This is a genomic window from Afipia sp. GW822-FHT04G07, assembly GCF_058800765.1.
In genome coordinates this window covers 998161-1054652 of sequence record NZ_JBXAMP010000001.1, presented here as the reverse complement: position 1 = coordinate 1054652, position 56492 = coordinate 998161, and the positions used below count along the sequence as shown (strand labels likewise).

The following is a 56492-nucleotide window of genomic DNA, read 5'->3' as shown; positions in this document are numbered from 1 at the left end:
TGCCACGCTCGGGCCGACGACGGGACTGTCCAAGATATTCACGATGGGATTTTCGCTGTTCGGAATCGGCCTTGTGCTGGCGTTTCTGTCACGCCTTGGATCGTACCGGGAGCGTGGGGAGCGCGACCGCTAACGACCACGCCCTCGAATCCCGAACGCTGCTCAGTACTCGCGATAAACCCGGCGGCCTCGCCGCTGCGGCCTTTCGGCGAAGGCGTAGAAGGGATTGACTTGGCAGTAGGCCCGTATGCCCGATGCGCTCGCCATGCACTGCGCATAGGTATCGTAATAGCAGGTGCCGGGACCGGACGACCGCCAGCCGCCTTCGACCATGCAGTAGCGATAGGTCCTCGCTTCGGCAGATCCGACGCCGAGGAGCGCGACGCCTGAGAGGGCCAGTGCGGCCAAAATTGCATTGCGCATCACAGATTCTCCCAGTTCGAGGGGGTTACAGCAAAAACCGCCAGTCCGGCATATGGTTCCGGCCGCCTTCTGGCGCAAATCGTAATTGTTGAGACCTCGGAGCGGCCATGCTAGTGCTCGCCGCGCCGCGGGTGTAGCTCAATGGTAGAGCAGCAGCCTTCCAAGCTGAATACGAGGGTTCGATTCCCTTCACCCGCTCCAAAACACGCAGCACGCCTCACGAATCGTCGAGCTTGTTGAGATCGCGCACCGACTGCATGATCGGCTCGAAATTCGACCGCGCATCCAGCGCATCGAACAGTTGCGCCGTGTCCGACAGCAGCGCATGCGAGCGCTGGATTGCGATTTTCACGTCGTCTTGAGGCGTATCCGACAGCCGGCCATGCCCGGACAGAAGGATTTTTGAGTTCAGTCCGCGCAGCCGCTCCAGCGATTGAATGTAGTCGCTGATGCTTCCAGACCCGAACACGCCGCCCATCACACCTCCGGGCATCAGCGTGTCAGCGGCGAACAGCAATCCCTTGTCCTGCTCGAACAGACTGATGCACGCCGAGGTATGACCGGGCGTGTACATCACGTTCAGCTTGAAGTTGCCGAGATCGATCAGGTTGCCTTCTTCAAGCCAGATGTCGATGTCGATCGGAACGTCAGGCTCGTTGAACATCTTGCGCAGCATCGAGAAGTCATCGCGCAGCATGATTTTGTTCGCGGCCAGACGGTGGGCCGCGATGATCGTTCTGCCGCCGAAATGGAACGCCGCGCCGATATGGTCGAGATGCTCATGGCTGAGCACGACCATGTCGATGTCGGGAGGTTCGACGCCGGCATGCCGCAGGCATTCTTGCAACTGCGGAAAATTCGAGGACAGGCCGACATCGATCAGGATCGTCCGCTTGCTGCCTCGGACCAGATAGGCGTTGGCGGCGCGGTTCTTGAACCGGATCTGATAGACATCCTCGGCGGCTTGTATCAGCGAGCAGACATCGTTGTTGAGAAGGATCGGAAAAGGAGATGGCTTGCGCTCGCTCATGGCGCTGCGGTCCTGAAGTTGACCGCGTTCGACGCGCGCAACCGTTTGCTGAGCGCGTCCATGATCATCAGCGCGAAAGCCGGCTGCTGACTGACGAGATACACGAAGCGGGCGTGATTGATGCGCATCACCCGCGTGCCAGCCTCTGCCGCGATCGCCGTCGCCGAACGCACCGAGCCGTCGATGACGGCCATCTCGCCGAAGAACTCGCCCTTGCCGAGGGTGACAAGCAGCGTCCTGTCCGCTCCCGCATTCCTGACGATGTCGACTTTGCCGCTCAGCACCACGAACAATTCGCGGCCAGCCGATCCCTCCTCGAAAACGACCTCCGAGGCGTCGTATTCGTCGATGCACTTTTCGATTGTCATGAGCACCCAGCCTTCTGGCGCCGGTCCTGCCTTCATATTAGGCACTAATGCGGAGGACGCAATCGATCCGTCCCGGGCAGACGCCGTTATCGCAGAGCACAAAATGCAGGGCTGCGCGCGGCTTTGGCCGCAGCGCGCGACGGCGTCGGCATCACGCTTTCATGTTGGACACCACCATGGTGGCGACATCGGTGTAGGTGTTCACGAGCGGCCCCACGACCTTATGCAGCGCGGTCTTCGAGACCAGCGTGTTGTGCATGACGAGATGATCGATGCCGGTGGTCAGGAAGCAGATCACGGCATCGCGCGGCGTCTCGATGATGGGTTCGCCTTTCACATTGAACGACGTGTTGATCAGCACGGGCACGCCGGTGAGAGCATCGAATTCCTTGAGCAGCCGGTACAACGTCGGATTGGTTTCTTCGCGGACTGTCTGAACCCGCGCCGTGCCGTCGACGTGGACGATGGCGGGAATCCTGTCGCGCCATTCCGGCCTGACGTTCTTGGCGATCAGCATGAAGGGCGAGTCTTCCTCGCCTTCGAAAATTTCCTTCGCGCGCTCGTAAAGCACGATCGGCGCGAACGGCCGGAACGGCTGACGATGTTTGACGCGGCTGTTGAGGATGTCCTTCATCTCGGGTTTGCGCGGATCGGCGATCAGGCTGCGATTGCCCAGCGCACGCGGTCCGAACTCGGATCTGTCCTGAAACCAGCCGATCACCTTTTGATCGGCGAGCAGTTTGGCCGTGTCCTTCGCGATGTTGTCACTTTGCGTCTGCGTGGTCTGGATGCGGACGAGAAACTTGCTGGTTGCGGCGCTCACTTCCGCATCGGTGTAGGGCCTGCCGACGTAGGAATGTTTCATCACGAAGGTGCGGGGCTTTTTCAAGATCTCGTGCCAGCCGTAATAGGCGCAGCCGATGGCGATGCCGTCGTCGCCGGCGGCCGGTTGAATCCAGACATTCGGGAATCCCGACTCGCGCGCGATGCGTCCGTTGGCCACGCAGTTCAGTGCGACGCCGCCGGCAATACAGAGATTTGTCGCGCCGGTGGTTTCACGCAGCCATGCGGCGCGGCCGAGCAGCACCTTCTCGGTATCGTCCTGAACGCGCCAGGCCAGATCCTCCCAGTGCTTCATCGACGGGCTGCTTTCCCATTTCTGGTCGCTGTCCATCACGAACGGCTTGTTGAGGTCGGCGCTCCAACGCGGAACGTCGAGCTTCCCGTCCTTGAGCTGCATCAGCGGCTTGACGTTTTCGCGGCGTCCGTAGGGGGCGAGCCCCATCAACTCGCCGCACTTGTTCCAGTCGCCGAAGATGTAGGTCGATGCGCGGCTGTAGAGCGCGCCCAGACCGGGCATGTTGTAGAATTCGTCGCTGAGAAAGCCGCGGTCCGGCTCCATCCAGACTTTCTTGAGACACTCGAGCTTCGTGCCGTTGAATTTGTAATAGCTCTCGGACTCGCGGGCCAGCGGCGTGGCCGTGTCGGTCTCGGGAAACGGTTCGTTGACGTCGGAGCGATAGCTGCCGACGCCGTCGACGATCATGATGACGCCGTCGTCGTAAGGGGAGACCGCGAAGGCGCTGTAGGCGTGGGCGAGGTGATGCGAGATCGACACCACCTTGTCGGAGTTTGAGCGGAACCAGGGGTGCTTCTTGGCGTCGGCGCGTTCATATTCCGGCAGGAAGCCCGGCAGATCCTGATAGATCAGCCGCTCCTCCATTTCGGGAACGGGCAGGATGTAACAATTGCGGACAACCAGATCGATGTCGTCCAGCGAAATGCCTTCGGCGTTGAGGCAGTAGTCGATGACGTCCTTGTAGAAGCCGCTGGCGTGCTTATCGCGGGTGATGCGTTCCTTGGCGATCGCAAAGGCAATCTCGCCGTCCCGTAAAAGACAAGCACTGACATCATGGTCGTAAGTATTGAGGCCGAGAACATAGGTATGTTTTTTAGGCATGGACCAACTTTCGGGAGCGACCTGGCTACAAATTAGTGATGGCAATTGCCTGAAGGGTTCATGAACATCTCGCAATTGCGAAGGTATCCATGGTTCATCCGGTATTCATTATTCGATCAGCATAGTGCGCGGCCGGATGAAGACAATGTTTGGCGTTTTCGGGAACTTAAAGCGCAAGACATTGTTGTGTCGGATCGTGCCGTTGCTTGACCGGCGAGGGGACTTGCCCCTAGTCTTGCTCCGGATGAATCGTGCGATGCTCCGCTATTTGGATCATCGAATTTGAGAACTTGCCTGAACGGGACGCAGGCCTGAAGCGACAAATGCGAAGAAGTGTCTAAGGCGCTTCTCGGAAATTGGAGGTTCCTCATATGGCCCAGAACACGACACGTTCGAACTTTTTCAAGCGCAGTCTTGCGGCGCTGGCTTTGGTGCTCGTCTATTCGGTCAGTATGATCGGCTCGACATTGCTGGTTTCGGCGGCGACGTCGACGACGGCAGAAGCGCGCGGCAGAGGCCGTGGCGGCGGACGTGGGCGAGGTGGCGGTTGGGGCCGCGGTCGCGGACGCGGGTATGGCCGCGGCCGAGGTTACGGCTTTGGCTTCGTCGCTCCTGCGGTGCGCGGCTGCTACTGGAGCCCGCGCTGGGGCCGGACGATCTGCCCATATTGATCGGCAGTTCAATCGCGGGCGTTTGCGCAACGCGAGGTGCCAGGAATTGCAAAGTGCGGCGGTTTTCCGCCGCACTTTCTTTTTGTCTTGAGACTATCAAGTGCCTTGAGATCATGAACGCGCGACGCGCCGGCGCGAGACGAGCCAGCGCGGAATGACGTCAGGACTTGCGAAGTCCCGACGCACGGACCGCGATCGGCGCGGCGGCGTTGGAGCCACCCACCAGGGCGTCCCGCGCAACGGAGACGATCCGCCGGATGATGTCGTCGGTATCGTTGAGATCGCACAGCCCGCCCGACAGTTTTTTCAGCCGCTCGCTGTCGGTGATGGTCTGCCGGATCATCGCCAGCGCGAAGTGCAGCCCCCAGTAGATGTCGGCCTCGTCGCGATGGGGCAGGGCCACGCGAAGCGCGGTTGCAAATCGCTGGAGATGCCGGAACTCGCGATCGACGATCTTCTTGATTGGCGGCACCGTCTCGACCGACGCCCGGGTCATGAACCGCGCGGCTGCAGAACGCTGCAAATCGGGACTGAGGCACCAGCGCAGCGGCGGGCCGACCAGTGCGCGCAGGATCGCCTCGACGCTGGGGCGGCCACCGCCGTCCAGCTCGGCAGCCTTTAATTCGGCGAAGCGCTCCCGGTTCAGCACCGTGGTGCGGCTGACGAACAGGTCCGCGAGCAGTTCGTCCTTGGACCCGAAATGATAGTTCACCGCCGCGAGATTGACGCCGGCCGCGGCGACGATGTCGCGCATGGTGACTTCGCCAAAGCTGCGGTCCGCCCAAAGCATCTCGGCGGCGGTGAGAATTGCGGTTTTCGTCTGATCGCTCGACATCGAAGCCATGCAAAAGTGAGAGGTGCCAGCGCGCATTCCACACTGCGGAATGAAATAAAACATTCGTTTGATTGTCGCTTGCCATTCAAACAAATGTATGAAATCAACCTATCAGCAAGATTGCGGCGCGGCAAGGCGGCACAACCGAAATGAGACAACGTCAATAGTGCTGACGTTCATGTCGGGTGGACAGCCGGTTGCGAGTGTTGCAAGACGACTTCCAATTAACAACAAGAGAGGACCTCCCATGGACTTCACGATGTCTGATCGCCAGAACGAATGGCGCAACCGCGTTATCGCGTTCATGGACAAGCACGTTCGCCCCGCGGCTCCGATCTACAAGGAGCAGGACGCCAAGGGTGACCGCTGGAAAGTGATTCCGGTCCTCGAAGACCTGAAGAAGAAGGCGAAGGCCGAAGGCCTCTGGAACATGTTCATGCCGCCAAACGAGCATGAAGACGATGAATTCCGCGGCGCAGGCCTGACCAACCTTGAGTATGCGCCGCTCGCGGAGCAGATGGGTCACTTCTACTGGGCCTCCGAAGTGTTCAACTGCTCGGCGCCAGATACCGGCAACATGGAAGTGTTCATGCGGTATGGCTCCAAGGAGCAGAAGCGCCAGTGGCTGAAGCCGCTGATGAACGGCGAAATCCGCTCTGCGTTCCTGATGACCGAGCCGGCGGTGGCGTCATCCGACGCGACCAACATCGAAACCAGCATCAAGCGCGACGGCGATCACTACGTCATCAACGGCCGCAAGTGGTGGTCATCCGGCGCAGGTGACCCGCGCTGCAAGATCACGATCCTGATGGGCAAGACCGATCCGGGCGCTGCGAAGCACCAGCAGCAGTCGCAGATCCTCGTTCCGCTCGACACGCCCGGCATCACGATCGAGAAGATGCTGCCGGTGTTCGGCTTCGACGACGCGCCCCACGGCCATGCGCAGATATTGCTCGAGAATGTGCGCGTGCCAGCCAGCAATATCCTGCTTGGCGAAGGCCGCGGCTTCGAAATCGCTCAGGGCCGCCTCGGTCCGGGCCGCATCCATCATTGCATGCGCACGATCGGCGCAGCCGAAGCTGCGCTCGAAAAAATGGTCAAGCGTCTGTCCTCGCGCACGGCGTTCGGCAAGAAGATCATCGAGCAGTCGGTGTGGGAACAGCGCATCGGCGAAGCGCGCACCAATATCGATATGACCCGTCTGCTCTGCCTCAAGGCGGCGGACATGATGGACAAGGTCGGCAACAAGGCCGCGCAACTCGAGATTGCGATGATCAAGGTCGCGGCGCCGAACATCGCGCTCAAGATCATCGACGATGCAATCCAGGCATTCGGCGCTGCGGGCGTATCCGACGAAGCTGGTCTCGCGAAGTCCTACGCTGGCATCCGCACGCTGCGTCTGGCGGACGGACCCGACGAGGTTCACAACCGGGCCATTGCGCGGCTTGAGCTTCGGAAGTATTCCAATCAATAACTGAAATAAAAAGATTGGGAGACGGTATGGGTCTCGGTGTGAGGAACGACGCTGATTTCTCCGGCACAATGCCGGTGGAGGAGCGCCATCGTGTGAATGAAGCGAATCTGGCCGACTGGATGGCCTCGCATGTCGAGGGTTATGCAGGGCCGCTCACGATCACGCAGTTCAAGGGCGGGCAGTCGAATCCGACCTACCGCCTCGACACACCGAAGACCTCTTACGTGATGCGGCGTAAGCCGTTCGGCAAACTTCTGCCGTCGGCTCACGCCGTGGATCGTGAGTTCAAGGTGATCGCGGCCCTGCATGCGCAGGGCTTCGAGGTCGCGCGCGCCTATGCTCTGTGCATGGACGATGCCGTGATCGGCGCGGCCTTCTACATCATGTCGATGGAAGAGGGGCGCGTGTTCTGGAATCCGACGTTGCCGGATCTTGCGCCTGCCGAACGGCGGGCGGTGTTCACGTCGAAGATCGAAACACTGGCGAAGCTGCACAGCTATGAGCCGGACAAGATCGGCCTCGGCGACTTCGGCAAGCCGGGCAATTATTTCGCGCGTCAGGTCGACCGCTGGAGCAAGCAGTACCGCGCCTCGGAAACCGATCCGATTCCGGAGATGGACAAGCTGATGGAATGGCTGCCGAAGACGGTGCCGGAGCAGAAGCGCGTCTCGGTGGTGCACGGCGATTATCGTCTCGACAACATGATCTTTCATTCGGACAAGCCGAAGGTGAAGGCCGTGCTCGACTGGGAGTTGTCGACGCTCGGCGATCCCATGGCGGATTTCGCCTACCTGCTGATGCAGTGGACCATGCCGGGACTGGAAGGCGCGGATTTCAAGGCGCTCAACATTCCGAACATGGAAGAGGCCGAGGCGATTTATTGCAAGGCGGCGGGCGTGCCGCCGATCGCCGACCTCAACTGGTATTTCTCCTACAACCTGTTCCGGCTCGCCGGCATCGTGCAAGGAATTGCCAAGCGTATCCAGGACGGCACCGCAGCCAACGCCAAGGCGGCTGAGTCCGCGTCGCGGCGCATCCCGCTGGCGCAGGCGTCATGGGCTTACGCGCAGAAGGCGGGCGCCAGCTAACGCAATCAAGACAGATACAGTGTGGCGCGGCATCGCGCGCATTTTCAATTCCTGAAACTCCGGAGAACGTCATGGGTCGCCTCGAGGGCAAGTCCGTCATCATCACCGGCGCAGGCAGCGGCATCGGCCGCGCGGCATCGCTGATGTTCACGAAGGAAGGCGCGAAGCTGATCGCGGTGGACAAGACCGAGGGCGTGAAGGAAACCGTCGAGCAGGTGCGCAAGGCCGGCGGCACCGCCGAGGCTGTCATCGCGGACGCGGGATCCGAGGCCGATGTGAAGGCCTACATCGCGAAGGCGATCTCAACTTACGGCAAGCTCGATGCGATCTGGGCCAACGCCGGAATCGGCGGCGGGCTGATCCCGCTTGCGGAGCAGACGCCGGAGCATTGGCAGGAAGTCCTGCGTGTCAACCTGATCGGGCCGTTCCTCGCGGTGAAGCATTCGATTCCGCACATGGTGAAGCAGGGGCACGGCGCGATTGTCTGCACGGCATCGGTAGCGGGCCTGAAGGCGAACGCCAGCGGTCATCCCTATGCCGCGAGCAAGGCGGGTGTCATCAGCCTTGTGCAGACCACGGCGTATTCTCTCTCGGGCACCAACGTCCGCATCAACGCGGTTTGCCCCGGACTGATCGAGACCGGTATGACCAAACCGATTTTCGACAACGCCAAGGAGCGCGGCACCGAAGGCAAGATCGGTCAGCTCAATCCGCTCAAGCGTCCGGGCCGGCCGCATGAACTCGCGGCGATGGGGCTGTTCCTCGCCAGCGACGAGGCATCCTATGTCAACGGTCAGGCGTTTCCGGTCGACGGCGGGCTCACCGCGTCGATGCCTTACGCCGGCAAGCCGATCTGATGTCGCAGTCTCCCGCCAAACCATTCGTCGCGCAGCACGCCGTTCCTGCGGGCGTCACGTCGACGCGCTGGTGGTGGGTGCGTCACGCGCCGGTGCGCGAGGACGGTGGCAATATCTATGGCCAGTCCGACATTGGCTGCGATTGCAGCGACAAGGTCGTGTTCGCGGGCGTTGCGAAATTCCTGCCGCGGAATGCCGTCTGGTTTTCCAGCAACCTGAAGCGCACGCATCAAACCGCCGCTGCGATCTGGGCGGCGGGGTTGGCAAAGCCCGATCAAATGCATCAGGACAAGGCCTTCGCCGAGCAGGATCTCGGCGAATGGCAGGGCATGAACCGTGCGGCGTTCTTCGCGGCGCGTCCGGCGTCGATAGCAAGTTACTGGTTCGCGCCCGCCGACGAACGCGCGCCGGGCGGTGAGAGCTTCAACGATCTGTCAGACCGGACGGTGGCCGGTATCGCGCGCATCAACGCCGCTCACGCGGGCAGGGACGTCATCTGCGTGTCGCATGGCGGCCCGATCAAGGCGGCCATCGCGCACGCGCTCGGGCTTGAAGCAGGCGCAGGCTTTGCCTTCACCATCGATAATTGTTCTGTGACGCGGCTGGATTATCTGTCGAGTGAGGGGCACAGCGGCTGGCGCGTGCCGATGATCAACCAGCAGCCGTGGATCGCAAGCCATGCCCACGACGCCATGCATCAGCCGGCCGGGCCGGAAGTCACCAACAAGCTCGGATAATCAATAACGGCGCCACGCCGGAACATCACAGGGGAGAGAAACGCATGACCTTGTTCGACATGACCGGAAAATCGGCAGTCATCACCGGATCGACCAAAGGCATCGGCCGCGCCATTGCGGAGCGCATGGTGGAGCACGGCGCGAAGGTCGTGATTTCGTCGCGCAAGCAGGATCAATGCGATCAGGTCGCTAAAGAGATCAACGACAAGTACGGAAAGGGCAAGGCGATCGCCGTTGCCGCGAATATTTCAAGCAAGGAGAATCTCCAGAACCTTGTCGATGAGAGCACCAGGGCCTACGGCAAGATCGACGTGCTGGTCTGCAACGCGGCGTCGAATCCGTATTACGGACCGCTTGCCGGTATCTCGGACGATCAGTTCAACAAGATTCTCAGCAACAACATCGTCGCCAACAACTGGATCATCAGCATGGTTGTACCGCAGATGATCGAACGCAAGGACGGCTCGATCATCATCGTGTCGTCGATCGGCGGCCTGAAGGGCTCGACCATTCTCGGCGCTTACGCGATCTCGAAGGCCGCCGACATGCAGCTCGCGCGCAATCTCGCGTGTGAGTACGGCCCGCACAATGTGCGCGTGAATTGCATCGCGCCGGGCCTGATCAAGACCGATTTCGCCAAGGCGCTGTGGGACAATCCCGATAATCTGAAGGCGTCCACCGCGCGCTCGCCGCTGCTGCGCATCGGCATTCCCGATGAAATCGCAGGCGCGGCGGTGTTCCTGGGTTCGGCCGCGGGCAACTTCATGACCGGCCAGTCGATGGTGATCGACGGCGGCGCAACGATTAGTTGAATCATTGGCGGTCACTTGTCCCGGACGCGGTGCAGCGCGCTTGCGCTGCTCCGCAGAGCCGGGACCGTACGAAAGATTGCTCTTGCAACGGCCCCGGATCAGCGTCGCAACGTTTCACGTTGCGCCGCGTCCGGGGCAAGAAGTTCACTCCACGGCCGCATAGACGAGGCTGCGCACCAGCGTGCGGAAGTATTCGCGCTGGCCCGGACCCTGCGACAGGAAGATCGCGAACAGGTCTTCCTTCGGATCGATCCAGAAGAACGTGCCCGCCACCCCGCTCCAGAAAAATTGCCCGACCGAGCCCGCATATGGGGCCAGACCTGCATCGGTTCGGACGGCGAAGCCGAGGCCGAACCCGTGACCGGGCGGAAGCAGGTGGGACTCCACCTTGACGCCTGAAGCGAGATGGTTGGACGCCATCAACGCGAGTGTCGTGCGTCCGATGATGCGATTGCCGTCGAGCGCGCCGCCGTTCAGCAGCATCTGGCAGAAGCGGGCGTAGTCCATCGCGGTCGACACCAGTCCGCCGCCGCCGGATTCCATCTTCGGAATTTCCAGCGGATCGAACAGTGCCACCTTGTCGCCGGTCCAGGGATCGGTGGGGAAAGGCTCTGCGATGCGCGGCTTGTTGCTTTCCGCGGTGTGAAAACCGGTCTCGTTCATCTGGAGCGGGCTAAGAATGCGCTCGCTGAGGAAGGCGCTGAGTGTCTTGCCGGAGACCACCTCGATGACGCGGCCCAGAATATCGGTCGAGCGGCTGTAGTTCCATTCCGCGCCCGGCTGGCACATCAACGGCATGCTGGCGATCAGTTTGGCGTGCTCTTCGCTGGTGATGTCGCGGCGGAAGGTCTTCGCCTTCGCATACATCCGTTGCACCATGCCGGCCCCGGTGATCTCGTAGGAGATGCCCGAAGTGTGGCGCAACAGATCCTGAATCGTGATCGGGCGGACCGGCAGTGCAAACTCGAGTTGGCCGTTGCGCTCGATACCGACCTTCTGACTGGCGAATTCCGGAATGTACTTCGCAAGCGGATCGTTCAGCAGCAGATAGCCGTCCTCGACCAGCATCATGATGCCGAGCGACACCAGCGGCTTGGTCATCGAGAAGATGCGGAAGATGCTGTTCGTCGCCATCGGCGCGCTGTCAGCGGGATTTTGCTTGCCCTGTGCTTCGAACCAGCCGATCTGTCCGCGCCGCGCGACCATCGACACCACGCCGGGCGTCGTGCCCTTGTCGATCTCGCGCTGGTAAGCGTCGCGCATCCGCTGCAGGCGAAGCGGGGAAAGCCCGATGCTGTCCGGCTTTGCGGAAGGAAGGGCGGGCGTTGCTTTGGCGGCGGTCGGCGATGCGTGGACGTTCATGGGGTCTCCGGCGTTTCTTGGTGTTCGCCGGCAGGCGCAAGCCTTACTTACCCAGCGGTATGCCGAGATTGGTCCAGAACATCGCAATTGGCCAGTGGCGATAGGGCAACATCGAGAGCGGGAGGGCTGCGCCTAGCCGCAGACTTCGGCGTTGTACATCATCCCTTGATAGCCGGGCCTTCGCTCGATCCGGCAGCCCTTTGCGACTGTCCGGCATCCGCCTTGGCCGCAGATGTATTGACCTCCGCCCGATGACTTCGGCTGTTCTGCGGGTCTGTCAGCCGTTCCTTTTCCGGAATCGCGCTTGGCGACCGGCTTCTTCACCTCTATGCGCTCGCAGGTATTGTCGTCGCCGACCTCGAAGCCCGCCTTGCAGGTGATCTTGACGCAGCGCTCGCCGTCGGCCTTGAAGCCGTGGTCGCAGATTAGCGGGCAGATGCGCGCCGTTTTGCTTTTCACGACATCCAGCGCGTCGAGGCTCGCCACCTTGACGTCTAGCTTGGTGCCGGCGCTCTGGTTGAATAGCGCCATCGATTTCTGCGCGGCCGCATTCCAGTTGCCGTCGACGGCGCCGGTGTTGCAGCCGACGCGGCGCAGCTCGGTTTGCAGCAGGCGAGGGACGTCGGCCACCGCGACAGCAGTTGGAGGTTCAGCTTTGGGCGCGGTTTGGGTTGCCTGATCGGGCGGCGTTAGGGTTGCGACCACCGTTCTTTGCTCCGCAGCCTTTGTCTCAGCAGCCTTTGCCTCCGCTGTCTTTGTCTTCTCGGCGGCAATGCGGGCGTCCTCGGCGGCTTTGGCCTGCGCCGCGGCTTTCACCTTCTCGGCTTCAACGACCTTCGTGTCTTCGAGAGCCTTCTTTTTCTCGGCGGCAACGCGTGCCTCTTCGGCAGCCTTGGCTTGCGCCGCGGCCTTGGCCTGCTCGGCGGCCTTCGCGCCTTCGATGGCGAGGCGCGTCTGTTCGTCCTGCGCCACCCGGGCCTTTTCAGTGGCCTTAAGACGGGCTTCCTCGGCGGCGAGCTTATTGCGCTGGGCCTGCGCCAGCTTGGCATAGAAGCCGTCGGGATAAGTGGCGATGAAGTAGTCCCAGGCTTCATGGGTTCCCACCTGAAGCGCCAACTCGTAATCGCGGCGGATCGCGGAGGTCGCGTCGGTCGGCGCCGCAGGGGCAACAGTCGCGGCCGCCGGAGTGGCGACAACCGGCACGAGGGCGACATCGTTGCCGCCGAGCGAACCGTAGACGAAAGGCTCCTGTTTGTTGGCGGTCGCTTTCAGCACGTCGTCGCGGACGTAGCCGAACGCCTTGCGCAGATCGAGGCCCGGTTTTGGCAGATGCTTGATCAGCGCGGACGTAAACGGGCTGTTCCTGCTTTCGCCGTCGGACGCGGTCGATCCGGCTTTCGCCGCAAAGGCGATCAGGGTGTTGGGGCTGGACGGTTCAACCTTGGCAAGACCACGGCTCACCGCGCGCGATCCGATGGTCCGCTTCATCGACTTGTTGAAGGGATTGTCGCGGCAGGCATCGAGAATGGCGAGCCGCAATTGCTTGGCGGGCTCCATGACCGTCAGGATGCGGTCGAGCGAGATAGCTTCATCATAAGCGTCGATGTCGCGCTCAAGGCTTGCATCAACCGGGATCAGGTAATTGGTGCCGTCGATCTCGATGCCGTGACCGGCGTAATAGACCACCGCGACGTCGGCATCGCGTGCCTTGTCGGAAAAATCCCGCAGCGCGCGGCGCATCTCGTTGGCCTTGAGGTCGCGCCGTGAATCGATCACGTCGAAGCCCGCGCTTTTTAGCGTAGCCGTCATGGCGGCGGCATCGTTCGCGGGATTCGTCAGCGGGGTGACGCCCTGATAGGCGGAGTTTCCGATGACCAACGCGACGCGTTTTTCAGCGAGGGCGTCAATGCAGCTCCCGGCCAACAACACTGTTGCCAGAAAAATGGATCGGAAGCGCAAATGGACCTCGTGAAAATTGCTCAAAGTGTGCTCCGCCGTCTAACTCACGTTACAAAGGTCCGTGGTGCTCGTTTTACTTTGGTCTATCCTGACATCTGACATGGTCAATTGCAGACCTCGTGCTGCGTCGTTCCCACATTTCTAGCCGATGAAACAGTCTGCAGCTTGCAGCCCTTTCGCACCGGCCTACAGCCGCCGTTATCGCATAAAATTTGCCCAGATGACTCTGCCGCTTTCGGCCTGGCAGTCTCTTCCCGCGCTATTGGCTTTGCAGGCTTCTTCACCTCGATGCGTTCGCAGGTGTTGTCGTCCCCGACCTCGAAGCCCGCCTTGCAGGTGATCTTGGCGCAGCGTTCGCCGTCGGCCTTGAAGCCGTGATCGCAGATCAGCGGGCAGATGCGCGCTGTCTTGCTTTTCACGACATCCAGCGCGTCGAGGCTCGCAACCTTGACTTCGATTTTGGTGCCGGCGCTTTTGTTGAACAGCGCCATCGATTTCTGGGCAGCCGCGTTCCAGTTGCCGTCGACCGCACCGGTGTTGCAGCCGACGCGGCGCAGTTCGGTTTGCAGCAGGCGAGGGATGTCGGCGGCCGCGACGGCGGTTGCCGGTTCTGTCTTGGGCGCGGCTTGAGTTGCCTGATCCGGCGGCGTCAGGGCTGCGATCTTGGCTTTTTGCTCCGCGGCCTTTGCGTCCGCCTTCTCGGTGGCGATGCGGGCGTCCTCGGCGGCCTTGGCCTGCGCCGCGGCTTTCACCTTCTCGGCTTCAACGACCTTCGTGTCTTCGAGAGCCTTCTTTTTCTCTGCGGCAACGCGCGCCTCCTCGGCGGCCCTGGCTTGCGCCGCAGCCTTGGCCTGCTCGGCGGCCTTGGCACCCTCGATGGCGAGGCGCGTCTGCTCGTCCTGCGCCACCCGGGCTTTTTCAGTGGCCTTGAGACGGGCTTCCTCGGCGGTCAGCTTGTTGCGCTGGGCCTGCGCCAGCTTGGCGTAGAAACCGTCGGGATAGGTGGCGATGAAGAAGTCCCATGCCTCGCGCGTGCCGACCCGTTCGGCGAGTTCGTAATCGCGCCGGATCGCGGAATTCGAATCGGTGCTGGCGGCAGGCGCCGTGGCCGTCGCAGGTGCTGCCACGGCCGGCACCAGCGCGACATCGTTGCCGCCGAGCGATCCGTAGACGAAAGGTTCCTGCTTGTTGTTGGTGACTTTCAGAACATCGTCGCGGACGTATCCGAACGCCTTGCGCAGATCGAGGCCGGGGGTCGCGAGATGTTTCACCAGCGCGATGGCGAACGGGCTGTTCTTGCTCTCGCCGTCGGAGGCGGTGAAGCCGGCCTTCGCGGCGAAGGCGATCATGGTGTTCGGGCTTGAAGGCTCGACCTTGGCGAGCCCGCGTCCGATGGCGCGCGCGCCGACGGTGCGTTTCATCGTCTTTGAAAACGGATTGTCGCGGCAGGCATCGAGGATGACGAGGCGCAACTGCTTGGCCGGCTCGACGGCGACCAGAATGCGGTCGAGCGCGAATGTCTCGTCATAGACGTCGGTGTCGCGATCCAGCTGGGCATCGATGGGGATCAGGTAATTATTGCCATCGACCTCGATGCCGTGACCCGCGTAATAGACCACCGCGATGTCGGCATCGCGCGCCTTGTCGGCAAAATCCCGCAGCGCGCGACGCATGGCGATCGCGGACAGATCGTTGCGGGATTCAACGACATCGAATTTGGCATTCTTGAACGTCGCTGCCATGGCCGCGGCATCGTTGGCGGGGTTCGCGAGCCGCGCGACGTTCTGATAGTCCGAATTGCCGATGACCAGTGCAACGCGCTTTTCCGCCAGCCCGACAGTCGAACTGAACACCAAAGCGATTGTCCCTAACAGGACTGAATGGATGAAGCGCAAGGCTAGTCACCCCGAGTAGCTAAAAAACAAATAAGTCCAGCAATTGGCTATATTTACCAAAAAAGCCGCCACTTCTCAACATGTCTTCAGTCGTTGGCCGGGTTTTCTTGCTCAAAACCATACGTTTTAGGCGCGCCTGACCTGGCCCGGGTTCAATCCCGCGGCTCGTTTTTTGGCGCCACCAGGCTGATATGGCAGACAACGCCCGACGGCGGATAACGGAAACTGCTGTCGCCGCCCAACTGCCGGCTGAGATTGGCGATCAGCCGCGTGCCGAAGCCTTCTTCCTCAGGCGGGTGGACGACCGGCCCGCCGCTCTCGCTCCATATCAGACTGATGGCCGTGCCTTGCGGCTCGTCGCGCGTCATCCAGCCGATGGTAACGCGGCCGGTCTCGTTCGACAGAGCGCCGTACTTGAGCGCGTTGGTGCAGAGTTCGTGCATGATCATCGCCATCGGCACGGCCGTTGTCGGGGGCAAGTCCACCGGCGGCCCCGAAATCACGACACGATGCCCCCGTTCCTCCTGCAACGGAGCCATCGCGGCTTCGGCCACCTCGGACAGATCGGCGTGCTGCCAGTTCTTCCGGGTCAGCAGATCGTGGCCGCGCACCAGCGCCTGTAGGCGATCATGGAATTGGCGCAGTGCTTCCGGTCCCTGACTGTGACGAAAGCTCAAGGATGCAATGGACTGCACGGTGGCGAGTGTATTCTTGACGCGATGCGCGAGTTCGTGAACCAGAATCTCGCGGCGTTCCTCCGCGGTGGCGCGTTGTTCCTCGCGCATCGCGTTCTCGTCCATCAGCCGGTCGAAGGTCTGTCCGAGAATTCCGATCTCGTCGCTGCGGCCGACGATGCCGGTTCGCGCCGCGTCATGGCCGCGCCGCCACGCTTCCGCGGTCGCCACCATGCGCATCAGCGGCCTGCGGATGATGCCTTCGCCGACGAGCCATGCCAGCAGGAATGCGACCGCGGTTCCCAGCGCGAACAGCGCGAAGCTGTTACGCACGGCGCGGTCGATCGGCCCGAAGGCTTCCTCGCGCGAGATGCCGCTGCTGACATACAGGCCGAATGGTGTGAGGGCAGCCGGCACATAGCCGACAATGCGGGAGATGCCGTCGAGACCGACAATGTCTTCAGCGCTCGCCACGGAGTTGTCGATCCGGCCGAGGCTGTCGCTGAGCTTTGCGCCGATATATTTTTCGCCGAACGGTTCGCGGGAGACCACAATGCCGTTGCGGTCTGCAATCACGATCGTTCCGCCTTGCGGCACGCCGCGCTGCTTCAACCGCCGGCCGAGCCACTCAAGATCGAGACCGGCGGCTACGGCGCCCTCGACCTTGCCGTCGCGGATGATCGGCATCGCCATCGGAATGACGTTCCGGTCCGACACCTTGCTGGCGATGAATGTTCCGATCGCGAACTTCTTCTGATCGATGGCCTGACGAAAGTAATCGCGGTTTGCGAGATTTGGCGAAGCCAGACTCGGTTCGCTGAAGCAGCGGATGTTGCCGTCCAGTCCAACGATCAGAATGGATGTCAGCGGCTCGACGTTGGGGCGGACCCGGACGATATAGTCGGTGCAGGCGGTGCTATTGAGCCGGCTGACCTCGTCCGCCTCTGCGACGGCGTGCATCGCGCTCTGGATGCCGCCGAAAATCTGCTCGATCTCGGACACGACGACCTGCGCGTTACGCAATGCATCGGCGCGTACTTCGGCGTAGCGCGCATTCCGGAGGTCGAAAGCGCCATAGCTGACTGCCGCGAGGCCGGGCAGGGACACAACGAGGGTAAGCGCCAGCAGTCGGTGGGTAAGCGACATGCTGCCTATTGCATTGCGAAGCGGCAAACCGATTCTTTCCCCACCCGTTTGAGCTTTGTCGCAGCCTACGCGGCGCGCCGGATGGCGGCAATCGCTGGAGACGGGGTTCCTTGAGAGGAAATTTCTGAGGGAAATCGCCCCTAAAATCGCCAAGACAGGGCGTGACGGAGCGAAAATGGTTCGCTATAGAGGCGGCCTGTAGGAGCGTAGCTCAGTTGGTAGAGCATCGGTCTCCAAAACCGAGGGTCGCAGGTTCGAGCCCTGCCGCTCCTGCCAGTAAAAAATTCACTTACTGGCAGAACGTCTTCTTCTCCCAACCATTTTTGACAGCTGCAAAGCGGTGTTCGCGCGCGACCCTGTGGGTCCGGATCAGTAGCCGCGGCGTCTGGCCGGCTGCGATTGCTGATCGGGCCGCGTGAACTGAAGCCGCCAGTTGGTCGAGCAGGTTCCATTCGAACCCCGCGCCGTCATCTGGCATTGTTCCATCGTCGAGAAATCGCAACGCTCGATGTAAGCGCCCCAGCCTTCGGTCGCCGTCACGCAGTAAGGATACTCCACCGCTTCGGCGCGCGCGCCGAACAGCGTCGCTGTCGCAAGCACGGCCAGTGCAATCATGGATTTTCGCATATGATTCCTCCCGGATCGTTGGGCCATGATTTACCAGAACGGCCAAAGTCCGCTCGAACGAATCCGCGTGATCGAATGCCGCTTCTTTTCGATCGACCACGGAATAAAGAACATGAGCAGGTGAACGAAAACGAGGTCTTGACCGGTTCTTGGCCGGCCCGGGCTACCCGTCCATCCGAAGTGTCCGGCGAGGGCGAAAATCGGAGGTTCGCGGGTTCCGGTGTTGCCGGATTTGGCCTGACAGGCAGGGCCTTTTCCGGCCTTTGGGTCTTTTCCCGTACCTTGACCTGACGCCCGTCCCGCAGTAGATAACGGCACCTGCTGCTGGCCCGTTTTGACGGATATCCGGCGCGGCATTGAAATCCCCGGACAATCGAGCCCGCTTTGCGGCTCATCCTTCAAAAGAGGTTGGGCGCACGAGAGGGCTGTCCGGATTCCTGAAATACCTGAAATCACGCCAGGAAACGACGTTCCCGGCATTATGGATGCGGATCACCGACGATGGCTTTCAGCCCGTTCAAATTCCTGCAGGAAGTGCGCACGGAGACCGCCAAGGTCACCTGGCCGACCCGCCGCGAAACCGTGATCACCACGATCATGGTCTTCATTATGGTCGCGGTGTCCTCGATCTTCTTTTTCGTCGCGGACCAGATCATTCGCGTCCTGGTTACTTTCATTCTTGGCATTCAGGCCTGAGCGCGGAACCGAAACAATGAGCATGCGCTGGTACATCGTTCACGCCTATTCGAACTTCGAAAAGAAGGTCTCCGAATCCATTCGCGAGCAGGCCAAGCAGCGTGGACTTGAAGACCTGTTCGAACAGGTGCTGGTGCCGACCGAGAAGGTCACGGAAGTGCGCCGCGGCCGCAAGATCGACGCTGAGCGCAAGTTCTTCCCGGGCTATGTGCTGGTGAAGATGAACCTCACCGACGAGGCGTTCCATCTCATCAAGAACACGCCCAAGGTGACGGGCTTCCTCGGCGCGGAAAACAAGCCGATGCCGATTTCGGAAGCCGAGGCCATGCGCATCCTGCATCAGGTGCAGGAAGGCGTTGAGCGGCCGAAGGCGTCGGTGTCGTTCGAGATCGGCGAGAACGTTCGCGTGGCCGATGGCCCGTTTGCGTCGTTCTCCGGCGTGGTCGAGGAAATCGACGAGGCGCGCTCGCGCGTGAAGGTCGCGGTGTCGATCTTCGGACGTGCGACGCCGGTCGAACTGGAATTCGGTCAGGTCGAAAAGGTCTGATCGTTTCCGTCCCTGCGATTGCAAGGACGGTGAGAATGCCGTGGGAGGAGACAGCCGGTCGCCAGCCGCCTGTTGAACCGCACCACGGTCCTAAGAAGGTCCGGAATGGTCCGGATCGTTTGAAGGAGTAAAGCATGGCTAAGAAAGTGACCGGATACCTGAAGCTTCAGGTGCCGGCCGGTGCGGCGAACCCGTCGCCACCGATCGGTCCCGCGCTCGGTCAGCGCGGCCTCAACATCATGGAATTCTGCAAGGCGTTCAACGCGCAGACGCAGAAGGAAGAAAAGAACACCCCGATCCCGGTGGTCATCACCATTTATGCGGACCGGTCGTTCACGTTTGAAATGAAGACCCCGCCGATGTCTTACTTTCTCAAGCAGGCGGCGAAGATCCAGTCCGGCTCCAAGCTGCCGGGCCGCGACTCCGCGGGCAAGGTGACCTCTGCGCAAATTCGCGAGATCGCCGAGAAGAAGATGAAGGATCTCAACTGTGACACCGTCGAAGCAGCCATGAAAATGGTTGAGGGCTCTGCCCGTTCGATGGGTCTCCAGGTGGCGGGGTAACGATCATGGCAATTGGCAAGAAGCTCGCGAAGGCTCGCGAGGGCATCGATCGCGAACATCTCTATCCGCTCACCGAAGCGATCAAGATGGTGAAGGAGCGCGTCAGCGCGAAGTTCGACGAGACCATCGAGATTGCGATCAATCTCGGCGTCGATCCGCGTCACGCCGACCAGATGGTCCGTGGCGTCGTCACTCTCCCGAACGGCACCGGCCGCACGTTGCGCGTCGGCGTGTTCGCGCGTGGCGCCAAGGCTGACGAAGCCAAGGCAGCAGGCGCAGACGTTGTCGGTGCTGAAGACCTCGTTGAAAAGGTGCAGGGCGGTACGATCGACTTCGATCGTTGTATCGCAACCCCTGACATGATGCCGCTGGTCGGTCGTCTCGGTAAGGTGCTCGGCCCGCGTGGCATGATGCCGAACCCGAAGATCGGCACCGTCACCATGGACATCGCCAACGCGGTCAAGGGCGCCAAGGGCGGCTCGGTCGAGTTCCGCGTCGAGAAGGCCGGCATCGTGCAGGCCGGCATCGGCAAGGCGTCGTTCTCGGAAGAGAAGCTCGTCGAGAACATCAGGGCACTGGCCGACGCAGTCGTGAAGGCGAAGCCTGCGGGCTCCAAGGGCACCTACGTGCAGCGCATCGCCGTTTCGTCGACGATGGGTCCGGGCGTCAAGGTCGAGCCGGGCAGCCTCAACTCCTGATCGACGCGAGCATATGAATGTTTGAAAGGCGGAGCAGGATCAAACCTGTTCCGCCTTTTTCTTTGGAAGTTCTGCTGGAAGACGAAACATGCCCGAGCAAGTCCTGATCTATTCGCGTTTTCCAAAAGCCCAGATGGTGCGCATCGGCGAGCATTACGAATTGCTCGACGGCATGGGCAAGCCGCCGATCGAAACGTTCACAGCCGAACAGTTGAAACCGATCCGCGCGATGATCACGGCGGGCGGGCAGGTGATCCCGTCGTCGGTGCTCGACACGCTGCCGTCGCTGCGTGCGATCATCTGCTACGGCACCGGCTATGACGGCGTCGATCTGGCGGAAGCCGCACGGCGGAATATCGCCGTCGGCAACAGCCCGGCCGCGAATGCTGCCTCTGTCGCAGATCTGGCCATGACGCTGATGCTGGCCACAACGCGCCGCTTGTTGCCTGCGGACGACTATGTTCGCAGCGGCGGATGGTCGGGTGCGAAGCCGTCGCCGTCGATGCGGCCGGGTCCGGGCATGACCGGGCGCAAGATCGGCGTCTACGGGATGGGCGAAATCGGCCGCAAGATCGCGGCGCGCTGCGCGGCGTTCGAGACCGAGGTGGGCTATTACAGCCGCAGCAGGCACGACGTGCCGTATGCCTATCACGCGTCGCTCGCCGCGCTGGCGGAATGGTCCGACATTCTGATGATTGCGGTTCGCGCGGGAGCCGACACGCAGCATGCCGTCAACGCCGACATTCTGAAGAAGCTCGGTCCGCAAGGGACGGTCGTCAACATTTCACGCGGCTCGGTGATCGACCAGAAGGCGCTGGTGGCTGCGCTTGAGAACAATGTGATCGCCGGCGCGGGTCTCGACGTTTACGAAAAAGAACCGCACGCACCGGACGCGCTGACGAAATTTTCGAATGTCGTGCTGACGCCGCACATCGGAGGACACACGGTCGAGTCGCATGTCGCCATGCAGGATTGCGTGCTAGCCAATCTGGATGCTTTTTTTTCGGGCAAGCCGCTGCGCTATCCGGTGACGTGATACCGAAAAATAAAACTGTCATCATCTATGTCGTGGATGCTGACATATGTAGGAAGCCGCAACGCAGATTGCGAGGCTTCGTTCCTTGCACGCGGAAAAATATTCAGCGCTGCGCTGCACATTAGTTTGATTGCTGCTTAGAACGAGTCGAATGTAGACTCGCCTTCTGACGTCATCAGAAGGAATGCGGCCATGGCGGCCTTTACACTCAAGATCAACGGCGGCGAACATCGTGTGGATGTCGACCCGCAAACACCTCTTCTCTGGGCTATCCGCGACGGCGCGGGATTGATGGGCACCAAGTATGGCTGCGGAGTCGCGCAATGCGGCGCGTGCACCGTGCATGTCGACGGCCAGCCGATGCGATCATGTTCGCTGCCGGTGTCGGCGGTCGGCGCAAGCGAGATCACCACCATCGAAGGCATCAAGAGCCGCGAGGCTCAGGCCGTGCAGAAGGCATGGGTCGCACTCGATGTGCCCCAATGCGGTTATTGCCAGTCCGGCCAGATCATGAGCGCGACGTCGCTGCTCGAACTCAACCCGAAACCGAATGATCGCGACATCGATCTCGCGATGAATGGCAATATCTGCCGCTGCGCCGCTTATGTCCGCATTCGTGCCGCGATCCACGATGCCGCCAAGTCGCTGGAGGGCTGAGCCATGAACGTGCATATCAAAGACACCATCAAGTCTGCGTCCTCGCTCTCGCGGCGGAATCTTCTGAAGGGCGGAGCCGGCCTCGTGCTCGGAGTGTATCTCGCACGGAGCGGCAAGGCATTCGCGCAAGGCGCGCCGGCCGCGGCGCAGGTGAACATCACGCCGAACACCTTTCTGATCATCAAGCCGGACAACACGGTGACGGTGCTCTGCAAGCACATCGAGATGGGGCAGGGTCCGTTCACCGGCATGGCGACGCTCGTGGCCGAGGAACTCGATGCGGACTGGGCGCAGATGCGCGCGGATCACGCGCCATCCAATCCGGTTCTTTACAAGAATTTGGCGTTCGGCGTGCAGGGTACGGGTGGTTCCACAGCGATCGCCAATTCCTACGAACAGATGCGCAAGGTCGGCGCGGCCGCGCGCGAAATGCTGGTGGCTGCGGCGGCCAGCGAATGGAATGTGCCTGCGGCTGAAATCACGGTCGAGAACGGCGTCATCAAGCATCCGTCCGGCAAGGAAGGCCGCTTCGGCGCGTTCGCCGAGAAGGCGAATGCATTGCCGGTGCCAGCCAATCCGAAACTGAAAGACCCGTCGGCGTTCAAGCTGATCGGCAAGGAAGGCGTGGTCAAGCGTCTCGACAGCTTCGAGAAGTCAAACGGGACCGCGGTCTACACGCTCGACATTCACGAACCGGACATGCTGACGGTGCTGATTGCGCGGCCGCCGCGCTTCGGTGCTAAGGTTGTCTCGTTTGACGCGACGGCTGCGAAGGCGGTGCAGGGCGTCGTCGATTTCAAGACCGTACCGAGCGGCGTCGCGGTTTACGCCAAGGGTTTCTGGCCTGCGAAAACGGCGCTCGATCTGCTGAAGATCACATGGGACGACAGCAAAACCGAAAAGCGCGGCACGCAACAAATCCTGGCCGACTTCCGCGCGCTGTCGAAGACGCCCGGCAAGGTGGTCAAGTCGGACGGCGACATGGAGGCCGAGCTTGCGAAGCCCGGCGGACGCGTTATCGAAGCCGAATTCGTGTTTCCATATCTTGCGCATGCGCCGATGGAGCCGCTGAATGCTTTCCTGAAATGGGAAGGCGATACGGTCTATGCGCGCTATGGCAGCCAGTTCCCGACGCCGGATCATGCAGCTATCGCCCAGGTGCTGGGCCTTCCGATGGAAAAGGTGCGGTTGCAGACGATCCTGGCCGGCGGAAGTTTCGGCCGCCGCGCGCAACAGACGACGCATATAGCGATTGAGCTCGCCGAAGTCGCCAAGGCGATCGGTCCCGGCAAGGCCGTCAAGCTGGTCTGGACGCGTGAGGACGACATGCGCGGTGGTTACTATCGTCCGTTCAGCGTGCATCGGATGCGCGGCGCGGTGCGGGACGGCAAGATCGTGGCATGGAGCGACACCATTGTCGGGCAGTCCATCATGAAGGGATCGCCGTTCGAGGCTATGACGATGAAGGACGGCATGGATGCCACGGCCTACGAAGGCTCGAATGAAATCCCTTACGATGTCGCCAACTTCAAATGCGATCTGCATCAGGTCGATGTCGGCGTGCCGGTGCTGTGGTGGCGTTCGGTGGGACATACCCATACCGGCTACGCGGTTGAAGCGTTCGTCGATGAATTGCTGGAGGCTGCCGGAAAGGATCCGGTGGAAGGCCGGCTTGAACTGATGAGCAAGAAGCCGCGTCATGCCGGCGTGCTTCGCGCGGTTGCGGAATTGTCGGACTGGAAGAACGCAAAGCTTGAGCCCGGCCGTGCGCGCGGTGTTGCGGTGGTCGAGAGCTTCGACACGTTCGTCGCTCAGGTGGTCGAACTGTCGATGACCGAAGAAGGTCCGAAGATTCATAAAGTCTGGTGCGCGGTGGACTGCGGCGTCGCCGTCAATCCGGATATCATCCGCGCGCAGATGGAAGGCGGCATCGGCTTCGGTCTCGGTCATATCCTTTATGCCGATGTGCCGATGGAAGAAGGCCGCGTGGTGCCGGGCAACTTCGACAGCTATCGGTCGCTACGGATCAACGAGATGCCGGAGATCGAGGTCACGATCGTCAAGTCGAGTGAGAAGCCGAGCGGTGTCGGCGAGCCGGGTGTGCCGCCGATCGGTCCTGCGGTCGCCAATGCGATGGCCAAACTGGGACAGGTGCGTCCGCGGCAATTGCCGATCGTGCCGGGAGCATCGGCATGAGTGTGATCAGGCAAGGTGCGATGGCGCTCGCGGCAGGCGCAGTCGCCGCGACGTTGCTTGCATTCGCTGGACCCGCATTTCGCGGCGAGGCGGATGCCGCGATGGAGCCCGCGGTCAATCCGGTGACGCTGAAGCCGGTTTCGAGCTTCGACAGCATCAAGAACAAGAACGAGCGTGCCGTTGCGCTGTTCGAGGAAGCCGGCAAGGTGATCATGTCGCCGCGCTGCATGAACTGCCATCCGGCGACCGAGCGCCCGACGCAGACCAACAAGATGACGCCGCATCAGCCGCTGGTGGTGCGCGGCGAGGGCGGCATGGGTGCGGCTGGCGGTCTGGCCTGCAACACCTGCCACCACGAGACGAACTTCGATCCGGCCGGTGTGCCGGGCCATCCGCAATGGCACCTCGCGCCGCTCGAAATGGCGTGGCAGGGCAAGTCGCTCGGGCAGATCTGCGAGCAGATCAAGGATCCGAAGCGCAACGACGGCAAGGACATGGCCGCGCTTGTGAAGCATATGGCCGAGGACAGTCTGGTTGGCTGGGCCTGGTCTCCCGGTGCGAACCGGACGCCAGCACCGGGAACCCAGAAGGAGTTCGGCGAGCTGATCAAGGCATGGGCCGCAGAAGGCGCGGCATGTCCGAAAATTCCAATAAATACAAAGGGTTGAAATAAGTCAGGACGCGGAATACATAAAGGGTCGGCCGAAATCTCTCCTGCGACGACGAGTTTTTGGCCCGGAAAATGCTTTGGGAACTCAGAATCCCCTTGGCAACCCAATCCGGACCCGTTAAACATTCCTTTCCGGGCGTGCTGGCTGTCGCTGGCGCGTCCGTGTTCGTTTTCCGAAAATCAAACCCATAGGAGTTCATTCCTCGTCGATCATTCCGCATGGATTGCTCACAGGAACGGAAACCCTTGTTTTGACTGACGAAAATGAGCCGGGGCTCTCTCAGGTGTCAAAAGCCGGAGAAAGCTCCATCCTGTCCAAGACTGCAGGTGCCTGGCCGAATCCCTTGTGGAAACAGCTTCGCTTAATCTCCTGCACAGACGGGTGAAAACCGGATTTCGTGACCCGTTGCCGATTCGGTAGCGGCTGCGGATTTGGTTCGAACCTCGACACCTCGCTCTAGCGCGCCGCAAGGCGGGTCAGGGTGAGAGGGCAGGCTTCCGAAATGTCGTCGTGCCCGACGTGTTGAGAGATGAATGTCTCGAGGCTTAGCGGGCAGGACGATCGGTGCAACCCGGCGGTTCTGTCTCAAGCGGACCGCCAACCGGAAAGAGCTTGCTGTGGAACGAGCGGCAAAAAAAGAGGCGGTCGACACGCTGAATGGGGTTTTCAAAACCACCAGCGTTGCGGTCGTAGCTCATTATTCCGGCCTGACCGTTGCCCAGATGCAGAACCTGCGTACGCAGATGAAGCAGGCTGGCGCCTCGGTGAAGGTCTCGAAGAATCGTCTCGCCAAAATTGCTCTTGAAGGCACGGATGTTGTTTCCATCGGCTCCCTGTTGAAGGGGCCGACCGTGATCGCGACTTCAAACGATCCGGTTGCAGCACCGAAAGTTGCCGTCGAATTCGCCAAGGCGAACGAAAAGTTCGTCATCCTTGGCGGTGCGATGGGAACGACTGTCCTGAATCCCGACGCTGTGAAGGCGCTTGCCTCGCTGCCGTCGCTTGATGAACTGCGCGCGAAGATCCTCGGCCTCCTTGTGGCGCCGGCGACCAAGATCGCTCAGCTCTCCACCGCGCCTGCTGCGAAGCTGGCCCGCGTGGTTCAGGCCTATGCCTCGAAGAGTGAAGCGGCGTGATGCCATTCTCCATCTCAACTGGTTCGAACTGATACGCTGAAGGAAAGATACAATGGCTGATTTACAGAAGATCGTAGACGACCTCTCGAGCCTCACGGTTCTCGAGGCTGCTGACCTCGCCAAGATGCTTGAAGAAAAGTGGGGCGTTTCGGCTGCTGCCGCTGTTGCGGTTGCTGCGGCTCCGGGCGCTGGCGGCGGCGCTGCCGCTGCTGAAGAGAAGACCGAGTTCTCGGTTGTTCTCGCTTCGGCTGGCGACAAGAAGATCGAAGTCATCAAGGAAGTCCGCGCCATCACCGGCCTGGGCCTCAAGGAAGCCAAGGACCTCGTCGAAGGTGCACCGAAGCCCGTCAAGGACGGCGTTGCCAAGGACGAAGCCGAGAAGATCAAGGCTCAGCTCGAGAAGGCTGGCGCCAAGGTCGAACTCAAGTAAGTCGATATGTTTGGCCGGTCCTTCGGGGCCGGCCGGACACATTAAAGTGTGTCGGTTCGATGATTGACCCCCTCGAATCGCCGCGATTACCGCCCATATAGGCGGAGGCACGAAAGGACGGATCGCCCTTTGAAACCCGGATCGATTTCAAGGCGGGACGTTGGGAGACGAGAGATTTCGGGCTTTAACAGGCCGTAGAGTTGTTTTGACGGGCAGGGCGCCACCAGCGCCCCGCGCGTCATTTTGCGTCTTGAGATTCGGATCGGGAAGTCCCGCCTCCTGAAACTTGGATGCCGTGATACTTGGCAATCTGTTTGCAGTTTGCCCGGGCGATTTGAAATTCAACCCGGAGGCGGTGCCCATCGCACTCCGGAAGATGCCGCCAGCGGACCCATGTTGGGAAGGCTTGGGCGGCGAAAGTGAGAGGCCACGATGGCGCAGTCGCAGCAGACGTTCACCGGTCGCAAACGCGTTCGCAAGTTCTTCGGACACATCAAGGAAGTCGCAGAGATGCCGAACCTCATCGAGGTTCAAAAGGCGTCCTACGACCAGTTCCTGATGGTCGACGAACCGGCGGGCGGACGGCTGGACGAAGGCTTGCAGGCGGTTTTCCGCTCGGTGTTTCCGATCAACGATTTCTCGGGCACCTCGCAGCTGGAATTCGTCCGCTACGAATTCGAACAGCCGAAGTATGACGTCGACGAGTGCCGCCAGCGCGGCATGACGTTCGCGGCACCGTTGAAGGTGACGCTGCGCCTCATCGTGTTCGATATCGACGAAGAAACCGGCGCCAAGTCCGTCAAGGACATCAAGGAGCAGGACGTCTACATGGGCGACATTCCGCTCATGACGATGAACGGCACCTTCGTGGTCAACGGCACCGAGCGCGTCATCGTCTCGCAGATGCACCGTTCGCCGGGCGTGTTCTTCGATCACGACAAGGGCAAGACCCATTCGTCGGGCAAGCTGCTGTTCGCCGCGCGCGTGATTCCGTATCGCGGCTCGTGGCTCGACATCGAGTTCGATGCCAAGGACATCGTGTTCGCGCGTATCGACCGCCGCCGCAAGATTCCGGTAACGTCGCTGATGTTCGCCCTCGGTCTCGATGGCGAAGAAATCCTGTCCACGTTCTACAAGAAGATTCAGTACAAGCGGATCAAGGAAGGCTGGCGCGTGCCGTTCGTCGCCGACCGTTTCCGCGGCTACTCGACGATCAACGACCTGATCGATGCAGATTCGGGCAAGGTCGTGCTCGAAGCCGGCAAGAAGCTGACCGTGCGCACGGCGCGGCAGCTTCAGGAAAAGGGCCTCAAGGCGCTGCGTCTGTCCGACGATGAACTCATCGGCAACTACCTCGCGGAAGATCTCGTCAACCCGAAGACCGGCGAAATCCACGCCGAGGCCGGCGAGGAGATCACCGAGAAGTCGCTGAAGGCGCTGAACGAGCAGGGCTACAAGGAACTGCCGCTGCTCGACATCGACCACGTCAACATCGGTCCCTACATCCGCAACACGCTGAACGCCGACAAGAACATGACGCGTGAAGACGCGCTGTTCGACATCTATCGCGTGATGCGCCCGGGTGAGCCGCCGACCATCGACTCGGCGCAGACCATGTTCCAGTCGCTGTTCTTCGACTCGGAGCGTTACGACCTGTCGGCCGTCGGTCGCGTGAAGATGAACATGCGTCTCGAACTCGACGCGCCGGACACCATGCGCACGCTGCGCAAGGAAGACATCCTGGCGGTCATCAAGACGCTGGTCGATCTGCGTGACGGCAAGGGCGAGATCGACGACATCGATCACCTCGGCAACCGGCGCGTGCGCTCGGTCGGCGAGTTGATGGAGAACCAGTACCGCATCGGTCTGCTGCGCATGGAGCGCGCGATCAAGGAGCGCATGTCGTCGGTCGATATCGACACCGTCATGCCGCAGGACCTGATCAACGCGAAGCCTGCCGCCGCCGCCGTGCGCGAGTTCTTCGGCTCGTCGCAGCTCTCGCAGTTCATGGACCAGACCAATCCGCTGTCGGAAATCACCCACAAGCGCCGTCTCTCGGCGCTTGGACCGGGCGGTCTGACGCGCGAACGCGCGGGCTTCGAAGTCCGCGACGTGCATCCGACGCATTACGGCCGTATCTGCCCGATCGAGACGCCGGAAGGCCCGAACATCGGTCTGATCAACTCGCTCGCGACCTTCGCGCGGGTGAACAAGTACGGCTTTGTGGAAACGCCTTACCGCAAGGTGAAGGACGGCCGCGTCACCGACGAGGTGGTCTATCTCTCCGCGATGGAAGAGGGCCGTTACCGCGTCGCGCAGGCGAACGTCGCGCTCGACAACAAGGGCCGCTTCACCGACGATCTCGTGGTGTGCCGCCATGCCGGCGACGTGCTCCAGATCACGCCGGACAAGGTCGACTACATGGACGTGTCGCCGAAGCAGCTCGTTTCGGTTGCAGCAGCCCTGATTCCGTTCCTCGAGAACGACGACGCCAACCGCGCTCTGATGGGCTCGAACATGCAGCGTCAGGCCGTGCCTCTGGTGCGCGCCGAAGCGCCGTTCGTCGGCACCGGCATGGAAGGCGTCGTGGCCCGTGACTCGGGCGCTGCGATCGCGGCCCGCCGCACCGGCACGATCGACCAGATCGACGCGACCCGTATCGTTATCCGCGCGACGGAAGATCTCGATCCGACCAAGTCGGGCGTCGATATCTACCGCCTGATGAAGTACCAGCGCTCGAACCAGTCGACCTGCATCAACCAGCGTCCGCTGGTGAAGGTGGGCGATCAGGTGCGCAAGGGCGACATCATTGCCGACGGTCCGTCGACCGATCTCGGCGAACTCGCGCTCGGCCGCAACGTGCTCGTCGCGTTCATGCCGTGGAATGGCTACAACTTCGAAGACTCGATCCTGCTCTCGGAGCGGATCGTGAAGGACGACGTCTTCACCTCGATCCACATCGAGGAATTCGAAGTCATGGCCCGCGACACCAAGCTCGGGCCAGAGGAAATCACACGCGACATTCCGAACGTTTCGGAAGAAGCGCTGAAGAACCTCGACGAAGCCGGCATCGTGTACATCGGCGCGGAAGTTCGCGCCGGCGACATCCTGTGCGGCAAGATCACGCCGAAGGGCGAAAGCCCGATGACGCCGGAAGAAAAGCTTCTGCGCGCCATCTTCGGTGAAAAGGCTTCCGACGTTCGCGATACCTCGCTGCGCGTGCCTCCGGGCGTGCAGGGCACGATCGTGGAAGTCCGCGTGTTCAACCGTCACGGCGTCGACAAGGACGAACGCGCCCTGGCGATCGAACGGGAAGAGATCGAACGTCTTGCCAAGGACCGCGACGACGAACAGGCGATTCTGGACCGCAACGTCTACGGCCGTCTGTCGGACCTGCTTGAAAACCGTCAGGGCATCGCTGGCCCGAAGGGCTTCAAGAAGGACACCAAGATCACCCGTGCGGTGCTCGAGGAGTATCCGAAGTCGCAGTGGTGGCAGTTCGCGTCGCCGAACGACAAGCTGATGGCCGAAATCGAAGCCATGCGGAAGCAGTACGACGAATCGAAGAAGGGCCTTGAACAGCGCTTCCTCGACAAGGTCGAGAAGCTGCAGCGTGGCGATGAATTGCCGCCCGGCGTGATGAAGATGGTCAAGGTCTTCGTCGCGGTGAAGCGCAAGATTCAGCCCGGCGACAAGATGGCCGGACGTCACGGCAACAAGGGCGTGGTGTCGAAGATCGTGCCGATCGAAGACATGCCGTTCCTTGAAGACGGAACGCATGCCGACATCGTGCTCAATCCGCTGGGCGTGCCTTCGCGCATGAACGTCGGCCAGATTCTCGAAACGCATCTTGGCTGGGCCTGTGCAGGCCTCGGCAAGCGGATCGGGCAGGCGGTCGATGCCTACTACAGCGCCGGCAAGTCGGACACCAAGCCGCTCAAGGAGACCTTGAAGAAGGTCTATGGCGACGACGAAGTCATCAAGACGCTCAACGATACCGAGCTGATGGAACTTGGTCGTAACCTGCGCGCGGGCGTGCCGATTGCGACGCCGGTGTTTGACGGTGCCAAGGAGAAGGACATCGAGGACATGCTCGATCTTGCCGGACTGAACAAGTCGGGCCAGTCGACGGTCTACGACGGACGGACGGGCGATCAGTTCGATCGCAACGTGACGGTGGGCTACATCTACATGCTCAAGCTGCACCATCTCGTGGACGACAAGATCCACGCGCGTTCGATCGGTCCTTACTCGCTCGTCACGCAGCAGCCGCTGGGTGGCAAGGCGCAGTTCGGCGGACAGCGTTTCGGCGAAATGGAAGTGTGGGCGCTCGAGGCTTACGGCGCGGCGTACACGCTCCAGGAAATGCTGACCGTGAAGTCGGACGACGTGGCCGGCCGTACCAAGGTGTACGAGGCCATCGTGCGCGGCGACGACACGTTCGAAGCAGGTATCCCGGAATCGTTCAACGTTCTGGTCAAGGAAATGCGTTCGCTCGGCCTCAACGTCGATCTGCACAATTCCAAGATCGCTCCGTCGGCGACATCCGAGGCGGCTGAGTAACCTGAAGATTTCATGCCCGGCTTGAATGCCGGGCATCCGCGCCTTGCCTGAACGTCGGGCAGGGCGCGAGACGACAGAAGAATTTCGAATTTGCTGCCGGTGACGATCGGCACGCGAGGAGAACACGATGAACCAAGAAATTATGAATCTCTTCAATCCGACGACTCCGGCTCAGGTCTTCGACCAGATCCGGATTTCGATCGCTTCGCCTGAGAAGATTCTGTCGTGGTCCTACGGCGAGATCAAGAAGCCGGAAACCATCAACTACCGCACGTTCAAGCCGGAGCGTGACGGCCTGTTCTGCGCGCGCATCTTCGGGCCGATCAAGGACTACGAATGTCTTTGCGGCAAGTACAAGCGCATGAAGTACAAGGGCATCATCTGCGAGAAGTGCTCGGTCGAAGTGACGCTGTCGCGCGTCCGGCGCGAGCGCATGGGCCATATCGAACTGGCTGCGCCTGTCGCGCACATCTGGTTTCTGAAGTCGCTGCCGTCGCGCATCGGCCTTCTGCTCGACATGACGCTGAAGGATCTCGAGCGGATTCTCTATTTCGAATACTACGTCGTTCTCGAGCCGGGTCTGACCGCGCTCAAGGACCGTCAGCTGCTGTCGGAAGAAGAGTATCTCCGCGCGCAGGACGAATACGGCCAGGACAGCTTCACCGCCATGATCGGCGCGGAAGCGATCCGCGAACTGTTGAAGGGTCTGGAGCTTGAAAAGCTCGAAGCGCAACTGCGCGTCGATATGCAAGAGACCGAATCCGACATCAAGCACAAGAAGCTCGCCAAGCGCCTGAAGATCGTCGAAGCGTTCCGCCACTCCGGCAACAAGCCGGAATGGATGATCATGACGGTGGTGCCGGTGATTCCGCCGGACCTGCGTCCGCTGGTGCCGCTGGACGGCGGCCGCTTTGCGACCTCCGACCTGAACGATCTCTATCGCCGCGTCATCAACCGCAACAACCGTTTGAAGCGGCTGATGGAGCTACGCGCGCCGGACATCATCATCCGCAACGAAAAGCGCATGTTGCAGGAAGCTGTGGACGCGCTGTTCGACAACGGCCGCCGCGGCCGCGTCATCACGGGCGCCAACAAGCGCCCGCTGAAGTCGCTCGCCGACATGCTCAAGGGCAAGCAGGGCCGCTTCCGTCAGAACCTGCTCGGCAAGCGCGTCGATTATTCGGGCCGCTCCGTGATCGTCGTCGGTCCGGAACTGCGCCTGCATCAGTGCGGCCTGCCGAAGAAGATGGCGCTCGAACTGTTCAAGCCGTTCATCTACTCGCGGCTCGACGCCAAGGGTCTGTCCACCACCGTGAAGCAGGCGAAGAAGCTCGTTGAAAAAGAGCGTCCCGAGGTTTGGGACATTCTCGACGAGGTCATTCGCGAGCATCCGGTGCTGCTGAACCGCGCGCCGACGCTGCATCGTCTCGGCATTCAGGCGTTCGAGCCGGTGTTGATCGAAGGCAAGGCGATTCAGCTTCATCCGCTGGTTTGCGCGGCGTTCAACGCCGACTTCGACGGTGACCAGATGGCCGTGCACGTTCCGCTGTCGCTTGAAGCGCAGCTGGAAGCGCGCGTCCTGATGATGTCGACCAACAACATCCTGCATCCCGCGAACGGTCAGCCGATCATCGTGCCGTCGCAGGACATCGTGCTGGGTCTTTATTATCTCTCGATCCTGCGCGAAGGCCTGCAGGGCGAAGGCAAGGTCTACCGCGACATGGCGGAGATCGAGCACGCGCTGTTCTCGAAGGTCATCCACCTGCACACCAAGATCAAGTACCGGTGGACGGGGATCGACGAGGAAGGCAAGACGATCTCGAAGATCTACGACACCACCGCCGGACGCGTCATGCTGGGGCAGGTTCTGCCGAAGCACGGCAAGGTGCCGTTCGACACTATCAACAAGCTGATGACGAAGCGCGAAATCTCGGGCGTGATCGATCAGGTGTATCGTCACTGCGGTCAGAAGGAGACAGTGATCTTCTGCGACCGCATCATGGCGCTCGGCTTCTACAACGCCTTCAAGGCGGGCATTTCGTTCGGCAAGGACGACATGGTCGTGCCGCACGGCAAGTGGAAGATCGTCGACGACACGCGCTCGATGGCGAAGGAATTCGAGCAGCAGTACAACGACGGCCTCATCACGCAGGGCGAAAAGTACAACAAGGTGGTCGACGCCTGGTCCAAGGCTACGGAAAAGATCGCCGACCAGATGATGAAGGAAATTTCGTCCGTCAAGAAGAACTCGAAGGGCGAAGATTCCCAGATCAACTCGATCTACATGATGGCTCACTCCGGTGCGCGTGGTTCGCCGGCGCAGATGCGTCAGCTCGCCGGTATGCGCGGCCTGATGGCCAAGCCGGACGGCTCCATCATCGAGACTCCGATCGTCTCGAACTTCAAGGAAGGCCTGACCGTGATGGAGTACTTCAACTCCACCCACGGCGCCCGTAAGGGTCTGGCCGACACCGCCTTGAAGACCGCGAACTCGGGCTATCTGACCCGTCGTCTGGTCGACGTGGCGCAGGACTGCATCATCACGCAGGACGATTGCGGCACCAAGCTCGGCATCAAGATGCGCGCGATCATCGACGCGGGCACGGTCGTGGCTTCGCTGGCGTCGCGTATTCTCGGCCGTACCAACGGCGAGGATCTGCGCGATCCGGTGACCAACAAGATCGTGGTCAAGCGCGGCACGCTGATGGAGGAGACTCACGTCGACGCCATCCAGCAGGCCGGCATCCAGGAAGTGAAGATCCGCTCGGCGCTGACCTGCGAACTGGTCAACGGCATCTGCGGCAAGTGCTACGGGCGCGATCTCGCCCGCGGTACGCCTGTCAACCACGGCGAGGCTGTCGGCGTTATCGCCGCGCAGTCGATCGGCGAGCCGGGCACGCAGCTCACCATGCGCACGTTCCACATCGGCGGTGCCGCGCAGATCAACGAGCAGTCGTTCATCGAGTCGAACTTCGACGGTAAGATCGTCATCAAGAATCGGGCGATCGCGACCAACAGCGAAGGCTTCAACGCCGCGATGGTCCGCAACATGGTTGTTGCGGTCGTCGATCCTGACGGCACCGAGCGTGCGACGCATCGCATTCAGTACGGCGCGCGTATGCGCGTCGATGACGGCGACATGATCAAGCGCGGCCAGCGCATCGCGGAGTGGGATCCATACTCACGCCCGATCCTGACCGAAGTCGAAGGCACCATCGGGTTCGAGGATCTGGTCGAAGGCCAGTCGATCTCGGAAACGCTCGACGAATCCACGGGTATCGCAAAGCGCGTGGTTATCGACTGGCGCACGACTGGCCGTGGCGCGGACCTGCGTCCCGCCATCGTGGTCAAGGGCAAGGACGGCAAGGTGCTGAAGCTGGCACGCGGCGGTGACGCCCGTTACATGCTCTCGGTTGATGCCATTCTGTCGGTGGACGTCGGCGCCAAGGTCAAGGCCGGCGACATTCTCGCGCGTGTTTCGACGGAAAGCGCCAAGACCCGCGACATCACCGGCGGTCTGCCGCGCGTCGCGGAACTGTTCGAGGCTCGCAAGCCGAAGGATGCCGCTATCATCGCGGAAATCGCCGGCACGATCCGTTTCGGACGCGACTACAAGAACAAGCGCCGCATTTCGATCGAGCCTGTCGACAAGAACGAGGAGACTCGCGAGTACCTCATTCCAAAGGGCAAGCACATCCATCTGCAGGACGGCGACATCGTCGAAAAGGGCGATTTCATCGTCGAAGGCAATCCGGCGCCGCACGACATTCTGGCGATCAAGGGCATCGAGGAACTCGCTGCCTATCTGGTCAACGAAATCCAGGAAGTTTACCGGCTCCAGGGCGTGCTCATCAACGACAAGCACATCGAAGTGATTGTTCGTCAGATGCTGCAGAAGGTCGAGATCACCGATCAGGGCGAGACCGACATGATTTCGGGCGAGCAGATCGACAAGATCGAGTTCGACCAGATCAACGCCAAGGCGAAGGACGAAGGCAAGAAGATCGCAACCGGCACGCCGGTGCTGCTCGGCATCACCAAGGCGAGCTTGCAGACGCGGTCGTTCTTCTCGGCGGCGTCGTTCCAGGAGACCACGCGCGTGCTCACCGAAGCTGCCGTCAACGGCAAGGTGGATCCGCTCGAAGGCCTCAAGGAGAACGTGATCGTCGGCCGCCTGATCCCGGCCGGCACTGGCGCCTCGATGGCGAAGATCCGCGAAGTCGCAACCAAGCGCGACAAGCTGATCCTCGACGAGCGCGAGAAGCAGGCGGCGATCGTGCCGTCGGCTCCCGAAGAGGAACCGTTGGCGTTGCCGCCGGCGGAGTCATCCGCGGCGTCGAGCTGATGCAATCAAAAAGGCCGGCTTTCGAGCCGGCCTTTTTCGTCGTGGCTCCCAAGGTTGTGGGCTGGAAGCCACAGCGCACGTAAAAGCCAAAGCATCAGAGTAGCTTAACCCATTTGGGTGATGCCATGCCGCAAGTCATGCTTCTATCGTGTTGTCATTCTGTGACCATCCAAAATAACAAGAAGCACTTTGGGCAGGGGTTTTTAAAGAAAAACGCGCATTCTAGGGAGCCATAGGACATGATCGCCTCGCGGTGATTATTTTGGTGTCCGTGGCTTGGAATAGGGGACACCTGTTCTTGAAGGCCAGCGAAAGCTGGCCTTTTTGTTTATTCCCTCGCGTTTGATTTTATATTTGCCATTGCGGATGACCATTCGCTGGCGGCGCGGAACCTGGGTGCATAGCCTAGCGTTGAAAGCCGTGAGAGGCAGAAGCTTGGCTGACTTGTTTCACGAAACACTGGCGGACCGCATCTACGAGGCGGCGGTGGTGCCGGAAAAGTGGGCGGACGTGCTCGGCGAAATGTCCAGCGCAGTCGGCGGCGCTGGCGGGCTGCTTTTTACAGCCAACGCAGATCACACGAGCGGGATCGCATCGGCCGACATCGAGGCGATTTTCGAGGAATTTGTTCGCGACGGCTGGGCGCAGATCAATCAGCGGCCCGCGCGTTTGGGGGCGTTGGCTGCTGCCGGGTTTGTGCGCGACCATGATGCCTTCACCGACGAGGAACTGGACAACGATCCGGTCTATCGTGACTTTCTTCGCAAGCGTGGCCTCGGTTGGGCCACCGGGACGATGCTGGATACCCCATCCGGAGATTCGATTATTTTCTCCTTCGAGCGCGCCTATGAGAAAGGTCCGGTCCCGATCGAAACGGTGAGGCAGTTCGATCTGCTTCGTCCTCACCTTGCACGCAGCGCGCTGTTGTCGTCGCGGCTCGGCATGGAGCGGGCCAAGGCGATGACCGAGACGTTGCAGTCGCTGGGGCTGCCCGGAGCAGTGCTGCGCGACGGCGGCAGGGTTCGCGCCGTCAATGCGTCGCTCGAACGATTGATGCCGTCCTTGTTTCAGGATCGCCGCGAACGGCTTTGCCTTTCGGATGCGGCAGCGGATCGTCTGCTTGAAGAAGCCTTGGGCCGCAGATCGCTCGCAGGCGGTCCGGTCTCGGTGAATTCCATTCCTGTTGCCGCGACGGAGGAACATCCGCCGATGATCCTTCATCTGCTTCCGATTTGCGGCGTGGCGAATGATCTCTTTTCACAGGCCAACTCGCTGCTGGTGGTCACGCCGGTGGACCGCGCTGTCGTGCCCACGGCGAAGGTGCTGCAGGGCCTGTTCGATCTCACGCCGGCCGAGGCGAGGGTGGCGCGGGGTATCAGCGAGGCGCAGACCATCGAGGGATTGGCGCTGGCCGCCGGCGTTTCGCTCGAGACGGTCCGGAGCCAGCTCAAGGCCGTGCTCTCGAAAACCGGTCTGTCGCGCCAGCAGGAACTCATCAGCCTGCTGGCCGGGAAGATGCTACCGGTGACTGTACGCCCGCCATCCACCTGACGGGACGGATCAAACGGCGAAAAATGCCGTCCAGATTCAATATATTGACCTTATTTCGTGTAGATCGCGCTTTGTTCATCTTCCCTTCAGATGAAAAACGCTTTTGTTTAAGGTGAGTTAGACCGGCTATCACCCGAATGGGGCCGGGTGCGAGGGGCGAAGGACCATATGCTCGATCTGGCGATTGTAGGCGGCGGCCCAGGCGGGTTGATGAGCGCCTGGTACCTCAAGAAGAAGCTCGGAGCGCTTTGCCGCGTCACCATCTACGAGGCGTCCGATCGCGTCGGTGGTAAAATCCTGACGAAGACATTTGACACGGCGCCGGCGATGTACGAGGCGGGCGTGGCCGAAATCTACGACTACTCGATGACGGGTCCCGACCCGCTGCGCGAACTGATCCAGCATTTCGGGTTGCAGACCATCCCGATGGACGCCGAGCAGGTGCAGCTCGACGGCGAACTGCTCGACGATGTGCCGGGTATGCGCCGCAAGTACGGCGCGCAGACCGCGAAGGCGATTGAGGATTTCCGCAAGCTCTGCGCGTCGATGGTGACGCCGCTCGAATATTATGAAGGCGTTGGCGCGCACGACAACGAACATCCGTGGGCCTACATGAGCGCCGAGGAGCTGCTGGATCGCGAAGTCGCCGATCCGGTCGCCAAACGGTTCCTGAAAGTAATGGCGCGTTCCGACATCGCCACCGAGCCGCACAACACCAATGGGCTGAATGCGCTGAAGAACTTCGTGATGGATGTCGAGGGCTATATCGGCCTCTACTCGATCCAGAACGGCAACGAACAGCTCGTCCACAGCCTGCAAAGCGAAATCGATGCCGACATTCAGTTGAACCATCGCGTTCTCAAGGTCGGCAAGGCGGATTCCGGGCGCTACGCCATCAACATGATGAACGGCAAGGGGCCGATCACCAAGGAACACGATCTGGTCGTGATGTGCCTGCCGCACTCGTGGCTCACCACCATGCGCTGGGATGGCGAACTGCTGCGCCATTCGATGGTCAAGCACATCGCCTATTTCGACCGCCCGGCGCACTACCTGCGCGTCTCGCTCCTGTTTGACGAGCCGTTCTGGGGCGACAAGGTTCCGGGCGCGTGGTGGATGTCGGAAGCTTTCGGCGGCTGCTGCGTGTACGTCGAAGGCGCGCGTCACGATGTCGGCCGCCATGGCGTGCTGAACTGGCTGATCCCGGGTTCGGATGCGTTGGCCTTCGCTAATCTCAGCGACAAGGAGCTGATCGATGCGGCGCTGAAGTCGTTGCCGAAATCGTTCGGCGATGCCCGCTCGCATTTCCTCGAAGGCAAGACCCATCGCTGGCTGTCGTCGGTCAACAGCATTCCGGGCGGGTTGCCCGCGCGCGACGTCATGACCAATCATCATCCGGAGCCGCATGAGCATCCCGGTCTGGTTGTCGTCGGCGACTATCTGTTCGACTCGACGCTGAACGGGCTGCTGGATTCGTCGGACGCCGCGACCGACATCATCCTCACGCAGATGATCAAGCTGCGCTACGAGCGCGGCGATAGCGGCAATGTGCCGTCCGAAAAGATCGACCGCGCCTATTTCGATAACTACCGCAACACCGGACCCTACAGCGAGGTCTGGAGCCAGTTCACCGATCCGGACTATCTCGCCAACCTCATCAAGATCGTGTGGAACCGGGCCAGGGGCTACAAGCTGCTGGTGGCGGGCTCGGCGAGCGGCGAACTGGTCGGTGCGCTGCGCGAACGCGGCATCGATGCCTGGGGTGTCGAGAACAACCGCTATATCCACGCCAAGACGCCCAAGGCGCTGCGGAAATACAACAGGCTCGGCTCGCTCACCAAGTTGCCGTTCAAGAACGGCGAGTTCGATTTCGTCTATGAGACGAGCCTGTGTCATGTGTCCGACAAGCAGGTGAAGCGCGCCGTCCGCGAATTGAACCGCGTCGTGAAGACTGGGTTCGTGTTCGGCTCCATCACCAGCGACATGGCGCCGGGGCTGATCGACCGTTACGACCTGCTGCGCGGTGTCAAAAAATTAGGCACCTGGTGGGAGTGGTCCGAGCTGTTCTTCAACAACGGCTTCGACCTGTCGATGCACCGGCGCGACACCACCGACGCTGTCTGGGATGCGACGCTGGCGGCGAACAAGGGGCCCGGCGACTGGTACATGGACGCCGACAGCCTGCGCTATTCGTTCTTTGACAAGGTTGCCGCCGACGACTAATCGCTTAAGGACGCGGCGGCCATCCGGCCGTCGGCAGCGACGGTTTTTATATGCCGACCAAGCCGCCCAGTTCGGATACCGACAAGCCAGCGTCGGGCAAGCCGCTCGACGACGAGGCGGCGCGCCTTGCCGCAGGGCAGGCCGATATTCCCGCGCCGCCGATCCCCGACGACATCGACGACGATGACGACGACGAGGATCTCGTCGCCTATACCGCGAGCGAGGCCGCGGGCGCTTTCGCGACCATCTGGCGGTTCACCTGGCCGCACATGCGCCAGTACAAGACGTGGGTCGCCGTCGTTGGCCTCGGGCTTTTCGTGGAGACGTTGTTCAACGTCATCATGCCGCTCAGCCTGAAGTATCTGATCGACGACGCGCTCGGCGAAGAAGACTTCCAGGCGCTCTATACCATTCTCGGCGTGCTGGCGGCGGCCGGCATCATCACCTCCATCGTCGCGGTCTGGTACGAGCGCTGGGACGCGCGGCTCGCGGCCTCCGTGATCGCCGATGTTCGGGGTCGGCTGTTCGAGCATGTCCAGAACCTGCCGGCGGCTTTCTTCGGACGGACCAAGCGCGGCGAAATCCTCTCGCGGTTTTCCGTGGACATGGCCGGCTACGAATCCTCGGTCAAGCATTTCGCCAACAGCGCGGCGTTGCCGTTCCTCGAACTGATCGCGGGCATCGGCCTGATGATCTGGCTGAACTGGCAGCTTGCCGCCGTGGCGCTGCTGATATTCCCGATCACGCTGATCGGCCCGCGCATTCTGACGCCGAAGGCGGTGCAGGCGAACTACGAGCAGAAGGTCAACGAGTCGGCGATACTCGGCGTGGTGCAGGAAAACGTCGCGGCGCAGATGGTGGTGAAAGCGTTCGGCTTGCAGCGCAAGGCGTTCGGCTGGTTCACCTTCCGCAACAACGCTGCGCGCCGTTCGATGTCGGACGCGACATTCCTGTCGACCATGGTGGAGCGGACCGTCACCATTTCGGTGCTGCTGCTTCATCTGATCGTGCTGGCGATCGGCGCGTATCTTGCGACCATCGGCAAGATTTCCATCGGCACCTTCGTCACCTTCGAGAGCGCGTTCTGGGAAATTTCCTACAACATCGCGCACCTGATGCATTTCATTCCCGTGGCGATTCAGGCCTCCGCCGCCGTGCGCCATATGGAAGAACTGCTGGATGAGCCGACGCGCGGCGCCGACCGGCCCGGCGCGCCGGATCTGCCCCGCATTACCGACAACATCACCTTCGATCGCGTGGTCTTCAAGTACGAAGGCAGCGACACCACGGTTCTCGACAGCCTGTCGCTCAAGATCGGCGTCGGCAAAAACATCGCCATCGTGGGGCCGAGCGGCTCCGGCAAGAGTACGCTCCTCAATCTTATTCTACGTCTCTACGTGCCGAACGAGGGCAGGGTGACCATCGACGGCGTCGACATCCGCAAGGTGACCCGCGACTCGCTACGCAAGAGCATGGCGGTGGTGTTTCAGGAAAACATGCTGTTCAACATGTCGATCCGCGAGAACATCCGGCTCGGCAAGGAAGGTGCGACCGACGCCGAGGTCGAGGACGCCGCCAGGAAGGCGGAGATCCATCGCTACATCATGACACTGCCGGACAAATACGACACGGTGGTGGGCGAGCGCGGCGATACGCTGTCCGGCGGCCAGCGCCAGCGCATCGCGATTGCGCGCGCCATCGTCCGCAATCCGTCGGTGCTGCTGCTCGATGAAGCGACGTCGGCGCTCGACCAGACCACCGAGGCCGCGATCAACCGCACGCTGCTCAAGGTCGCCAAGGGCCGCACCATGATCTTCTCGACGCATCGGCTGACGTCGGTGGTCGACATGGACGAAATCATCGTGATCAGCAACGGCCAGGCCATCGAGCGCGGGCCGCACGCCGAACTGCTTGCGAAGAACGGCATGTACCGCAAGCTGTGGGACGATCAGCTTCACAAGTCGCGTCATCCGGAAGAAGACGACGATGACGAGGATGACGACGAATAACTTCCTCGCGAACCCGTAAGCTGCGTCGATGACGAACGCATCGAACAGCCGGATGCTTGCCGGCAAATGCCTGTGCGGCGCGGTCCGTTACGCGGTGGCGGACGAATTCGCCTATGCCATGAATTGTCACTGCTCGAACTGCCGGCGGACGACGGGTTCGGCGTTCAAGCCTTTTGCCGGCATCGCGCGTGAAAAGCTGAACCTGATCCAAGGCAAAGACGATCTGACCATCTTTGGCGAGGAAAATGGCCACGACGCGCACTGCAAGACGTGCGGGTCATTGCTCTATTCGGTGGTCCGGGACGGCACCTACGTTCATGTCGCGATGGGAACGCTCATTGGCGATCCGGGCATCCGTCCGAGCGCGCATATCTTCGTCGGCTCGAAGGCGCCGTGGTTTACGATCACCGACGATCTGCCCCAATACGAAGAACATGTCGTCGCCGGGTCTTCAGGTAAATGAGGGTGATGCGCAGGACGCGACCTGCGCGATTACGGCTGGGCGGTCCGTCTGACCAAGAGCGTTTCGCGGGCGTGGCGGATGGCGCCGACGCCGAAGCGATGGGCAAACCGAATCCATCGGCGCAGATGCCACAACAGTCCGGTGTCGACCGAGATCGAGCGAAGGTCGTAGGCCTGACGCCGTGAGGCGTTGTCGTTGGCGCACTTGTCCGGATCGTCGTAGAATTGCGAAATCTTCGCGGCATCCATGCCGGCGGTCGACAGCCATGCCGGGATGTAGGCGTTGCACAGCCGTTCCACGTCCATGAACACTTTCCCGGTGCCGGTGCCGGCGGCGGGACATGACGTTGCGAAGGCGTCGCCCACCAGAACGATACCGGCTTGCCGATGACCTTTGGTGACATAGAGGTCGGCGGGACGAATCTTGATCACGCCTTCGACCTTGAAGTCGCCGGTCAGCGCGGCAAGGTTGGGCATCAGTTCGTGCGTGGCCTGTTCGGGCGTCTGGCGCATCCGGCGCAGCCATGGGTCGTCCATGCCGCGATAGACCATGAGGTTGGCGCGCATTGCCGAGCCGATCGGAAACAGCGTCAGATAAGACATCTGCGCTGCCGAATTTTCCGTGAAGTAGGTCAGTGCGGGAAATTCAAACCTGTCCCGATCGACAGGCGCGACGTTGAAGCCCACGGTGATGGAATGACACGGGCTGATGATTTCGCGTTCGATGCCGAGCGAGTGGCGCAGCCCAATGTTCAGGCCGTTCGCGAGCACGATCAGGCGGGCAGAGATGCTTTCGCCGTTGGACAACGTCACGGTCTGACGGTCAGCGCTGGTGGCGACGGCCGTGACCTTGGCTTCGATGAAATCGACGGTGGCGGGGATCTGACGGCGAACGGTGTTCACCAGGTCGTCGTAGATGATGCCGTGCTGGTCGCTGGGCCGCTTGTCGAGCAGGCGTCCGAGCCGCGCGGTCCAGACTGCACTGTCGAGCGTGGTCGCGGCAAGCACGGGTTCGGAAAGGCCGGTCTTGCGCAGGATGTCGAGCTGATAGCCGCCGAGCTTTTCGCAACGGAAGTCGGAAGGGTAGATGGCGTGCGGATCGACCAGAACTGCGGAAATTCCCGCGCGGCCGAGCATCGCCGCTGCTGTCGATCCCGCCAGCCCGCCGCCGACAATGGCGATGTCCGTATGACGCATGTCCGCCTCGTTTCGAGCTGCATAGCATTACCGCTGCAAACTCGACTAAAGCTTGAAACGAACATGGTGAACGAGCGGTGAGGTTAATGCTGCGAAAACGCATGTATTAACGCTTTAAATGCTTGTGACTTGCCTGCGGCGGGCCGTCGCAGCATTACTGCTCGGGGCGGCCGGTTTTCTTGGATCGAAGTAATGGAACTGCAATCCGATACCGGCAAGATGCGGCATTGACGCGCGTAAGCGCAGGTTTGAACTCCAATGATTTCAGTTACGGTCGCATCGCCCGGTCAGAATATCGCCGCACAGTGGGATGATCTCGTCCGGCGCGCGCCCGGCAACGCATTCATGAATCCTGTCGCGCTGAAGGCGGCGTTCGATACCATGTTCGCGGCGGTGTACGTGCTGCTGGCCTGGGAAGAGGGCGTCGAGTCCGCACGGCTCGTTGGTCTTTGGGCCCTTCAGCAGCGCAGCGTCATGATGTTCTGGCCGGCGCTGCTTGAAGCCCGTCCATACAACTACGCATTTTTGTCCACGCCGGTCATCGACTCCGCCTTTGTGGGTGAGGTGATCCCGGCGTTTTTCGCCGCGATCCGGAATCATCCCACGCTGCCCAATGTGGTCAGCCTGAAGGAAATGGACGGCGACTCGCCGGCCTTTGCCGCCATCCGGAAAACCATCGCGGACGAACGTCACGCTCATCTCACGCTCACTCAAAGCACGCGTCCTTCCGTGTCGCGCGAGAAGGGTGTGAAAAGCTCCGGTTCGACCCGCAAGAAGCTGCGGCAGGACTGGAACCGGCTGTCCGGGTTGGGTGCGCTGGAAATGGTCAACGAACGGTCGGCCGATGCCACACGGGCGGCGTTCGAGCAGTTTCTCGATCTTGAAAAGCGAAGCTGGAAGGGGGCCGAAGGCACCGCCATCCTGTGCAACGATCGGGATGCGGCGTTTACCCGGCGGCTCATCGGGGACCTGGCAGAGGATGGGAACGCCTCGGTGGCGCTGCTGCGCCTCGACGGGCGTCCCGTGGCGGCGCAGGTCGTGCTGTATTGCGGGACCAGCGCCTATACTTGGAAAACCGCCTTTGACGCCGATTTCGCGAAGTATTCTCCCGGCGTCCTCCTGATCGACAAGCTCACCGAACACCTGTTCGCGGCAACCGGCGTGGAGGTCATCGATTCGTGCTCGGCCGAGGGCAGTTTCATGGGGAATCTATGGACCGGGCGGAAAGCCATGGTCGACATGGTGGTGGACGTCGGTGCGAGTCGCTCGCTGGTGTTCGCCATGGAGGCCGCGCGGCAGCTCGGCTACGAAAAGCTGCGCAATCTGCGGGACTGGCTGCGGGCCACGTCCGTGCTCCCGGTGAGGCGGCGGCTGGCGTCTCCATGAGGGGCTGGTTGGGAATCCTCTTGTAAGTCATTGAAATCAAATTATATTTCTTTATTATCGGCCATGCGGTCGGTATCATTGTCAGGCTGTAATCGCCGCAGGCGACCAGGAATCAGCGCCGATGGACCCGGCCGGAGGGGCCGAAACGACTCGAAATTTGCGATGCGCAGATTCGCGAACAATGTCATGGACGACATTGATCGAGCCGTGCGCGGCGTGTCAGAAGTGGCTCTGCCACTTGCGTTTTTGCCATGTCGTTTAGTCTTGACTTAGGTGGGCGTGGCTTATAAAACCCGGCCACTTCACGACAGGCGGTGAGCTTCCCTGCGTCGGAACGGATCACCTTTTCAGCCCGCGTTTTCAACCGGGATGGATCGGCACCAACCTCGACGGATGTCGCTCAAACGCTGTCGGCACTAGCCAGGCAATGCCAGGACACACTTGACCTCTCGGGCGACGCGGATTCGCGCACGGCCTTGAGTTCAGTCTCGGATGCATGATCGCGGTTTTCAACCGTGATCCTCTGTGGCGTTCAAGCGCTTTCCATTCAGTGATGAATGGTTGGCGCGATTTCGTTTTGCGCGGGTGAACGCGCGGCGCGGGATCGGTTTGGTTGCCGGCGTGAAGCGAGTGGGGCGAAAGCTCCGAATGAATTTGCGGGACCGATGAGGTTTCGTGTGAACAAGGGTGAACGATGCCGACGATCAACCAGCTGATCGCAAAGCCACGTGAAGCGCAGAAGTCGCGCAAGAAGGTGCCCGCTTTGCAGCAGTCGCCGCAGAAGCGTGGCGTTTGCACGCGCGTCTATACGACGACTCCGAAGAAGCCTAACTCGGCGCTTCGTAAGGTCGCCAAGGTGCGCTTGACCAACGGCTTCGAAGTCATCGGTTACATTCCGGGTGAAGGCCACAACCTTCAGGAGCACTCGGTGGTCATGATCCGCGGCGGCCGCGTCAAGGATTTGCCCGGCGTGCGTTACCACATTCTCCGCGGCGTCCTCGATACGCAGGGCGTCAAGAACCGCAAGCAGCGTCGTTCGAAGTACGGCGCGAAGCGTCCGAAGTAATCGGGGATCTGATCTATGTCGCGTCGCCATTCTGCTGAAAAGCGTGAAGTGAACCCGGATCCGAAGTTCGGGAACATCATCATTACGAAGTTCATGAATTCGATCATGTACGACGGCAAGAAGTCTGCCGCCGAAAGCATCGTCTACGGTGCGCTCGAGATGATCGAGAGCAAGACCAAGCAGGGTCCGCTGCCGGTGTTCGAGCAGGCGCTGGAAAACGTCATGCCGACGATCGAAGTGCGTTCGCGCCGCGTCGGTGGCGCCACCTATCAGGTGCCGGTTGAAGTTCGCTCCGTGCGCCGTCAGGCGCTGGGCATTCGCTGGATCATTACGGCCGCCCGCGGCCGCAACGAAAAGACAATGACCGAACGGCTCTCCGCGGAGCTGCTCGATGCATCGAACAACCGGGGGAACGCGGTCAAGAAGCGTGAAGACGTGCACAAGATGGCGGAAGCCAACCGTGCCTTCTCGCACTATCGCTGGTAACGGCGAACCGAACCGGACATTAAGGAACGAACCCCATGGCGCGCCAACATCCTATCGCTGACTACCGCAATTTCGGTATCATGGCGCATATTGACGCCGGCAAGACCACGACCACCGAGCGCATCCTCTTTTATACCGGCAAGAGCCACAAAATCGGCGAAGTGCACGAAGGTGCCGCGACGATGGACTGGATGGAGCAGGAGCAGGAGCGCGGCATCACCATTACGTCGGCTGCGACCACCGCGTACTGGAACGGCAAGCGTCTGAACATCATCGACACTCCCGGCCACGTCGACTTCACCATTGAAGTCGAGCGTTCGCTGCGCGTGCTTGACGGTGCCGTTGTCGTTCTCGACGGCAACCAGGGCGTTGAGCCGCAGACCGAGACCGTCTGGCGTCAGGGCGACAAGTATCGCGTTCCGCGCATCGTTTTCGCCAACAAGATGGATAAGACCGGCGCTGACTTCTACAAGTGCCTCGATGACATCGTGAAGCGTCTCGGCGCAAAGCCGATCGCGATCCAGCTTCCGATCGGCGAAGAAAGCAACTTCGTCGGCATGGTCGATCTCGTCCTGATGAAGGCTTACATCTGGAACAACGAGGCGCTCGGCGCAAAGTACGAGACTGTCGAGATTCCGGCCGACCTCGTCGACAAGGCGAAAGAATATCGCGAGAAGATGCTGGAAGCCGCCGTCGAACTCGACGACGAGGTTCTGTCCGCTTATCTCGACGGCAAGGAGCCCGATGAGGCGACCTTGAAGCGTCTGATCCGCAAGGCGGTTCTGACCAGCGCTTTCTATCCGGTGCTGTGTGGCTCGGCCTTCAAGAACAAGGGCGTGCAGCCTTTGCTCGACGCTGTGATCGAGTACCTGCCGTCGCCGCTCGACGTTCCTGCGATCAAGGGTCTCGACCCTGACAACGACAACGCAGAGATCACCCGCGAGCCGAAGGACGACGCGCCGATGTCGCTGCTCGCCTTCAAGATCATGGACGATCCTTTCGTCGGCACCATCACGTTCTGCCGCATCTACTCGGGCACGCTCACCAGCGGTACTGGCGCGATCAACTCGACCAAGGAGCGCAAAGAGCGCATCGGCCGCATGCTGTTGATGCATGCGAACAACCGCGAAGACATCAAGGAAGCGTTCGCTGGCGACATCGTCGCGCTTGCTGGTTTGAAGGAAACTCGCACCGGCGATACGCTGTGCGACCCCGATCATCCGGTCATCCTTGAAAAGATGGAATTCCCGGAGCCGGTCATCGAAATCGCCATCGAGCCGAAGTCGAAGGCCGATCAGGAAAAGCTCGGCATCGCGCTTGCGAAGCTGGCGAACGAAGATCCGTCTTTCCGCGTCTCGACCGATCAGGAATCCGGCCAGACCATTCTGAAGGGCATGGGCGAACTGCATCTCGACATCAAGGTCGACATCCTTCGCCGTACCTACAAGGTCGATGCCAACATCGGCGCGCCGCAGGTGGCCTTCCGCGAGAAGATCACCAAGAAGGCCGAAGTCGATTACACGCACAAGAAGCAGACCGGTGGTACCGGCCAGTTCGCGCGCGTGAAGTTCGTCGTCGAGCCGGGTGAACCGGGTTCGGGCTTCGTGTTCGAATCGAAGGTTGTCGGCGGTTCGGTTCCGAAGGAATACATCCCCGGCGTCGAAAAGGGCCTCAACAGCGTGCTGACCTCAGGCGTTGTCGCGGGCTTCCCGGTGGTGGACGTCAAGGTGCAGCTGGTTGACGGCGCCTACCATGATGTCGACTCGTCGGCGCTCGCATTCGAAATCGCATCGCGCGCGGCGTTCCGCGACGCGCTGCAAAAGGGCAAGTCAGTGCTTCTCGAGCCGATCATGAAGGTCGAGTGCGTGACCCCTGAAGATTACACCGGCTCGGTCATCGGCGATCTCAACTCCCGCCGCGGCCAGATCCAGGGTCAGGACATGCGCGGCAACGCCAACGTCATCAACGCGATGGTGCCGCTCATGAATATGTTTGGTTACGTGAACAACCTGCGCTCGATGAGCCAGGGCCGCGCGACCTTCACGATGCAATTCGATCACTACGCCGAAGCACCGGCGAACGTGTCGGCAGAAGTCCAAAAGAAGTTTGCTTGATTTCTTTGACGAGAGTCAAAGTTGAACGGAGAACGTCATGGCTAAAGCTAAATTTGAACGCAACAAACCGCACTGTAACATTGGCACCATCGGTCACGTCGACCATGGCAAGACATCGCTGACCGCAGCGATCACCAAGGTCCTGGCTGAAACGGGCGGTGCGACGTTCACAGCGTACGACATGATCGACAAGGCGCCGGAAGAAAAGGCGCGCGGCATCACGATCTCGACCGCTCACGTTGAGTACGAGACCGCGAACCGTCACTACGCTCACGTCGATTGCCCCGGCCACGCCGACTACGTGAAGAACATGATCACCGGCGCAGCCCAGATGGACGGCGCGATCCTGGTCGTGTCGGCTGCCGACGGCCCGATGCCGCAGACCCGCGAGCACATCCTGCTCGCCCGTCAGGTCGGCGTTCCTGCGCTCGTCGTGTTCATGAACAAGTGCGACATGGTCGACGATCCGGAATTGCTCGAACTCGTCGAGATGGAAGTTCGCGAACTTCTCTCGAAGTACAACTTCCCGGGCGATGACATTCCGATCATCAAGGGTTCGGCTCTCGCCGCTCTTGAAAACAAGGATCCGAAGCTCGGCCACGACGCCGTTCTGGAGCTCATGAAGGCTGTCGACTCCTACATTCCGCAGCCGGAGCGTCCGATCGACCAGCCGTTCCTGATGCCGGTCGAAGACGTGTTCTCGATCTCGGGCCGTGGCACCGTCGTCACCGGCCGCGTCGAGCGCGGCATCATCAAGGTCGGCGAAGAAATCGAAATCGTCGGTCTCAAGGACACCGTGAAGACCATCGTCACCGGCGTCGAAATGTTCCGCAAGCTGCTCGATCAGGGCCAGGCCGGCGACAACATCGGTGCTCTTCTCCGCGGCACCAAGCGCGAAGAAGTCGAGCGTGGCCAGGTTCTCTGCAAGCCAGGTTCGGTCAAGCCGCACACCAAGTTCAAGGCTGAGGCCTACATCCTCACCAAGGAAGAGGGCGGACGTCACACTCCGTTCTTCACCAACTACCGTCCGCAGTTCTACTTCCGCACGACCGACGTGACGGGCGTGGTTCACCTGCCGGAAGGTACCGAAATGGTGATGCCGGGCGACAACATTGCGATGGAAGTGCACCTGATCGTGCCGATCGCGATGGAAGAAAAGCTCCGCTTCGCGATCCGTGAAGGCGGCCGCACCGTCGGTGCAGGCGTCGTCGCAAGCATCATCGAGTAACAAACGATCCGTCGTCATGCCCGGCTGCGAGGCCGGGCATTCACGACCCTCTTATTAAACGTGGATGGCCGGGCTGACCGGTCGTGACGGACAAGAAAGACAGCGGCAATGAACGGCCAGAATATTCGCATTCGTCTCAAGGCGTTCGACCATCGGATTCTCGATACGTCGACCCGCGAGATCGTGAACACGGCAAAACGTACCGGTGCACAGGTTCGCGGACCCATTCCGCTGCCGACCCGCATCGAGAAGTTCACCGTCAACCGTTCGCCGCACGTCGACAAGAAGAGCCGCGAGCAGTTCGAGATGCGCACGCACAAGCGCCTTCTCGATATCGTCGATCCGACCCCGCAGACCGTGGACGCGCTGATGAAGCTCGACCTCGCCGCTGGTGTCGACGTCGAGATCAAGCTCTGAGCACGACCCCGAAGTGGGCACCGGTCTTTGGACCGGGTCGTGCTCACTAAAAAGTTTAGTTAGTCCTTCGGGACATAGAGAAGAACAGGAAGCACGCCGATGCGCTCCGGAGTGATCGCACAAAAGGTCGGGATGACGCGGGTCTTTACAGAGGCCGGTGAACATATCCCTGTGACCGTGCTCAAGTTGGGCAATTGCCAGGTTGTTGGCCATCGCACGACCGAGAAGAACGGCTACGTCGCGTTGCAGCTCGGTTCGGGCTCGCGCAAGACCGTCTATTTGCCCAAGGCTGAACGCGGCCAGTTCGCCGTCGCCAAGGTCGAGCCGAAGCGGAAGACCGCGGAGTTCCGCGTGTCCGAAGATTCGCTGATCCCGGTCGGCGCCGAAATCCAGGCTGACCATTTCGTCGTGGGCCAGTTCGTCGACGTGACGGGCACCTCGGTCGGTAAGGGTTTCGCGGGCGGCATGAAGCGCTGGAATTTCGGCGGCTTGCGCGCAACCCACGGCGTCTCGGTTTCGCATCGTTCGATCGGTTCGACCGGCGGACGTCAGGATCCCGGCAAGACCTTCAAGAACAAGAAGATGCCCGGTCACATGGGTGTCGATCGCATCACCACGCTGAACCTGCGCGTTGTGCAGACGGATGTGGCGCGCGGACTGCTGCTCATCGAAGGCGCCGTTCCTGGCTCCAAGGGTGGATGGATCACCGTGCGCGACGCCGTGAAGAAGGCTCTGCCGAAGGATGCGCCGAAGCCCGGCAAGTTCAAGCTGGCTGGCGGTACAGATACGGCTGCTCCTGAAGCAGCACCGGCTGAGGAGGGCGCGTGATGGAATTGAAGGTCACAACCCTCGAAGGTAAGGCCGCTGGGTCGGTTCAGCTGTCGGACGAGATCTTCGGTCTCGAGCCGCGCAAGGACATCATCCAGCGCGTCGTCAACTGGCAGCTCGCGAAGCGTCAGGCCGGCACCCACAAGACCAAGGGCCGCGCTGAAGTCTGGCGCACCGGCAAGAAGATGTACAAGCAGAAGGGCACCGGTGGTGCGCGTCACGGTTCTGCCCGTGTTCCGCAGTTCCGCGGCGGTGGCCGTGCGTTCGGTCCGGTCGTGCGCTCGCATGCGTTCGCGCTGCCGAAGAAGGTTCGCGCGCTCGGTCTGCGTCACGCCCTGTCGGCGAAAGCCAAGGACGGCGGTCTCATCGTGATCGAGAATGCCGATCTGAAGGATGCCAAGACCAAGGCGTTGCTCGGTCACTTCTCGGGCCTCGAGATCACCAACGCGCTGATCATCGACGGCACCGAAGTGAACACCGGTTTCGCGACCGCGGCTCGCAACATTCCGCACATCGACGTGCTGCCGGTCCAGGGCATCAACGTCTATGACATTCTGCGCCGTCAGAAACTCGTTCTGACCAAGGCCGCACTGGATGCGTTGGAGGCGCGCTTCAAATGAGCACTCAAGACTCGCGCCACTACGACATCATCGTCTCTCCGGTTGTGACCGAAAAGGCGACTGTTGCGTCCGAGCACAACAAGGTTGTGTTCAAGGTCTCGGCGAAGGCGACCAAGCCGCAGATTAAAGACGCGATTGAGAAGCTGTTCGACGTTAAAGTGAAGAGCGTCAACACGCTGGTCCGCAAGGGCAAGACGAAAGTCTTCCGCGGCCAGTTCGGTTCTCAGTCGGATTCGAAGCGCGCGATCGTGACCCTCGAAGAAGGTCATCGCATCGACGTGACCACCGGTCTGTAAGGCGAACGACGATGGCATTGAAAACATTCAACCCCACGACGCCCGGCCAGCGCCAGCTGGTCATGGTCGATCGTTCGGCGCTCTACAAGGGCAAGCCGGTCAAGACTCTGACCGAGGGCAAGCACTCGAACGGCGGCCGTGGCAACACGGGTCGCATCACTGTGCGCTTCCGCGGCGGCGGCCATAAGAAGGCTTACCGCATCGTCGACTTCAAGCGCACCAAGGTCGATGTTCCGGCCAAGGTCGAGCGTCTTGAGTACGATCCGAACCGCACCGCGTTCATCGCGCTGATCAAGTACGCCGATGGCGAGCAGGCTTATATCCTGGCGCCGCAGCGTCTGGCCGTGGGCGACACCGTCGTCGCCGGCAACTACGTGGACGTGAAGCCGGGCAACGTCATGCCGCTCGGCAACATGCCGGTGGGCACGATCATCCATAACGTCGAGCTGAAGATCGGGAAGGGCGGCCAGATTGCGCGCTCGGCCGGCACCTACGCCCAGATCGTCGGCCGCGACCATGACTTCGTCATTGTCCGTCTGAACTCGGGCGAACAGCGCCTGGTTCACGGCCGCTGCACCGGCACCATCGGTGCGGTGTCGAACCCGGATCACATGAACACCTCGATCGGCAAGGCCGGTCGTACCCGATGGATGGGCTGGCGTCCGCATAACCGCGGCGTCGTCATGAACCCCGTCGACCATCCGCACGGCGGCGGCGAAGGCCGTACCTCGGGCGGCCGTCACCCGGTCACTCCGTGGGGCAAGCCGACCAAGGGCAAGAAGACGCGTTCGAACAAATCCACCAACAAGTTCATTCTCATCAGCCGCCACAAGCGGAAGAAGAAGTAAGGATCGCCGGACATGGTTCGTTCAGTCTGGAAAGGCCCGTTCGTTGAAGGCTCTCTGCTCAAGAAGGCAGATGTCGCACGTTCGTCCGGCCGTCACGACGTCATCAAGATCTGGAGCCGCCGCTCGACGATCCTCCCGCAGTTCGTGGGACTCACCTTCGGCGTCTACAACGGTCAAAAGCATGTTCCGGTTGCAGTGAATGAGGAAATGGTCGGTCACAAGTTCGGCGAGTTCTCGCCGACGCGGACCTTCCACGGCCATTCGGGCGACAAGAAAGCCAAGAAGTAAGGGCTTAAGGACTTAGTCATGAGCAAACCAAAGCGCGAACGGGTTCTCCCGGAGAATGAAGCAAAGGCGGTAGCCCGCATGCTTCGCGTCAGCCCGCAGAAGCTGAATCTGGTGGCGCAGTTGATCCGCGGCCGCAAGGCATCGGCAGCACTCGCCGACCTGCAGTTTTCGCGCAAGCGGATTGCGGGTGATGTGAAGAAGTGTCTGGAGTCCGCGATTGCGAACGCCGAGAACAACCATGACCTCGATGTCGACGCGCTTGTCGTCGCCGAGGCGCATGTTGGCAACGGCATCGTGATGAAGCGTTTCGCACCGCGCGGCCGTGGCCGTTCGGGTCGTGTTTTTAAACCGTTCTCGCAGCTGACGATTGTCGTTCGTCAGGTCGAGGCCGAGGCGAGCGCCTAAGGGCGGGAGAAGACGATGGGTCAAAAGATCAATCCAATCGGGCTGCGTCTGGGCATTAACCGGACCTGGGATTCCCGTTGGTTCGCCGGCAAGAACGAGTATGCGAAGCTCCTCCACGAGGACATTCGCATCCGCGCCATGCTGATGAAGGAACTGAAGCAGGCTGCGGTCGCGCGTATCGTGATCGAGCGCCCGCACAAGAAGTGCCGCGTGTCGATCCACTCCGCCCGTCCGGGCGTCGTGATCGGCAAGAAGGGCGCTGACATCGACAAGCTGCGCCAGAAGGTTGCTGCGATCACCGACTCCGACGTCGTGATCAACATCATCGAAATCCGCAAGCCGGAACTCGATGCGACCCTGGTTGCGGAATCGATCGCGCAGCAGCTCGAGCGCCGCGTTGCGTTCCGCCGCGCCATGAAGCGCGCCGTTCAGTCGGCGATGCGTCTCGGCGCCGAAGGCATCCGCATCAACTGTTCGGGTCGTCTGGGCGGCGCGGAAATCGCGCGCATGGAATGGTATCGCGAAGGCCGCGTGCCGCTGCATACGCTGCGCGCTGACGTCGACTACGGTGTCGCCACCGCGTTCACCACGTTCGGCACCTGCGGCGTGAAGGTCTGGATCTTCAAGGGCGAAATCCTTGAGCACGATCCGATGGCGCAGGACAAGAAGATGGCTGAAGGCGACAGCGGACGTCCGCCCCGTCGCGACGCAGCTTGATAGATTTTTACGAGAAGGTTTGAGGGCGTAAGCCATGATGCAACCAAAGAAGACAAAGTTCCGCAAGGCGCATAAGGGCCGTATCCACGGCGTCGCCTCGTCGGGCGCGACGTTGTCTTTCGGCCAGTTCGGCCTGAAGGCGATGGCGCCGGAGCGCATCACCGCGCGCCAGATCGAAGCCGCCCGCCGCGCGCTGACCCGTCACATGAAGCGTGCCGGCCGCGTCTGGATCCGTGTATTCCCGGATTTGCCGGTGTCGAAGAAGCCCGCCGAAGTGCGAATGGGCTCCGGCAAGGGTACGCCGGAATTGTGGGTCGCCCGCGTCAAGCCGGGCCGTCTCATTTTCGAAATCGACGGCGTGACCCAGCAGACCGCGAAGGAAGCACTGTCGCTCGCCGCCGCCAAACTTCCGATCAAGACGCGCTTCGTTGCGCGCATTGCGGAGTAAGGAAACGATCATGGCCGATTTGAAAGCCGAAGATATCCGCGCGATGAGCTCCGATCAGATGGACGAGGCCGTCCTCAATCTGAAGAAGGAGCGGTTCAACCTGCGCTTCCAGCGCGCCACCGGGCAGCTCGAGAATACCTCGCGCCTGCGTGAGGCTCGCCGCGACATCGCACGCATCAAGACCATCGCAGCGCAGAAAAGCGCTGCGGCCAAGAAGTAGGGGTAGACAGATGCCAAAGCGTACTCTCCAGGGCGTCGTCGTCAGCGACAAGCAGGACAAGACCATTGTCGTGCGTGTCGACCGCCGCTTCACCCACCCGATCTACAAGAAGACGATCCGACGTTCGAAGAACTATCACGCGCACGACGAGAACAATCAGTTCAAGGCAGGCGACGTGGTTCGAATTGAGGAAAGCAAACCACTCTCGAAGTTGAAGCGCTGGACGGTTGTCCAGGCCGAAACGAAAACAGCTTAAGCGCAATAAGCGCAAGAAAGAGGACGAGGTGCATCAATGATTCAGATGCAGACCAACCTCGACGTGGCCGATAATTCCGGCGCGCGCCGTGTCATGTGCATCAAGGTTCTTGGAGGTTCCAAGCGCCGCTATGCAACGGTGGGCGACATCATTGTCGTCTCGATCAAGGAAGCCATTCCACGTGGGAAGGTGAAGAAGGGCGACGTCATGAAGGCTGTCGTCGTTCGCGTGCGGAAAGATATCCGCCGCGCCGACGGTTCCGTCATCCGTTTCGACCGCAACGCGGCTGTGTTGATCAACAACCAGTCCGAGCCGGTCGGCACCCGTATCTTCGGGCCGGTGCCGCGCGAGCTTCGCGCCAAGAACCACATGAAGATTATCTCGCTTGCGCCGGAGGTGCTGTAATGGCTGCCAAGATCCGCAAGGGTGACAAGGTCATCGTATTGAACGGCCGCGACAAGGGCCGGACCGGCGAAGTGTTCGAGGTGCGTCCCACCGAGAGCAAGGCGCTCGTGCGCGGCGTCAACCTGGTGAAGCGTCACCAGAAGCAGACGCAGGCCCAGGAGGGCGGCATCATCTCCAAAGAGGCGCCGATCCACCTGTCGAACATCGCGCTCGTCGGCAAGGACGGCAAGCCGACCCGCGTCGGTTTCAAGATCCAGAAGGACGGCACCAAGGTGCGCATTGAGAAGCGCTCGGGAGCAGAGATCAATGGCTGAGACCGCATACGTTCCGCGCCTGCGCGCGCAATTCGATAAAGAGATCCGCGGCAAGCTGATCGAGCAGTTCGGTTACACGAACGCTCTGCAGGTGCCCGCGCTCGACAAGGTCGTGCTCAACATGGGCATCGGCGAAGCTGTCAACGACCGCAAGAAGGTCGAACTGGCTGCTGCCGATCTCGCGCTGATCGCGGGCCAGAAGCCGATCGTCACGCATTCGCGCATGGCGATCGCGACCTTCAAGCTGCGTGAAGGCCAGGCTATCGGCGCCAAGGTCACGCTTCGCAAGTCGAAGATGTACGACTTCGTCGATCGTCTCGTGAATATCGCTTTGCCTCGAGTCCGCGACTTCCGCGGCCTCAATCCGAAGAGCTTTGACGGCCGCGGCAACTATTCGCTCGGCCTCAAGGAGCATCTCGTGTTCCCGGAAATCGACTACGACAAGTCGGGCGAGACCTGGGGCATGGACATTACGATCTGCACCACGGCGACTGACGATGAGCAGGCGCGTGCGTTGCTGACCGCATTTAATTTTCCGTTCCGGCAGTGAGACACTGAACTAGTTCAGCGTCTCAAACGCGGAAAGGTATGGAGACTACTCGTATGGCTAAGAAGAGTTCTGTCGAGAAGAACAACCGGCGTCAGAAGATGACGAAGAACGCTGCTGCCAAGCGCTCTAAATTGAAGGCGATCATCGCCGACAAGAAGAAGCCGATGGAAGAGCGTTTCGCGGCGACGATCAAGCTCGCCGAGATGCCGCGCAATTCGTCCGCGACCCGCATCCGCAACCGTTGCGAGATCAGCGGCCGTTCCCGCTCGGTCTATCGCAAGCAGAAGATGAGCCGCATCGCCATTCGTGAATACGGCTCGAAGGGCCTTATTCCCGGCCTCGTCAAGTCCAGCTGGTAAGGGAGGTCGGTCATGTCAACACACGATCCGATCAGCGATCTCATCACCCGCATCCGCAACGCGCAGATGCGTTCGAAGTCCAAGGTTTCGACCCCGGGTTCGAAGATGCGCGCCAACGTTCTCGAAGTGCTCAAGGCCGAGGGTTATATCCGCGGCTATGCAGCGGTCGAACACGCCGGCGGCCACAACGAGCTTGAAATCGAACTGAAGTATTTCGATGGCGAGCCGGTCATCCGCGAGATCGAGCGGGTCTCCAAGCCAGGGCGTCGCGTTTACGCCTCGGTGAAGAACCTGCCGCGCGTGAAGAACGGTCTCGGCATTTCGGTGCTGTCGACGCCGAAGG

The 56492-nt window shown here is 61.1% G+C and carries 55 protein-coding genes and 2 tRNA genes (2 of these 57 only partly in view); 46 read left to right on the top strand and 11 right to left on the bottom strand.

What is annotated here, in order from left to right:
* On the top strand, positions 1-133 hold the 3' portion of the coding sequence (locus AC1RKJ_RS05250; protein ID WP_492790022.1) for a potassium channel family protein. 197 nt of this gene lie to the left of the window's left edge; the window shows 133 of its 330 coding nt (coding positions 198-330); its start codon lies beyond the left edge, outside the window; its stop codon occupies positions 131-133.
* 29 nt (positions 134-162) lie between these two features.
* Here AC1RKJ_RS05250 and AC1RKJ_RS05245 read toward each other — a convergent pair whose 3' ends face one another.
* Positions 163-423, bottom strand: a complete 261-nt coding sequence (locus AC1RKJ_RS05245) for a DUF3551 domain-containing protein (protein WP_492790021.1) — start codon at positions 421-423, stop codon at positions 163-165.
* Positions 424-550: 127 nt separating this feature from the next.
* Here AC1RKJ_RS05245 and AC1RKJ_RS05240 point away from each other — a divergent pair.
* Positions 551-624: transfer RNA gene (locus tag AC1RKJ_RS05240), tRNA-Gly, on the top strand.
* A 16-nt stretch (positions 625-640) separates the two neighbouring features.
* On the opposite strand, the gene AC1RKJ_RS05235 is transcribed toward AC1RKJ_RS05240, so the two are convergent.
* The 3 genes from AC1RKJ_RS05235 to AC1RKJ_RS05225 form a co-directional block, all read right to left on the bottom strand.
* Positions 641-1453, bottom strand: coding sequence for an MBL fold metallo-hydrolase (locus AC1RKJ_RS05235; protein ID WP_492790020.1), 813 nt, complete (start codon positions 1451-1453; stop codon positions 641-643).
* Entirely contained in the window at positions 1450-1821 is a 372-nt protein-coding gene (locus AC1RKJ_RS05230) for a cyclic nucleotide-binding domain-containing protein (RefSeq protein ID WP_492790019.1), read from the bottom strand. The genes AC1RKJ_RS05235 and AC1RKJ_RS05230 overlap by 4 nt, the downstream gene beginning before the upstream one ends.
* Before the next feature lie 151 nt (positions 1822-1972).
* Positions 1973-3781, bottom strand: a complete 1809-nt coding sequence (locus tag AC1RKJ_RS05225; RefSeq protein ID WP_492790018.1) for a carbamoyltransferase family protein — start codon at positions 3779-3781, stop codon at positions 1973-1975.
* Between the two features lie 371 nt (positions 3782-4152).
* Here AC1RKJ_RS05225 and AC1RKJ_RS05220 point away from each other — a divergent pair, with 371 nt between their 5' ends.
* Positions 4153-4452 carry a hypothetical protein gene (locus tag AC1RKJ_RS05220; RefSeq protein WP_492790017.1) on the top strand — a complete coding sequence of 100 codons (300 nt, stop codon included), beginning with the start codon at positions 4153-4155 and terminating at the stop codon, positions 4450-4452.
* 160 nt (positions 4453-4612) lie between these two features.
* Here AC1RKJ_RS05220 and AC1RKJ_RS05215 read toward each other — a convergent pair whose 3' ends face one another.
* A complete protein-coding gene (locus AC1RKJ_RS05215) occupies positions 4613-5287 on the bottom strand; it encodes a TetR/AcrR family transcriptional regulator (RefSeq protein WP_492790016.1) in 675 nt (224 codons plus the stop codon).
* Positions 5288-5534: 247 nt separating this feature from the next.
* Here AC1RKJ_RS05215 and AC1RKJ_RS05210 point away from each other — a divergent pair, with 247 nt between their 5' ends.
* The 5 genes from AC1RKJ_RS05210 (at position 5535) to AC1RKJ_RS05190 (ending at position 10255) form a co-directional block, all read left to right on the top strand.
* Positions 5535-6761, top strand: coding sequence for an acyl-CoA dehydrogenase family protein (locus tag AC1RKJ_RS05210; RefSeq protein ID WP_492790015.1), 1227 nt, complete (start codon positions 5535-5537; stop codon positions 6759-6761).
* 26 nt (positions 6762-6787) lie between these two features.
* On the top strand, positions 6788-7849 hold the full coding sequence (locus tag AC1RKJ_RS05205; RefSeq protein ID WP_492790014.1) for a phosphotransferase family protein: 1062 nt from the start codon (positions 6788-6790) through the stop codon (positions 7847-7849).
* A gap of 71 nt (positions 7850-7920) precedes the next feature.
* Positions 7921-8706 carry an SDR family NAD(P)-dependent oxidoreductase gene (locus tag AC1RKJ_RS05200; RefSeq protein ID WP_492790013.1) on the top strand — a complete coding sequence of 262 codons (786 nt, stop codon included), beginning with the start codon at positions 7921-7923 and terminating at the stop codon, positions 8704-8706.
* A complete protein-coding gene (locus AC1RKJ_RS05195) occupies positions 8706-9443 on the top strand; it encodes a histidine phosphatase family protein (protein ID WP_492790012.1) in 738 nt (245 codons plus the stop codon). Before AC1RKJ_RS05200 ends, AC1RKJ_RS05195 begins: the two co-directional genes overlap by 1 nt.
* Before the next feature lie 44 nt (positions 9444-9487).
* Positions 9488-10255 (top strand): SDR family NAD(P)-dependent oxidoreductase, encoded by a 768-nt coding sequence (locus AC1RKJ_RS05190; RefSeq protein ID WP_492790011.1) that lies wholly within the window; start codon positions 9488-9490, stop codon positions 10253-10255.
* Between the two features lie 144 nt (positions 10256-10399).
* Here AC1RKJ_RS05190 and AC1RKJ_RS05185 read toward each other — a convergent pair whose 3' ends face one another.
* The 4 genes from AC1RKJ_RS05185 to AC1RKJ_RS05170 form a co-directional block, all read right to left on the bottom strand.
* Positions 10400-11617: a serine hydrolase domain-containing protein gene (locus AC1RKJ_RS05185; protein ID WP_492790010.1), complete on the bottom strand. Its 1218-nt coding sequence runs from the start codon at positions 11615-11617 to the stop codon at positions 10400-10402.
* Positions 11618-11749: 132 nt separating this feature from the next.
* Positions 11750-13600: a caspase family protein gene (locus tag AC1RKJ_RS05180; RefSeq protein ID WP_492790009.1), complete on the bottom strand. Its 1851-nt coding sequence runs from the start codon at positions 13598-13600 to the stop codon at positions 11750-11752.
* Between the two features lie 80 nt (positions 13601-13680).
* Entirely contained in the window at positions 13681-15429 is a 1749-nt protein-coding gene (locus AC1RKJ_RS05175) for a caspase family protein (protein WP_492790008.1), read from the bottom strand.
* A 194-nt stretch (positions 15430-15623) separates the two neighbouring features.
* A complete protein-coding gene (locus AC1RKJ_RS05170; RefSeq protein WP_492790007.1) occupies positions 15624-17291 on the bottom strand; it encodes a sensor histidine kinase in 1668 nt (555 codons plus the stop codon).
* Positions 17292-17491: 200 nt separating this feature from the next.
* Here AC1RKJ_RS05170 and AC1RKJ_RS05165 point away from each other — a divergent pair.
* Positions 17492-17567: transfer RNA gene (locus AC1RKJ_RS05165), tRNA-Trp, on the top strand.
* A 93-nt stretch (positions 17568-17660) separates the two neighbouring features.
* On the opposite strand, the gene AC1RKJ_RS05160 is transcribed toward AC1RKJ_RS05165, so the two are convergent.
* Positions 17661-17918 carry a DUF3551 domain-containing protein gene (locus AC1RKJ_RS05160; RefSeq protein ID WP_492790006.1) on the bottom strand — a complete coding sequence of 86 codons (258 nt, stop codon included), beginning with the start codon at positions 17916-17918 and terminating at the stop codon, positions 17661-17663.
* Between the two features lie 501 nt (positions 17919-18419).
* On the opposite strand from AC1RKJ_RS05160, the gene secE reads away from it, so the two are divergent.
* From secE to AC1RKJ_RS05080, 16 genes are all read left to right on the top strand, one after another.
* Positions 18420-18614: a preprotein translocase subunit SecE gene (secE, locus tag AC1RKJ_RS05155; RefSeq protein WP_492790005.1), complete on the top strand. Its 195-nt coding sequence runs from the start codon at positions 18420-18422 to the stop codon at positions 18612-18614.
* Between the two features lie 16 nt (positions 18615-18630).
* Complete coding sequence (gene nusG / locus AC1RKJ_RS05150; RefSeq protein ID WP_006021087.1) at positions 18631-19161, top strand: transcription termination/antitermination protein NusG; 531 nt, start codon at positions 18631-18633, stop codon at positions 19159-19161.
* Between the two features lie 134 nt (positions 19162-19295).
* Positions 19296-19724, top strand: a complete 429-nt coding sequence (gene rplK / locus AC1RKJ_RS05145) for a 50S ribosomal protein L11 (protein WP_492790004.1) — start codon at positions 19296-19298, stop codon at positions 19722-19724.
* A gap of 5 nt (positions 19725-19729) precedes the next feature.
* Positions 19730-20422 (top strand): 50S ribosomal protein L1, encoded by a 693-nt coding sequence (gene rplA / locus AC1RKJ_RS05140; protein ID WP_492790003.1) that lies wholly within the window; start codon positions 19730-19732, stop codon positions 20420-20422.
* A gap of 88 nt (positions 20423-20510) precedes the next feature.
* Complete coding sequence (locus AC1RKJ_RS05135; protein ID WP_492790002.1) at positions 20511-21458, top strand: 2-hydroxyacid dehydrogenase; 948 nt, start codon at positions 20511-20513, stop codon at positions 21456-21458.
* A 192-nt stretch (positions 21459-21650) separates the two neighbouring features.
* A complete protein-coding gene (locus tag AC1RKJ_RS05130; RefSeq protein ID WP_492790001.1) occupies positions 21651-22115 on the top strand; it encodes a (2Fe-2S)-binding protein in 465 nt (154 codons plus the stop codon).
* Positions 22116-22118: 3 nt separating this feature from the next.
* Positions 22119-24311, top strand: coding sequence for a xanthine dehydrogenase family protein molybdopterin-binding subunit (locus AC1RKJ_RS05125; RefSeq protein ID WP_492790000.1), 2193 nt, complete (start codon positions 22119-22121; stop codon positions 24309-24311).
* Positions 24308-24979: an Isoquinoline 1-oxidoreductase subunit gene (locus AC1RKJ_RS05120; protein ID WP_492789999.1), complete on the top strand. Its 672-nt coding sequence runs from the start codon at positions 24308-24310 to the stop codon at positions 24977-24979. The genes AC1RKJ_RS05125 and AC1RKJ_RS05120 overlap by 4 nt, the downstream gene beginning before the upstream one ends.
* A gap of 620 nt (positions 24980-25599) precedes the next feature.
* Positions 25600-26118 (top strand): 50S ribosomal protein L10, encoded by a 519-nt coding sequence (rplJ, locus tag AC1RKJ_RS05115; RefSeq protein ID WP_492792649.1) that lies wholly within the window; start codon positions 25600-25602, stop codon positions 26116-26118.
* A gap of 52 nt (positions 26119-26170) precedes the next feature.
* Positions 26171-26548: a 50S ribosomal protein L7/L12 gene (gene rplL, locus AC1RKJ_RS05110; RefSeq protein WP_492789998.1), complete on the top strand. Its 378-nt coding sequence runs from the start codon at positions 26171-26173 to the stop codon at positions 26546-26548.
* 432 nt (positions 26549-26980) lie between these two features.
* Positions 26981-31111 carry a DNA-directed RNA polymerase subunit beta gene (gene rpoB, locus AC1RKJ_RS05105; protein WP_492789997.1) on the top strand — a complete coding sequence of 1377 codons (4131 nt, stop codon included), beginning with the start codon at positions 26981-26983 and terminating at the stop codon, positions 31109-31111.
* Positions 31112-31238: 127 nt separating this feature from the next.
* Positions 31239-35456: a DNA-directed RNA polymerase subunit beta' gene (gene rpoC / locus AC1RKJ_RS05100; protein ID WP_492789996.1), complete on the top strand. Its 4218-nt coding sequence runs from the start codon at positions 31239-31241 to the stop codon at positions 35454-35456.
* A gap of 435 nt (positions 35457-35891) precedes the next feature.
* The gene (locus tag AC1RKJ_RS05095; RefSeq protein WP_492789995.1) at positions 35892-37007 is read left to right on the top strand and encodes a helix-turn-helix transcriptional regulator; all 1116 of its coding nucleotides are present in this window, start codon (positions 35892-35894) and stop codon (positions 37005-37007) included.
* Between the two features lie 168 nt (positions 37008-37175).
* A complete protein-coding gene (locus AC1RKJ_RS05090) occupies positions 37176-39230 on the top strand; it encodes an FAD-dependent oxidoreductase (RefSeq protein ID WP_492789994.1) in 2055 nt (684 codons plus the stop codon).
* A 50-nt stretch (positions 39231-39280) separates the two neighbouring features.
* Positions 39281-41239 (top strand): ABC transporter ATP-binding protein, encoded by a 1959-nt coding sequence (locus tag AC1RKJ_RS05085; protein WP_492789993.1) that lies wholly within the window; start codon positions 39281-39283, stop codon positions 41237-41239.
* Between the two features lie 28 nt (positions 41240-41267).
* Positions 41268-41702, top strand: coding sequence for a GFA family protein (locus AC1RKJ_RS05080; protein ID WP_492789992.1), 435 nt, complete (start codon positions 41268-41270; stop codon positions 41700-41702).
* A 29-nt stretch (positions 41703-41731) separates the two neighbouring features.
* Here AC1RKJ_RS05080 and AC1RKJ_RS05075 read toward each other — a convergent pair whose 3' ends face one another.
* On the bottom strand, positions 41732-42898 hold the full coding sequence (locus AC1RKJ_RS05075; RefSeq protein ID WP_492789991.1) for an FAD-dependent oxidoreductase: 1167 nt from the start codon (positions 42896-42898) through the stop codon (positions 41732-41734).
* Between the two features lie 258 nt (positions 42899-43156).
* Between AC1RKJ_RS05075 and AC1RKJ_RS05070 the strand changes: the two genes are divergently transcribed.
* The 21 genes from AC1RKJ_RS05070 to rpsH all read left to right on the top strand — a co-directional run.
* Positions 43157-44284 carry a GNAT family N-acetyltransferase gene (locus AC1RKJ_RS05070; protein WP_492789990.1) on the top strand — a complete coding sequence of 376 codons (1128 nt, stop codon included), beginning with the start codon at positions 43157-43159 and terminating at the stop codon, positions 44282-44284.
* Positions 44285-44978: 694 nt separating this feature from the next.
* Entirely contained in the window at positions 44979-45350 is a 372-nt protein-coding gene (gene rpsL / locus AC1RKJ_RS05065) for a 30S ribosomal protein S12 (RefSeq protein WP_046826837.1), read from the top strand.
* A gap of 15 nt (positions 45351-45365) precedes the next feature.
* Positions 45366-45836, top strand: coding sequence for a 30S ribosomal protein S7 (gene rpsG / locus AC1RKJ_RS05060; protein WP_492789989.1), 471 nt, complete (start codon positions 45366-45368; stop codon positions 45834-45836).
* A gap of 35 nt (positions 45837-45871) precedes the next feature.
* Positions 45872-47950 (top strand): elongation factor G, encoded by a 2079-nt coding sequence (fusA, locus tag AC1RKJ_RS05055; protein ID WP_492789988.1) that lies wholly within the window; start codon positions 45872-45874, stop codon positions 47948-47950.
* Between the two features lie 37 nt (positions 47951-47987).
* On the top strand, positions 47988-49178 hold the full coding sequence (gene tuf / locus AC1RKJ_RS05050; RefSeq protein ID WP_492789987.1) for an elongation factor Tu: 1191 nt from the start codon (positions 47988-47990) through the stop codon (positions 49176-49178).
* Between the two features lie 108 nt (positions 49179-49286).
* Positions 49287-49595, top strand: a complete 309-nt coding sequence (gene rpsJ, locus AC1RKJ_RS05045) for a 30S ribosomal protein S10 (RefSeq protein ID WP_002712302.1) — start codon at positions 49287-49289, stop codon at positions 49593-49595.
* Positions 49596-49694: 99 nt separating this feature from the next.
* The gene (rplC, locus tag AC1RKJ_RS05040) at positions 49695-50423 is read left to right on the top strand and encodes a 50S ribosomal protein L3 (RefSeq protein ID WP_492789986.1); all 729 of its coding nucleotides are present in this window, start codon (positions 49695-49697) and stop codon (positions 50421-50423) included.
* Complete coding sequence (gene rplD, locus AC1RKJ_RS05035; protein WP_492789985.1) at positions 50423-51043, top strand: 50S ribosomal protein L4; 621 nt, start codon at positions 50423-50425, stop codon at positions 51041-51043. The genes rplC and rplD overlap by 1 nt, the downstream gene beginning before the upstream one ends.
* A complete protein-coding gene (locus AC1RKJ_RS05030) occupies positions 51040-51339 on the top strand; it encodes a 50S ribosomal protein L23 (protein WP_492789984.1) in 300 nt (99 codons plus the stop codon). Before rplD ends, AC1RKJ_RS05030 begins: the two co-directional genes overlap by 4 nt.
* 11 nt (positions 51340-51350) lie before the next feature.
* On the top strand, positions 51351-52187 hold the full coding sequence (gene rplB, locus AC1RKJ_RS05025; protein WP_492789983.1) for a 50S ribosomal protein L2: 837 nt from the start codon (positions 51351-51353) through the stop codon (positions 52185-52187).
* A gap of 12 nt (positions 52188-52199) precedes the next feature.
* Entirely contained in the window at positions 52200-52475 is a 276-nt protein-coding gene (rpsS, locus tag AC1RKJ_RS05020; RefSeq protein WP_492789982.1) for a 30S ribosomal protein S19, read from the top strand.
* Positions 52476-52493: 18 nt separating this feature from the next.
* Complete coding sequence (gene rplV, locus AC1RKJ_RS05015; RefSeq protein ID WP_492789981.1) at positions 52494-52880, top strand: 50S ribosomal protein L22; 387 nt, start codon at positions 52494-52496, stop codon at positions 52878-52880.
* Between the two features lie 15 nt (positions 52881-52895).
* Positions 52896-53597: a 30S ribosomal protein S3 gene (gene rpsC, locus AC1RKJ_RS05010; protein WP_492789980.1), complete on the top strand. Its 702-nt coding sequence runs from the start codon at positions 52896-52898 to the stop codon at positions 53595-53597.
* Between the two features lie 34 nt (positions 53598-53631).
* Complete coding sequence (gene rplP, locus AC1RKJ_RS05005) at positions 53632-54045, top strand: 50S ribosomal protein L16 (RefSeq protein WP_019196586.1); 414 nt, start codon at positions 53632-53634, stop codon at positions 54043-54045.
* 10 nt (positions 54046-54055) lie between these two features.
* Positions 54056-54265, top strand: coding sequence for a 50S ribosomal protein L29 (gene rpmC / locus AC1RKJ_RS05000; protein WP_492789979.1), 210 nt, complete (start codon positions 54056-54058; stop codon positions 54263-54265).
* A gap of 10 nt (positions 54266-54275) precedes the next feature.
* On the top strand, positions 54276-54521 hold the full coding sequence (rpsQ, locus tag AC1RKJ_RS04995) for a 30S ribosomal protein S17 (protein WP_019196588.1): 246 nt from the start codon (positions 54276-54278) through the stop codon (positions 54519-54521).
* Positions 54522-54557: 36 nt separating this feature from the next.
* On the top strand, positions 54558-54926 hold the full coding sequence (gene rplN / locus AC1RKJ_RS04990; protein WP_006611848.1) for a 50S ribosomal protein L14: 369 nt from the start codon (positions 54558-54560) through the stop codon (positions 54924-54926).
* Positions 54926-55240 carry a 50S ribosomal protein L24 gene (rplX, locus tag AC1RKJ_RS04985; RefSeq protein WP_492789978.1) on the top strand — a complete coding sequence of 105 codons (315 nt, stop codon included), beginning with the start codon at positions 54926-54928 and terminating at the stop codon, positions 55238-55240. Before rplN ends, rplX begins: the two co-directional genes overlap by 1 nt.
* Positions 55233-55790, top strand: a complete 558-nt coding sequence (gene rplE / locus AC1RKJ_RS04980) for a 50S ribosomal protein L5 (RefSeq protein WP_492789977.1) — start codon at positions 55233-55235, stop codon at positions 55788-55790. The genes rplX and rplE overlap by 8 nt, the downstream gene beginning before the upstream one ends.
* Before the next feature lie 53 nt (positions 55791-55843).
* Entirely contained in the window at positions 55844-56149 is a 306-nt protein-coding gene (gene rpsN, locus AC1RKJ_RS04975; RefSeq protein ID WP_492789976.1) for a 30S ribosomal protein S14, read from the top strand.
* Between the two features lie 12 nt (positions 56150-56161).
* Positions 56162-56492, top strand: the 5' portion of a protein-coding gene (rpsH, locus tag AC1RKJ_RS04970) for a 30S ribosomal protein S8 (protein WP_492789975.1). 68 nt of this gene lie beyond the right edge of the window; 331 of the gene's 399 nt are visible here — the first part of the coding sequence; it begins with the start codon at positions 56162-56164; its stop codon lies off the right edge, out of view.

Bases quoted from the DNA above. Each gene is read 5' to 3' on its own strand.
- rplB (WP_492789983.1), top strand. From the start codon at position 51,351: ATGGCATTGAAAACATTCAACCCCACGACGCCCGGCCAGCGCCAGCTG.
- AC1RKJ_RS05205 (WP_492790014.1), top strand. From the start codon at position 6,788: ATGGGTCTCGGTGTGAGGAACGACGCTGATTTCTCCGGCACAATGCCG.
- AC1RKJ_RS05210 (WP_492790015.1), top strand. From the start codon at position 5,535: ATGGACTTCACGATGTCTGATCGCCAGAACGAATGGCGCAACCGCGTT.
- AC1RKJ_RS05090 (WP_492789994.1), top strand. From the start codon at position 37,176: ATGCTCGATCTGGCGATTGTAGGCGGCGGCCCAGGCGGGTTGATGAGC.
- AC1RKJ_RS05125 (WP_492790000.1), top strand. From the start codon at position 22,119: ATGAACGTGCATATCAAAGACACCATCAAGTCTGCGTCCTCGCTCTCG.
- rplE (WP_492789977.1), top strand. From the start codon at position 55,233: ATGGCTGAGACCGCATACGTTCCGCGCCTGCGCGCGCAATTCGATAAA.
- rplD (WP_492789985.1), top strand. From the start codon at position 50,423: ATGGAATTGAAGGTCACAACCCTCGAAGGTAAGGCCGCTGGGTCGGTT.
- rplC (WP_492789986.1), top strand. From the start codon at position 49,695: ATGCGCTCCGGAGTGATCGCACAAAAGGTCGGGATGACGCGGGTCTTT.
- rpsL (WP_046826837.1), top strand. From the start codon at position 44,979: ATGCCGACGATCAACCAGCTGATCGCAAAGCCACGTGAAGCGCAGAAG.
- rpsG (WP_492789989.1), top strand. From the start codon at position 45,366: ATGTCGCGTCGCCATTCTGCTGAAAAGCGTGAAGTGAACCCGGATCCG.
- AC1RKJ_RS05215 (WP_492790016.1), bottom strand. From the start codon at position 5,287: ATGTCGAGCGATCAGACGAAAACCGCAATTCTCACCGCCGCCGAGATG.
- AC1RKJ_RS05220 (WP_492790017.1), top strand. From the start codon at position 4,153: ATGGCCCAGAACACGACACGTTCGAACTTTTTCAAGCGCAGTCTTGCG.
- AC1RKJ_RS05075 (WP_492789991.1), bottom strand. From the start codon at position 42,898: ATGCGTCATACGGACATCGCCATTGTCGGCGGCGGGCTGGCGGGATCG.
- rplN (WP_006611848.1), top strand. From the start codon at position 54,558: ATGATTCAGATGCAGACCAACCTCGACGTGGCCGATAATTCCGGCGCG.
- AC1RKJ_RS05170 (WP_492790007.1), bottom strand. From the start codon at position 17,291: ATGTCGCTTACCCACCGACTGCTGGCGCTTACCCTCGTTGTGTCCCTG.
- rpsS (WP_492789982.1), top strand. From the start codon at position 52,200: ATGGTTCGTTCAGTCTGGAAAGGCCCGTTCGTTGAAGGCTCTCTGCTC.
- rplK (WP_492790004.1), top strand. From the start codon at position 19,296: ATGGCTAAGAAAGTGACCGGATACCTGAAGCTTCAGGTGCCGGCCGGT.
- rplX (WP_492789978.1), top strand. From the start codon at position 54,926: ATGGCTGCCAAGATCCGCAAGGGTGACAAGGTCATCGTATTGAACGGC.
- nusG (WP_006021087.1), top strand. From the start codon at position 18,631: ATGAGCATGCGCTGGTACATCGTTCACGCCTATTCGAACTTCGAAAAG.
- AC1RKJ_RS05030 (WP_492789984.1), top strand. From the start codon at position 51,040: ATGAGCACTCAAGACTCGCGCCACTACGACATCATCGTCTCTCCGGTT.
- rpsQ (WP_019196588.1), top strand. From the start codon at position 54,276: ATGCCAAAGCGTACTCTCCAGGGCGTCGTCGTCAGCGACAAGCAGGAC.
- AC1RKJ_RS05185 (WP_492790010.1), bottom strand. From the start codon at position 11,617: ATGAACGTCCACGCATCGCCGACCGCCGCCAAAGCAACGCCCGCCCTT.
- AC1RKJ_RS05230 (WP_492790019.1), bottom strand. From the start codon at position 1,821: ATGACAATCGAAAAGTGCATCGACGAATACGACGCCTCGGAGGTCGTT.
- rpoB (WP_492789997.1), top strand. From the start codon at position 26,981: ATGGCGCAGTCGCAGCAGACGTTCACCGGTCGCAAACGCGTTCGCAAG.
- AC1RKJ_RS05120 (WP_492789999.1), top strand. From the start codon at position 24,308: ATGAGTGTGATCAGGCAAGGTGCGATGGCGCTCGCGGCAGGCGCAGTC.
- AC1RKJ_RS05070 (WP_492789990.1), top strand. From the start codon at position 43,157: ATGATTTCAGTTACGGTCGCATCGCCCGGTCAGAATATCGCCGCACAG.
- rplA (WP_492790003.1), top strand. From the start codon at position 19,730: ATGGCAATTGGCAAGAAGCTCGCGAAGGCTCGCGAGGGCATCGATCGC.
- rpsN (WP_492789976.1), top strand. From the start codon at position 55,844: ATGGCTAAGAAGAGTTCTGTCGAGAAGAACAACCGGCGTCAGAAGATG.
- AC1RKJ_RS05130 (WP_492790001.1), top strand. From the start codon at position 21,651: ATGGCGGCCTTTACACTCAAGATCAACGGCGGCGAACATCGTGTGGAT.
- AC1RKJ_RS05160 (WP_492790006.1), bottom strand. From the start codon at position 17,918: ATGCGAAAATCCATGATTGCACTGGCCGTGCTTGCGACAGCGACGCTG.
- AC1RKJ_RS05080 (WP_492789992.1), top strand. From the start codon at position 41,268: ATGACGAACGCATCGAACAGCCGGATGCTTGCCGGCAAATGCCTGTGC.
- AC1RKJ_RS05135 (WP_492790002.1), top strand. From the start codon at position 20,511: ATGCCCGAGCAAGTCCTGATCTATTCGCGTTTTCCAAAAGCCCAGATG.
- fusA (WP_492789988.1), top strand. From the start codon at position 45,872: ATGGCGCGCCAACATCCTATCGCTGACTACCGCAATTTCGGTATCATG.
- AC1RKJ_RS05225 (WP_492790018.1), bottom strand. From the start codon at position 3,781: ATGCCTAAAAAACATACCTATGTTCTCGGCCTCAATACTTACGACCAT.
- rpsC (WP_492789980.1), top strand. From the start codon at position 52,896: ATGGGTCAAAAGATCAATCCAATCGGGCTGCGTCTGGGCATTAACCGG.
- rplV (WP_492789981.1), top strand. From the start codon at position 52,494: ATGAGCAAACCAAAGCGCGAACGGGTTCTCCCGGAGAATGAAGCAAAG.
- secE (WP_492790005.1), top strand. From the start codon at position 18,420: ATGGCTTTCAGCCCGTTCAAATTCCTGCAGGAAGTGCGCACGGAGACC.
- rpmC (WP_492789979.1), top strand. From the start codon at position 54,056: ATGGCCGATTTGAAAGCCGAAGATATCCGCGCGATGAGCTCCGATCAG.
- AC1RKJ_RS05195 (WP_492790012.1), top strand. From the start codon at position 8,706: ATGTCGCAGTCTCCCGCCAAACCATTCGTCGCGCAGCACGCCGTTCCT.
- AC1RKJ_RS05200 (WP_492790013.1), top strand. From the start codon at position 7,921: ATGGGTCGCCTCGAGGGCAAGTCCGTCATCATCACCGGCGCAGGCAGC.
- rpsJ (WP_002712302.1), top strand. From the start codon at position 49,287: ATGAACGGCCAGAATATTCGCATTCGTCTCAAGGCGTTCGACCATCGG.
- rpoC (WP_492789996.1), top strand. From the start codon at position 31,239: ATGAACCAAGAAATTATGAATCTCTTCAATCCGACGACTCCGGCTCAG.
- AC1RKJ_RS05190 (WP_492790011.1), top strand. From the start codon at position 9,488: ATGACCTTGTTCGACATGACCGGAAAATCGGCAGTCATCACCGGATCG.
- rplP (WP_019196586.1), top strand. From the start codon at position 53,632: ATGATGCAACCAAAGAAGACAAAGTTCCGCAAGGCGCATAAGGGCCGT.
- rplL (WP_492789998.1), top strand. From the start codon at position 26,171: ATGGCTGATTTACAGAAGATCGTAGACGACCTCTCGAGCCTCACGGTT.
- AC1RKJ_RS05245 (WP_492790021.1), bottom strand. From the start codon at position 423: ATGCGCAATGCAATTTTGGCCGCACTGGCCCTCTCAGGCGTCGCGCTC.
- tuf (WP_492789987.1), top strand. From the start codon at position 47,988: ATGGCTAAAGCTAAATTTGAACGCAACAAACCGCACTGTAACATTGGC.
- AC1RKJ_RS05085 (WP_492789993.1), top strand. From the start codon at position 39,281: ATGCCGACCAAGCCGCCCAGTTCGGATACCGACAAGCCAGCGTCGGGC.
- AC1RKJ_RS05235 (WP_492790020.1), bottom strand. From the start codon at position 1,453: ATGAGCGAGCGCAAGCCATCTCCTTTTCCGATCCTTCTCAACAACGAT.